The 56767-nt window shown below is 62.2% G+C and carries 49 protein-coding genes (1 of these 49 cut by a window edge); 30 read left to right on the forward strand and 19 right to left on the reverse strand.

Annotated features, from left to right (window positions below):
- Positions 1–509 precede the first annotated feature (509 nt).
- A complete protein-coding gene (locus AB5Y51_RS10270) occupies positions 510–1568 on the forward strand; it encodes a sensor domain-containing diguanylate cyclase (RefSeq protein WP_182936112.1) in 1059 nt (352 codons plus the stop codon).
- A gap of 86 nt (positions 1569–1654) precedes the next feature.
- Positions 1655–1942 (forward strand): hypothetical protein, encoded by a 288-nt coding sequence (locus AB5Y51_RS10275; protein WP_039041204.1) that lies wholly within the window; start codon positions 1655–1657, stop codon positions 1940–1942.
- A gap of 101 nt (positions 1943–2043) precedes the next feature.
- On the opposite strand, the gene AB5Y51_RS10280 is transcribed toward AB5Y51_RS10275, so the two are convergent.
- The 7 genes from AB5Y51_RS10280 to AB5Y51_RS10310 form a co-directional block, all read right to left on the reverse strand.
- Positions 2044–2322: a hypothetical protein gene (locus AB5Y51_RS10280; protein WP_029314742.1), complete on the reverse strand. Its 279-nt coding sequence runs from the start codon at positions 2320–2322 to the stop codon at positions 2044–2046.
- A 276-nt stretch (positions 2323–2598) separates the two neighbouring features.
- Positions 2599–3321, reverse strand: coding sequence for an ABC transporter substrate-binding protein (locus AB5Y51_RS10285; RefSeq protein ID WP_167825974.1), 723 nt, complete (start codon positions 3319–3321; stop codon positions 2599–2601).
- A 191-nt stretch (positions 3322–3512) separates the two neighbouring features.
- Entirely contained in the window at positions 3513–4007 is a 495-nt protein-coding gene (locus AB5Y51_RS10290) for a GDYXXLXY domain-containing protein (RefSeq protein WP_042864057.1), read from the reverse strand.
- Entirely contained in the window at positions 4004–5011 is a 1008-nt protein-coding gene (locus AB5Y51_RS10295) for a DUF4401 domain-containing protein (RefSeq protein ID WP_201927817.1), read from the reverse strand. Before AB5Y51_RS10295 ends, AB5Y51_RS10290 begins: the two co-directional genes overlap by 4 nt.
- Positions 5004–5942 carry a DUF2157 domain-containing protein gene (locus AB5Y51_RS10300; RefSeq protein WP_042014993.1) on the reverse strand — a complete coding sequence of 313 codons (939 nt, stop codon included), beginning with the start codon at positions 5940–5942 and terminating at the stop codon, positions 5004–5006. The genes AB5Y51_RS10295 and AB5Y51_RS10300 overlap by 8 nt, the downstream gene beginning before the upstream one ends.
- Before the next feature lie 217 nt (positions 5943–6159).
- Entirely contained in the window at positions 6160–6717 is a 558-nt protein-coding gene (locus AB5Y51_RS10305; protein ID WP_010675206.1) for a TMEM165/GDT1 family protein, read from the reverse strand.
- Between the two features lie 253 nt (positions 6718–6970).
- Complete coding sequence (locus tag AB5Y51_RS10310) at positions 6971–7300, reverse strand: translation initiation factor (protein ID WP_039041208.1); 330 nt, start codon at positions 7298–7300, stop codon at positions 6971–6973.
- Positions 7301–7419: 119 nt separating this feature from the next.
- Here AB5Y51_RS10310 and AB5Y51_RS10315 point away from each other — a divergent pair, with 119 nt between their 5' ends.
- The 3 genes from AB5Y51_RS10315 to AB5Y51_RS10325 are packed head-to-tail and all read left to right on the forward strand — an operon-like array spanning position 7420 to position 10203.
- Positions 7420–7647 carry a FeoA family protein gene (locus AB5Y51_RS10315; RefSeq protein ID WP_010675204.1) on the forward strand — a complete coding sequence of 76 codons (228 nt, stop codon included), beginning with the start codon at positions 7420–7422 and terminating at the stop codon, positions 7645–7647.
- Positions 7644–9914, forward strand: a complete 2271-nt coding sequence (gene feoB / locus AB5Y51_RS10320) for a Fe(2+) transporter permease subunit FeoB (protein WP_111896890.1) — start codon at positions 7644–7646, stop codon at positions 9912–9914. Before AB5Y51_RS10315 ends, feoB begins: the two co-directional genes overlap by 4 nt.
- Before the next feature lie 46 nt (positions 9915–9960).
- On the forward strand, positions 9961–10203 hold the full coding sequence (locus AB5Y51_RS10325; RefSeq protein ID WP_039041210.1) for a FeoC-like transcriptional regulator: 243 nt from the start codon (positions 9961–9963) through the stop codon (positions 10201–10203).
- A 61-nt stretch (positions 10204–10264) separates the two neighbouring features.
- Here the strand turns inward: AB5Y51_RS10325 and tapW are convergent, their stop codons facing one another.
- Together tapW and AB5Y51_RS10335 are read right to left on the reverse strand one after the other, a co-directional pair.
- The gene (gene tapW, locus AB5Y51_RS10330; RefSeq protein WP_029314740.1) at positions 10265–11401 is read right to left on the reverse strand and encodes a type IVa pilus ATPase TapW; all 1137 of its coding nucleotides are present in this window, start codon (positions 11399–11401) and stop codon (positions 10265–10267) included.
- 56 nt (positions 11402–11457) lie between these two features.
- Positions 11458–11814, reverse strand: coding sequence for a DMT family protein (locus AB5Y51_RS10335; RefSeq protein WP_010675200.1), 357 nt, complete (start codon positions 11812–11814; stop codon positions 11458–11460).
- A 112-nt stretch (positions 11815–11926) separates the two neighbouring features.
- Between AB5Y51_RS10335 and AB5Y51_RS10340 the strand changes: the two genes are divergently transcribed.
- From AB5Y51_RS10340 to AB5Y51_RS10350, 3 genes are all read left to right on the forward strand, one after another.
- Complete coding sequence (locus tag AB5Y51_RS10340; RefSeq protein WP_039041212.1) at positions 11927–12658, forward strand: ABC transporter substrate-binding protein; 732 nt, start codon at positions 11927–11929, stop codon at positions 12656–12658.
- A 75-nt stretch (positions 12659–12733) separates the two neighbouring features.
- Positions 12734–13741, forward strand: coding sequence for a vitamin B12 ABC transporter permease BtuC (gene btuC, locus AB5Y51_RS10345; protein ID WP_161653004.1), 1008 nt, complete (start codon positions 12734–12736; stop codon positions 13739–13741).
- Positions 13728–14501 (forward strand): ATP-binding cassette domain-containing protein, encoded by a 774-nt coding sequence (locus AB5Y51_RS10350; protein WP_368178408.1) that lies wholly within the window; start codon positions 13728–13730, stop codon positions 14499–14501. Before btuC ends, AB5Y51_RS10350 begins: the two co-directional genes overlap by 14 nt.
- Before the next feature lie 234 nt (positions 14502–14735).
- On the opposite strand, the gene AB5Y51_RS10355 is transcribed toward AB5Y51_RS10350, so the two are convergent.
- Complete coding sequence (locus tag AB5Y51_RS10355; protein ID WP_041213104.1) at positions 14736–15803, reverse strand: 3-deoxy-7-phosphoheptulonate synthase; 1068 nt, start codon at positions 15801–15803, stop codon at positions 14736–14738.
- A gap of 141 nt (positions 15804–15944) precedes the next feature.
- On the opposite strand from AB5Y51_RS10355, the gene AB5Y51_RS10360 reads away from it, so the two are divergent.
- The gene (locus AB5Y51_RS10360; protein WP_223918253.1) at positions 15945–16325 is read left to right on the forward strand and encodes a diacylglycerol kinase; all 381 of its coding nucleotides are present in this window, start codon (positions 15945–15947) and stop codon (positions 16323–16325) included.
- A 78-nt stretch (positions 16326–16403) separates the two neighbouring features.
- Here AB5Y51_RS10360 and serA read toward each other — a convergent pair whose 3' ends face one another.
- The 4 genes from serA to AB5Y51_RS10380 all read right to left on the reverse strand — a co-directional run bounded on the left by serA (position 16404) and on the right by AB5Y51_RS10380 (position 20745).
- Positions 16404–17636: a phosphoglycerate dehydrogenase gene (gene serA / locus AB5Y51_RS10365; protein ID WP_039040384.1), complete on the reverse strand. Its 1233-nt coding sequence runs from the start codon at positions 17634–17636 to the stop codon at positions 16404–16406.
- Positions 17637–17901: 265 nt separating this feature from the next.
- A complete protein-coding gene (gene rpiA, locus AB5Y51_RS10370) occupies positions 17902–18555 on the reverse strand; it encodes a ribose-5-phosphate isomerase RpiA (protein ID WP_039040383.1) in 654 nt (217 codons plus the stop codon).
- 142 nt (positions 18556–18697) lie between these two features.
- Positions 18698–19294 (reverse strand): 5-formyltetrahydrofolate cyclo-ligase, encoded by a 597-nt coding sequence (locus AB5Y51_RS10375; RefSeq protein WP_045524277.1) that lies wholly within the window; start codon positions 19292–19294, stop codon positions 18698–18700.
- A gap of 104 nt (positions 19295–19398) precedes the next feature.
- Positions 19399–20745: a Na+/H+ antiporter NhaC family protein gene (locus AB5Y51_RS10380; RefSeq protein ID WP_226044056.1), complete on the reverse strand. Its 1347-nt coding sequence runs from the start codon at positions 20743–20745 to the stop codon at positions 19399–19401.
- A gap of 316 nt (positions 20746–21061) precedes the next feature.
- On the opposite strand from AB5Y51_RS10380, the gene dapB reads away from it, so the two are divergent.
- From dapB to AB5Y51_RS10410, 6 genes are all read left to right on the forward strand, one after another.
- Positions 21062–21874, forward strand: a complete 813-nt coding sequence (gene dapB, locus AB5Y51_RS10385) for a 4-hydroxy-tetrahydrodipicolinate reductase (protein WP_368178395.1) — start codon at positions 21062–21064, stop codon at positions 21872–21874.
- A 659-nt stretch (positions 21875–22533) separates the two neighbouring features.
- Positions 22534–23670: a glutamine-hydrolyzing carbamoyl-phosphate synthase small subunit gene (gene carA / locus AB5Y51_RS10390; protein WP_010675189.1), complete on the forward strand. Its 1137-nt coding sequence runs from the start codon at positions 22534–22536 to the stop codon at positions 23668–23670.
- Between the two features lie 16 nt (positions 23671–23686).
- Entirely contained in the window at positions 23687–26911 is a 3225-nt protein-coding gene (gene carB, locus AB5Y51_RS10395) for a carbamoyl-phosphate synthase large subunit (protein WP_041213100.1), read from the forward strand.
- 503 nt (positions 26912–27414) lie between these two features.
- Positions 27415–29073, forward strand: coding sequence for a 2-isopropylmalate synthase (gene leuA, locus AB5Y51_RS10400; RefSeq protein WP_368178396.1), 1659 nt, complete (start codon positions 27415–27417; stop codon positions 29071–29073).
- A gap of 244 nt (positions 29074–29317) precedes the next feature.
- Positions 29318–30223 (forward strand): GGDEF domain-containing protein, encoded by a 906-nt coding sequence (locus AB5Y51_RS10405; RefSeq protein WP_368178397.1) that lies wholly within the window; start codon positions 29318–29320, stop codon positions 30221–30223.
- 145 nt (positions 30224–30368) lie between these two features.
- Entirely contained in the window at positions 30369–31532 is a 1164-nt protein-coding gene (locus AB5Y51_RS10410; RefSeq protein WP_368178398.1) for a DUF1615 domain-containing protein, read from the forward strand.
- A 40-nt stretch (positions 31533–31572) separates the two neighbouring features.
- On the opposite strand, the gene AB5Y51_RS10415 is transcribed toward AB5Y51_RS10410, so the two are convergent.
- Complete coding sequence (locus tag AB5Y51_RS10415; protein ID WP_042014678.1) at positions 31573–32571, reverse strand: DUF1176 domain-containing protein; 999 nt, start codon at positions 32569–32571, stop codon at positions 31573–31575.
- 111 nt (positions 32572–32682) lie between these two features.
- Positions 32683–33651 carry a hypothetical protein gene (locus AB5Y51_RS10420; protein WP_368178399.1) on the reverse strand — a complete coding sequence of 323 codons (969 nt, stop codon included), beginning with the start codon at positions 33649–33651 and terminating at the stop codon, positions 32683–32685.
- Positions 33652–33983: 332 nt separating this feature from the next.
- Here AB5Y51_RS10420 and AB5Y51_RS10425 point away from each other — a divergent pair, with 332 nt between their 5' ends.
- The 5 genes from AB5Y51_RS10425 to AB5Y51_RS10445 all read left to right on the forward strand — a co-directional run bounded on the left by AB5Y51_RS10425 (position 33984) and on the right by AB5Y51_RS10445 (position 38697).
- The gene (locus AB5Y51_RS10425) at positions 33984–34634 is read left to right on the forward strand and encodes a DedA family protein (RefSeq protein ID WP_010675180.1); all 651 of its coding nucleotides are present in this window, start codon (positions 33984–33986) and stop codon (positions 34632–34634) included.
- A 245-nt stretch (positions 34635–34879) separates the two neighbouring features.
- Positions 34880–36175, forward strand: a complete 1296-nt coding sequence (locus AB5Y51_RS10430) for a DEAD/DEAH box helicase (protein WP_010675179.1) — start codon at positions 34880–34882, stop codon at positions 36173–36175.
- Between the two features lie 115 nt (positions 36176–36290).
- Positions 36291–36926, forward strand: a complete 636-nt coding sequence (locus tag AB5Y51_RS10435; protein WP_134997362.1) for a DUF2913 family protein — start codon at positions 36291–36293, stop codon at positions 36924–36926.
- Between the two features lie 254 nt (positions 36927–37180).
- The gene (locus AB5Y51_RS10440; RefSeq protein WP_368178400.1) at positions 37181–38221 is read left to right on the forward strand and encodes a M35 family metallo-endopeptidase; all 1041 of its coding nucleotides are present in this window, start codon (positions 37181–37183) and stop codon (positions 38219–38221) included.
- A gap of 44 nt (positions 38222–38265) precedes the next feature.
- Positions 38266–38697 (forward strand): protease, encoded by a 432-nt coding sequence (locus AB5Y51_RS10445; RefSeq protein ID WP_161957683.1) that lies wholly within the window; start codon positions 38266–38268, stop codon positions 38695–38697.
- Here the strand turns inward: AB5Y51_RS10445 and AB5Y51_RS10450 are convergent.
- Positions 38694–38888, reverse strand: a complete 195-nt coding sequence (locus AB5Y51_RS10450) for a hypothetical protein (protein ID WP_183150034.1) — start codon at positions 38886–38888, stop codon at positions 38694–38696. The genes AB5Y51_RS10445 and AB5Y51_RS10450 overlap by 4 nt on opposite strands.
- Positions 38889–38949: 61 nt before the next feature.
- On the opposite strand from AB5Y51_RS10450, the gene AB5Y51_RS10455 reads away from it, so the two are divergent.
- From AB5Y51_RS10455 to AB5Y51_RS10470, 4 genes are all read left to right on the forward strand, one after another.
- Positions 38950–39528 carry an O-methyltransferase gene (locus AB5Y51_RS10455; RefSeq protein ID WP_368178401.1) on the forward strand — a complete coding sequence of 193 codons (579 nt, stop codon included), beginning with the start codon at positions 38950–38952 and terminating at the stop codon, positions 39526–39528.
- Between the two features lie 687 nt (positions 39529–40215).
- Positions 40216–40989 carry an amino acid ABC transporter substrate-binding protein gene (locus AB5Y51_RS10460; protein ID WP_368178402.1) on the forward strand — a complete coding sequence of 258 codons (774 nt, stop codon included), beginning with the start codon at positions 40216–40218 and terminating at the stop codon, positions 40987–40989.
- A 57-nt stretch (positions 40990–41046) separates the two neighbouring features.
- Complete coding sequence (locus AB5Y51_RS10465) at positions 41047–41703, forward strand: amino acid ABC transporter permease (protein WP_171865008.1); 657 nt, start codon at positions 41047–41049, stop codon at positions 41701–41703.
- Positions 41700–42461, forward strand: a complete 762-nt coding sequence (locus AB5Y51_RS10470) for an amino acid ABC transporter ATP-binding protein (protein ID WP_368178403.1) — start codon at positions 41700–41702, stop codon at positions 42459–42461. Before AB5Y51_RS10465 ends, AB5Y51_RS10470 begins: the two co-directional genes overlap by 4 nt.
- A gap of 87 nt (positions 42462–42548) precedes the next feature.
- Here AB5Y51_RS10470 and AB5Y51_RS10475 read toward each other — a convergent pair whose 3' ends face one another.
- Together AB5Y51_RS10475 and gltB are read right to left on the reverse strand one after the other, a co-directional pair.
- Positions 42549–43964, reverse strand: a complete 1416-nt coding sequence (locus AB5Y51_RS10475) for an FAD-dependent oxidoreductase (RefSeq protein WP_368178404.1) — start codon at positions 43962–43964, stop codon at positions 42549–42551.
- 12 nt (positions 43965–43976) lie between these two features.
- Entirely contained in the window at positions 43977–48434 is a 4458-nt protein-coding gene (gene gltB / locus AB5Y51_RS10480) for a glutamate synthase large subunit (RefSeq protein WP_368178405.1), read from the reverse strand.
- 613 nt (positions 48435–49047) lie between these two features.
- Between gltB and AB5Y51_RS10485 the strand changes: the two genes are divergently transcribed.
- The 6 genes from AB5Y51_RS10485 to AB5Y51_RS10510 form a co-directional block, all read left to right on the forward strand.
- Positions 49048–49992: a TIGR01212 family radical SAM protein gene (locus tag AB5Y51_RS10485; protein ID WP_109422169.1), complete on the forward strand. Its 945-nt coding sequence runs from the start codon at positions 49048–49050 to the stop codon at positions 49990–49992.
- Positions 49993–50362: 370 nt separating this feature from the next.
- Positions 50363–52507: a type I secretion system permease/ATPase gene (locus tag AB5Y51_RS10490; RefSeq protein ID WP_039040368.1), complete on the forward strand. Its 2145-nt coding sequence runs from the start codon at positions 50363–50365 to the stop codon at positions 52505–52507.
- On the forward strand, positions 52500–53915 hold the full coding sequence (locus tag AB5Y51_RS10495; protein ID WP_010675165.1) for an HlyD family type I secretion periplasmic adaptor subunit: 1416 nt from the start codon (positions 52500–52502) through the stop codon (positions 53913–53915). Before AB5Y51_RS10490 ends, AB5Y51_RS10495 begins: the two co-directional genes overlap by 8 nt.
- 35 nt (positions 53916–53950) lie before the next feature.
- A complete protein-coding gene (locus AB5Y51_RS10500; protein ID WP_180911013.1) occupies positions 53951–55282 on the forward strand; it encodes a TolC family outer membrane protein in 1332 nt (443 codons plus the stop codon).
- 99 nt (positions 55283–55381) lie between these two features.
- Positions 55382–56140 carry a transglutaminase-like cysteine peptidase gene (locus AB5Y51_RS10505; protein WP_368178406.1) on the forward strand — a complete coding sequence of 253 codons (759 nt, stop codon included), beginning with the start codon at positions 55382–55384 and terminating at the stop codon, positions 56138–56140.
- Positions 56141–56143: 3 nt separating this feature from the next.
- On the forward strand, positions 56144–56767 hold the start of the coding sequence (locus tag AB5Y51_RS10510) for an EAL domain-containing protein (RefSeq protein WP_103242943.1). 1302 nt of this gene lie beyond the right edge of the window; 624 of the gene's 1926 nt are visible here — the first part of the coding sequence; it begins with the start codon at positions 56144–56146; its stop codon lies beyond the right edge, outside the window.

Below are 56767 nucleotides of genomic sequence, written 5' to 3' on the forward strand. Positions count from 1 at the left end.
CTCACCCTAACCCTCTCCCCCAAGGGGAGAGGGGACAAGCCGAAACCCCGTCGAGGACGGAGTCCTCGCGTCCTGCGCGGCGCAGCCGTGCCATTCAGGCGTGAAGCGATATTGCACCAAGCAATGACGTTACCGACCCCCTCACCCTGACCCTCTCCCGCAAGAGGAGAGGGAATGGTTACCGCGGACGATTACGCTTCGCTAATCGACCCTACCGACGTAGCCATGCCCAATGACGGCGAGTGACCCCACACCCTGACCTTCTCCCCCAAGGGGAGAGGGGATGGTGACCGTGGGCGAATACGCGGCGGGAATCGACCCGGCACCCAGGGGCGAGGGCAGGGTTGTGTCCCTGTGTTCCGCATGGCGACGCCGCTTGGGGGCCGGTTATGCCAAAATGTGAACAAATCGATCTTTCCCCCGGTCAATCGCGGTCTCCCGCTTGTCGGGCCCGCCCCGAGTTGGCTAAGGTGGTCGCCCATTACATGCACGCAGTTGTGGAGGTAGGCATGGACAAGTTATTGCTGGCGCTCTCGGAGCAGGTGATCAAGGCGCGGGATCTGGAGAGTCTGACCCGCCCTTTGCTGGAGATGCTGGAGTCGGTGACCGGGCTGGAGTCGACCTATCTCACCGAGATTGACCTCGGGCAAAGCAGCCAGCATGTTCTGTTTGCCCGCAATGCGGCCGGGCTGCAGATCCCCGAGGGGATGACGGTGGAGTGGAGCGATACCCTGTGTCGCCGTGCCATCGACGATGAGATTAGCTACACCGATGACGTCGCCGCTCTGTGGGGGGACTCCCAGGCGGCCAGCGAGCTCGGCATTCGCTCCTATCTGAGCAGCCCGGTGCGCACCTCTACCGGCTCCCTCTATGGCACCCTGTGCGGCGCCAGTACCGAACAAAAGCCCGCGGTGGCGGGGGCGCAGCAGCTCATCGCCTTCTTCGCGCACCTGATTGCCGAACAGGTGGAGCGGGAGCAACTGCTGCGGCAATTGCAGCAGGCCAATGACGAGCTCTCGCGCCTGGCCCTCTCCGACCCCCTCACCGGGCTCCCCAATCGCCGCGCCCTGATGCTGGAGCTCACCCGCCTCTTCTCGTTGTCGGAGCGGGCGGGGCATCCGGTGCTCATCGCCTTTGTGGATCTCGATGGCTTCAAGGCCATCAACGACGAGCATGGCCACGAGGCGGGGGACAGGCTGCTCACCGCCATGGCGCGGCAACTGAGCGAGACCCTGCGCGGCGGCGATCTGCTGGCCCGCTTTGGGGGGGATGAGTTCGTGGCCGTGGGCATGGGGCCTTTCCCGGACGCCGACACGCTGGACGGGGCGGTGGCGGCGTTTCGCCAGCGCCTGTTCGAGCACAGCGTGCTGTCACTGCCGGTGGGGGACAAGGTGATCCATTATCCCGGTGCCAGCGTGGGGGCGGTGGCCGTGATGCCGGCCGAGGTCAGCGTCGAGGAGGCGCTGAACCGGGCCGATGCGAGCATGTATGCGGTCAAGCGCCAGCGCCGGGCCGCAGGGGAGGGCGGGAACCCACCTCCTTCCAGTCAGGTGTCTGCCCCGCGATAGCAGCGGGGCGGGTTGAGAGGGCACAGGGTGGCGCGTCCACCCGGGTGCCAGTCTGTTTTCCCTTTTATCAGTTCGGAGCCCATACCATGGTTCATCTTCTTGCCCGCCGTGTGCGCGCCCTTGCCGGGCGGGCGGCCACCCTGGTGGCCGGACTCTGCGAGTTTCAGCAGCGCATCTGGGTGGTCAGCATCGTCAAGGAGTCCTACACAGATACCTTCGTGGTCAACGAAGGGGGCTTCGAGGAGCCCTTGCAATGGATGCGCCGCAAGGGCTACAGCGCCGAGATGCTGGCCAGGGTGGAGGCCATGGCCCGATCCCAGGTGCTCCAGCTCGAGTGCGCCGGGCAGCATCACCGTCTGATGCGGGTGAAATAGGGGCGAAGCCGCCCCGGATGGCCTGGGTGGCACCGCCGCCCGGGCATTGACCACATATCCTGCCGCCCTCTTCGTGTCAGACGGGGGAAATGGGTCGCCAGTTATGATTTTTCCGTGGTTCTCTCCGGTTTCAGGCCGCCGGAGTAGACGCAAATCGCGGAGTTGTAGCTGTTGAAGGTGACCGCGTAGTTGAAATCGCAGAAATAGGCCGGGTGCTTGGTGGCGACAATGTCCCCCGCCTTGCACTTGTCCTGCATCCCCTCCACCAGGGTGTCGTTGTTTGACCCGAGACAGGCCTTGCCGGTGGTCTTGTCACCGCCGCAGGCCATCAGAAGGGCGCAGACCGAGAGACTCATCAACCATTTCGCTGTGTTGTGCATGTGTGTTCCCAAGAGATCGCAGAGATGGCGGGGAAGGGCGTGAGCGCGGCGCTGCCCGATGAAGGCGGTCGGCGGGCACGCTGCCGCCCCTGACAGTCGCTGCCACCGTGCGCCCTCTTGCCGTGAAAAAGGGGCCAACAGGCTCCTGCACCCTATATTACGGACCCAGGACGGTCTGCGTCACCCTTTGTCGTTGCAAGTGGCGAACATTAAACGGGTTTCGTGCGCTGGCTCAAAGGCGGGCCGGGGCCTTGGCGGCCCCGGCGGGGGAAGGGGTCAGGGGGAGGGGAAGTATTTGTGCTGGAGCTGCTGGAAGTCGCTGCTGGCCAGCACCTGGGTCAGGCCGAGCTGGAACTCCCTGACCAGGGCATCGTCAACCGGGTGGCTGAAGGCGAAGCAGTACTGCTCGGAGCTCAACATCCAGCGCACCTCGAACTGGGCGGGATCCAGCTGCTGGGTCTTGATGAGATCCAGCAGGGTGGATTTGTTGCTGGAGATCAGCTCGACCCGGCCCGAGGTGAGCATGCGCAGGGCCTGGGAGAGGCGGTTGGCGGTCATGATCTTCTGCTCGTCGAAGCCTGCGTTGAGCAGCAGTTGCTCCCCCACATCGGATCGCACGGCGCCTATGGTGTAGCGCTGGGCATCTTCCAGGCGGGTCAGGGTCAGGGGCCGACTGGCGAGCCCCATCAGCACTATCTCGGCATAGCCGATGGGGCAGGCCCACTTGAACAGGGGATTGCGCGCCTCGGTGCGGGCGGTGGAGAAGAGCACCACATTGGGTTTCTGGGTCAGCAGGTAGTAACCCCTGGCCCAGGGGAGGATGCTGACGGGCTGGACAGGGGTGCCGGTCTTTTGCCACACCAGGTGCAGCAGGTCGATGGCAAAGCCGGTCGGGGCGCCATCCTCCCCGGTGAAGTTGTAGGGTTTGTACTCTTCGGTGAGGTAGTGCAGGCTGGCGAGCGCCGGGCTGGCCTGGGTCACGGGAGTGCCCCAGACCATGGCCGCGAGGGCGGCGCAGGCGACCAGTCTGCGAAGGGGGACTGCAATGTCTATGTTCATCCTGACCGTCCTGCTGCCGAGTGCCCAGTTTCAAGTGTTGCCAAGTCACGGCGTTTCGCCACCCGGCGAAGACGTTATCCGCCGGGGGCCGTCATCATCTTGCCACTCACAACCGTGTCGGCGCCCCCTTTTCACCAGGCCGGACGGGTGTGACCCAGGGGGGTGAACGCCTCATCCCTCAGCCCCACCAGTAGGGTGCTGCCATCCTCTTGCAGACGAAACTCGCCGTAGCGGGCCGACTCATATTGATCTCCCGTGCCCTCTTCGAAGAAGAAGGCGTCAGGCCCGATAAACCACTGGCCGTCGCGCTGGCGTACCTTGAGCAGACGCTCCCCCGGGCCCGGGGCCTCGGGCTTGCCCCCTTCCACCCAGTGCACCACCTGATGTTCATCCAGGCGAACGACCAGGGTGTGGGGGCCGACGGCGGCCTGGCGGCCCGCCAGCTGGCGGGCGAGGGCGTAGTTCAGGCGCATGTAGTCCCCCTGCATCAGGGAGCGGGGGTCGACCGGTGCCAGCTCGATCAGCACCACCTCCCCCTGGCTCATGGCGTGCTCGAAGCGCCAGACGGCGGCGTTGATGCCGGCGAGCAGGGCAAGACCGGTCAGCAAAAAGGCGAGGCGTCTCATGAGGGGCTCCCGTGGTGAAGGTGCTTGAGCCACTGACGGGTACCGAGCAGCAGGGCCCCCGAGGCGAGCAGCAGCCAGGACTTGGTCATCAGGGTCAGCCCCAGATCGTAGTAATAGAGGGAGCCAAAGCCGAGCAGCAGGAGGCCTGCCAGGGTCATCAGGGCCAGGCTGCCGGCGTAGAAGCCGAGCACCAGCACCAGGGCGCCAGCCCCCATGCCGGGAATGATGGCGCTGATCACCACCAGCGGCAGCCCGTAGCGCAGCGGCAGCCTGAGGCGAACCATGACCGCGAGCAGCAGGGCGGCGCAGAGCAGGGGATTGAGCCAGAGGGGCAGGCGGGAGCTGCCGAGCTCATTGAGCACGCTGGTGCCTCCCTCCCACAGGGGGTGGTGCAGCCGTCCCAGCACCAGCAGGGAGAGTGCCAGCCCCAGGGTGAGGGATTCATAGAGCAGATGGCGGGCGGGATCGCGCTCCGCCTGCAGCCAGCACAGGGCGACGGCGCCCATCACCAGCGGCAGGGCCAGCAGGTGCAGGCCGAGGCAGGCGAGGGCGAGGGTGAGCAGGATGGCGGCGGCGAAGCTGTGGAACAGCCTGATCAGCCAGTGCTCGAACAGGGCGGCCACCCCGAGGGAGAAGGCGGTCAGACCGAACCAGAGCCACGCGACGTTCAGATCGAGCCTGTCCAGCAGGCCGTAGAGCAGCCAGGCATCTGCCGCCAGCGCCAGCGCCAGCACGAACTGATCCCAGAGATCGCTGCGGGTCGCCATGCGGTTGAGACCGAGGGCGGCGGCCATCAGCACCATCCCCATGGTGAGGGCGTTGTTGGGGTCGCGGGTCAGCTGCTCGAAGGCCATGAAGAGGAAGAAGAGCAGGAAGAGGGCGGCTATCCAGCCCACCATGCCGAGCAGAAAACGGCCCGACCAATGGGGCTGTTCATCCCGGGGGGCATCCCCTTCCACAAGTTGGGCAGCACGCAGGCGCTCCCAGGGGGTGAGATCAGACATGCTGCCTCCGTTGTTGTTGCAGCCAGCGGCTGGCCATCACCGACAGGCCGATGGCGATGAGGGCCAGCAGCAAAAAGCCGTTCATGTCCGGCTCCATCCACTTGCCAAGGGCCGCGAGGATCACGGCGATGAGGCTCAGGCACCCCATGGCGAGCCCGGCGATGAACCTGTGGTGCCAGCGCAGGTAGGCGGCGCCGAGCCAGGCGAGCCAGGCAGGCCAGACCCAGGGAGAGGCGGCATCGAACAGGGCCAGCAGGGTAAGCAGGGTGATGCCGAGCCCCGCGGCCAGCCCCGCGAGCCAGGAGGGCATCAGGGCGTAGCGGGCGGGCACCAGGATGAGCAGACCCCAGAGGGCGGCGTTGAGCAGGGTCAGGCACCAGCCGAGGGCCTCCTCGTTGAAGGAGAAGAAGAGATCGAGAAGGCCGAGCCGCCAGTAGAGCACCAAGGCGAGCTGACCGAGCAGCCAGGCCAGGGTCCAGAGCAGCGGGCTTCTGCCAAGGGCCGCCAGCGGCAGTAGCATCAGGGCCCAGGTGGCGAAGAGCTGCCAGGGGTCGGCGCCGGTCTGGTAGGTCTGGCCCACCAGGGCGAGCAGGGCGCCGAGGTTGAGGGCCAGGGCCAGCAGCAGGGCCTGGCGCGGGGTGTCACTCATGGGTTTTCGCCAGAGCACCAGGAGCATGGCGAGCAACGGCAGCTCCAGCAGGGCGAGACGTGAGAGGCGCCCCAGGGCCTGCCAGTTGAAGGCGACGAAGAAGACGAGGCCGGCGCCAAGGCAGAGGCAGCCGAGCCAGAGCAGCAGCCTGTCGAACAGCCACTGCCAGCGGGCAGGGCCGGGGGGCAGATCGCACAGTGCCAGGGCGGCAGGCAGCGAGGCCCGTGGCAGGCGGCCGCGCCTGACCCAGTCGAGCAGGGTCTGTCTTGAGGTGAGGTGCATGGGGGCTCCTGAAGCCGTGATGCCTGAAAGATAAGGCATTATGGCACGGCGCCGCGTCTCGGGGCAGGGGCGCCGTCGGCGCTGCGACACAGGTCGCGGCACGGGGCCATGTCTTTGCACTAAAAAGGCCCCCGCCGTGAGGAGGGGGCCTGAAGGACGTCCGGGGCGGCGGTGGCGATCAGTGCTCACGCTGATCCCCCGCCGGCTTCTATGGAGGTCAGGCGAAGATCAGGGTGGAGATGCCAAGCCCCGCAAAGAGGATGGCGCAGGCAATGCGGATCCCCTTGAGGGGGAGCTTGTCGGCCCCGAGCTTGCCGAGCAGCACCACGGGCACGTTGGCCAGCATCATGCCGAGGGTGGTGCCGGTGATCACCTGGATCAGGGAGTCGTACTTGGCTGCCAGCAGCACGGTGGCTATCTGGGTCTTGTCACCGATCTCGGCGATGAAGAAGAGCACGAAGGTGGCCATGAAGGGGCCGTACTTGTCCAGGGAACTCTCTTCATCGTCCATCTTGTCCGGCACCAGGATCCAGGCGGCCATGGCGATGAAGGCGCCAGCGACCAGCCAGGTCATCACCTTGGGATCCATCCAGCGACTGATGAATTCCCCTATCCAGGCGGCACCCGCGTGGTTGAGCAGGGTGGCAGCCAGCATGCCGGCGATGATGGGCCAGGGTTTGCGAAAACGACAGATGAGCAACAGGGCCAGCAGCTGTGTCTTGTCGCCGATCTCGGCGATGGCAACGCTGATGGTGGAGGTTAACAAGGCTTCCATAAAAATGACCGGGGGACGGAATTGTTATAAACCAGAGACAAGCCTGCGCCATCCGTCCCCGGTTTTGGCACTGGCCCGTCAAAGGTCTTGTCAAATCCGGCATTGCCCGGATCACCCTGACCATGGTGAGTTGGCACCAAGTATGTTGATCAGGATCGCGCACGAAACGGGTCCGTGGCGAGACTACTCCCCCTCGATGGGAGCGGGCATTCTAGGGAAAAACCCCCGGTGAGGCAAGGCGCGGGATGGGGAATTATCCCCCCACCAGTTTGACCTGAAAGCCGGCCTTCTCCAGTTCGGCCTTGATGAGGTCCCGTTTGTCCCCCTGGATCTCGATGATCCCCTCCTTGAGACCGCCGCCGGTACCGCACTTCTTCTTGAGCAGGGTGGCGAGGGCCTTCTGCTGGTCGGCGGGAACGCCGTGGATGCTGATGACCCCGGCCCCCTTGCGTCCCTTGGTCTCGCGGCGGATGCGCACGACCCCGTCGGCGGGGAAGGGGGAGGCATGCTGGGCGGGGGCGGATTCCTTGATCATGCCGCCGTCCGTGCTATAGACCAGGCGGCTGTTGTTGTCGTGACTCATGGCAATACTTTGTCGGTTAGCTAAGCGGAGTTTGATTTTACGCAAATAAATGTTGAGGGCACAGCTTATAATCCCCCCATTAAAAGCGAATTATTCTTGTTTAACTTCAGGAGCCCGTCATGGTACTCACAGAGCTGTCGCCGGGACAGAGCGCTCGCATCACGCACATGAACCACCTTGGTCGCGCCTTGCGGCGCAAGTTGATGGTGATGGGGCTGCTGCCCCAGACCGAGATCCTCTATCTGCGGGCCGCCCCCTTGGGGGACCCGCTCCAGATCCAGTGCCAGGGCATCTGCCTCTCCATGCAGCGGAGTCTGGCCCAGCAAATCGAGGTGGAGCCGGTATGAGCTACAACCTGGTCACAGTGGGCAATCCCAACAGCGGCAAGACCTCCCTGTTCAACGCCCTGACCGGCTCCCGCCAGCAGGTGGGGAACTGGAGCGGGGTCACCGTCGACAAGAAGATGGGGGCCTTTGCTGCCCGCGGGCAGGAATACACCCTGGTGGACCTGCCCGGCATCTATGCCCTGGCCAACCAGGAGGCGAGCCTGGACGAGCAGATCGCCAGCCGCTTCGTCCAGCGCCAGCAGCCGGATCTGCTGCTCAACGTCATCGATGCCGCCAACCTGGAGCGCTCCCTCTACCTCACCCTGCAACTGCGGGAGCTGGGGCTGCCCATGGTGGTGGTGCTCAACAAGATGGATCTGCTGCAAAAGCGGCGCATCACCATCGACGAGGCCTTGCTCGCCAAGGCGCTGGGGTGCCCCGTGGTGTCGCTCTCGGCCCACAATCGCCAGCAGGTGGCGGCCTTCAAAGAGGGGATCCACCAGTTTATCGGCCAGTCCCAGCCCGCCCTGGTACTCGACTACGGTCAGCCCCTCGAGGGGGACATCGCCGAGCTGGAGACCCTGCTCGCCCCCCATCATCTGCATCGCCGTGGCCGCGCCCTGCGCCTGCTGGAGGAAGACATCGCCATGCAGGAGACCCTGGCGGCGGGGCAGCAGGCGGCGGCCGACAACGTGGTGAGCCGCGCCCACCACGCCCAGGACATCGACCTGCAACTCGCTGATTTGCGCTACGGCCATATCCACCACTGGTGCCAGCAGGCGTGCCGCCATCAGGACAAGCTCACCGTCGCCCAGAGCGAACGGCTGGACAGGGTGCTGCTCAACCGCTGGGTGGGCATCCCCTTCTTCCTGCTGGTGATGTACCTGATGTTCATGTTCGCCATCAAGGTGGGCAGCGCCTTCATCGACTTCTTCGACATCCTCGGGGGGGCCCTCTTCGTGGACGGGGTGCACCACCTGCTGGGGCTGATGAGTGCCCCCGACTGGCTGGGGGCCGTGCTCGCGGACGGCGTGGGTGCCGGTTTGCAGACGGTGGCGACCTTCATCCCCGTGGTGGGCTGCCTCTTTCTCTTCCTCGCGGTGCTGGAGAGCTCCGGCTATCTGGCCCGCGCCGCCTTCGTGGTGGACGCCCTGATGCGTCGCCTCGGCCTGCCCGGCAAGGCCTTCGTCCCCATGCTGATGGGCTTTGGCTGCACCGTGCCCGCGGTGATGGCGACTCGCACCCTGGGGTCGGAGCGCGAGCGGCTGATGACCTCGGCCATGGCGCCCTTCATGTCCTGCGGTGCCCGTCTGCCGGTCTACGCCCTGTTCGCGGTGGCCTTCTTCCCCGAGTCGGGGCAGAACCTGGTGTTCGGTCTCTATCTGTTCGGCATCCTGGTGGCGGTGCTCACCGGCCTCTTCCTGCGCAGCACTCTGCTGCCGGGCAAGAGCGACTCCATGGTGATGGAGATGCCCGATTACGAGTGGCCCCGTCCGGTGGACGTGGGGCTGCGCACCTGGCAGAAACTCAAGGGCTTCATCTTCGGCGCGGGCAAGACCATCGTCCTGATGGTGGCGGTGCTGAGCGTGCTCAACTCCCTCGGCACCGACGGCAGCTTCGGCAACCAGGATCAGGAGAACTCAGTGCTGAGCAAGCTGAGCCAGTCCGTGACCCCGGTGCTGCATCCCATAGGCGTGCGGGACGACAACTGGCAGGCCACGGTGGGCATCCTCACCGGCATCTTTGCCAAGGAGGCGGTGGTCGCTACCCTCAACAGCCTCTACGCCGGCGGCGCCGGTGATGAGGAGGAGAGTGAATACTCCCTGCTGGGCAGCCTGAAAGCGGCGCTGGCCACCATTCCCGCCAACCTGGCGGACATCGACCCCGCCGATCCCATGGGGCTCAAGGTGGGGGATCTGGAGGACAAGCAGGCGGCCGCCGAGGCCCAGGAGGTGGACACCTCCACCTACGGCAACATGCAAACCCACTTCGACGGCGTGGCCGGGGCCTTTGCCTACCTGCTGTTCGTGCTGCTCTACATGCCCTGCGCTGCCGCTATGGGGGCCCTGGTACGAGAGACCGGTCGCCAGTGGGCCCTGTTCACCGCCGCCTGGTGCAACTACGTCGCCTTCCTGTGCGCCACCCTCTTCTATCAACTGGCGACCTTCGCCGCCCACCCGGCGCAGAGCCTGGTCTGGAGCCTGAGCTATCTGCTCTCCCTGGTGCTGCTCTGGTGGCTGGGGCGTCGTCACGGCGACATCGTCGCCCGCAAGGTGGTGACCCTGTGAAGGGGCTCATGGTCAGGGGCGAGTGCGCTGAGAGGGAGGGTATTCTGTGATCCTGCGTGAACTGGGGGACTATCTGGCCCTGCACAAGAAGGTGAGCCGGCGGGCGCTGGCCCGCCACTTCCACACCTCCGAGGATGCGGTAGAGGCCATGCTCGGGGTCTGGATGCGCAAGGGGCGCGTCGCCAAGCGGGAGAGCCGCCTGTGTGGCGGCTCCTGCTGCGGCAAGCACGAAGAGGTGACGTTCGAGTGGTGCGAGCCCGGCCAAATAGGGCTGGTCCAGAAGGGCTGACGCCTGTCCATATGCAAAAGGGAACCCGAGGGTTCCCTTTTTCGTGGCAGCCGGGCTCGTCTTAGAAGAGGTCGCCCTCGTCCTTGGTGGGCTCCAGGCTCCAGCCGCTCGCCGCCGCGCTGTTGCCAATCTGACCCTTCTCCCGCCAGAGTTTGATCTTGAGGCGCAGGTTGTTCTGGGAGTCCGCGTTCTTCACCGCCTCCTCCTCGTCGATCACCCCCTCGACCACCAGATCGAACAGAGTACTGTCGAAGGTCACCATGCCAAGGGCCCTGGATTTTTCCATGATCTCCTTGAGGCCGCCAAACTCGCCGCGCTTGATGAGATCGCGCACCGTGTGGGTTCCGAGCATCACCTCCACCGCCGCCCGGCGCCCGCCGTCCGTGGTCTTCACCAGCCGCTGGGAGACAAAGGCCTTGAGGTTGTTGCCAAGGTCGTTGAGCAGCTGGGGTCTGCGCTCTTCCGGGAAGAAGTTGATGATGCGATCCAGCGCCTGGTTGGCGTTGTTGGCGTGCAGGGTGGAGATGGCCAGATGCCCGGTCTCCGAGAAGGCGAGGGCATGCTCCATGGTCTCCCGATCGCGGATTTCACCGATGAGGATGACGTCCGGCGCCTGGCGCAGGGTGTTCTTCAGGGCCGCGTGGAAGCTGCGGGTATCCACCCCCACCTCCCGCTGGTTGATGATGCTCTTCTGGTGGCGATGGACGAACTCCACCGGATCCTCGATGGTGATGATGTGGCCGCCGCTGTTGCGGTTGCGATGATCGATGAGGGCCGCGAGCGACGTGGACTTGCCGGACCCCGTGCCGCCGACGAAGAGCACCAGACCCCGCTTCTCCATGATGGTGTCGAGGAGCACCGGAGGGAGTTTGAGATCCTCGAAGCGGGGGATCTCGGTCTTGATGTTGCGCGCCACCAGGGAGACTTCATTGCGCTGCTTGAAGATGTTGACCCGAAAACGGCCTATCTGGGGCAGGGAGATGGCGAGGTTCATCTCCAGCTCTTTCTCGAACTGCTGTTTCTGCTCGAGATCCATGATGTCGTAGGCGATGCGGGCCACCTCGCCCGGCCCCAGAGGCTCCTGGGTGAGGGGGCGCAAGGCGCCGTTGAACTTGGCGCAGGGGGGGGCGCCGGTGGAGAGATAGAGATCGGAACCGTCCTGTTTGGCCAGGATCTGCAGCATGTCTCTCAATTCCATGAGGGGCCTCGTCGCTCAAAGGGCTGGGGGATGATGAATGGCTTGAGTGTACAGCCTCAGGCGCCGGTCAGTTTTTCGCGGAACACAAAAAAGACCGCGCCCAGGATGCACAGACCCGCCCAGAGGTAGTCCCACTTCAGATCTTCTTTCAGATAGAAGATGGAGAAGGGAACGAACACGGTGAGGGTGATCACCTCCTGCAGGATCTTGAGCTGGCCGACGGAGAGCACGGTGTGGCCGATGCGGTTGGCGGGCACCTGCAACAGGTATTCGAACAGGGCTATCCCCCAGCTCACCAGGGCGGCGATGATCCAGGGTTTGTGATTCATGCTCTTGAGATGGGCGTACCAGGCAAACGTCATGAAGACGTTGCTGCAGATGAGCAGGCCGATACTGGTCATGATGGGGTTCATTAGGTTCTCCTTTTAAATCAATGCATTTTATCTCGACTCCATGGGTTTTCATAAGTGGTGCTTGAGGGTATTTTTAGCTCACAAGGATGTAACAAAAGAAGGCGAAAGCTGGATGGGCAAGACAAGCTGGGGTGCGCTTTGTCTGTTGTTTGCCTGCTGGGCGCAAGGTGCGCCGACCCTGACGGTGGCCACCGATGTCTGGCCGCCGTTTCGCATGCTGGCAGAGAACGACGACTTCCAGGGGCTGGATATCGACATTCTGCGCCAGTTGCAGGCACGCAGCGGCATTGTGCTCACCCTCAAACGGGTGCCCTGGGGACGGGCACTCAAACAGATGCAGACCGGTCAGGCGGATCTGATGATAGGGCTGGCTCACACCGAGGAGCGGGCCGCTTTCATCGACTACCTGCAGCCGTCCTATTACCAGTGCCGGCCTGCCTTCTATGGCAAGCCCGCCGCCGTGGCCGGCCTCAGGCGCTACGAGGATCTGCGGGGCCGCGAGATAGGCTATGTGCTCAACTCCGCCTACTTCCCCCCCTTTGATGGCGACACCCAGCTCGACAAGCACGGGGTCCCCACCGAAGACCAGTTGCAGCGCATGGTGGAGCGGGGCCACCTGCCCCTGATGATAGGGACCGACTGCCAGGTGGATTACGCCCTGAGCCAGCGCAACGACGCCGGCCTCGTCAAGGCGCCCTTCCAGCCCCCCAACCCGGTGGTGCTCTACCTCGGGATGAGCAAGCACTCACCCCACCATGAGCTGGGCCCCAAGCTGGCGCAGGCGTTGCAAGCCATGGTGGAGAGCGGCGAGATAGCGGCGCTGGCCAAGCCCTACCAGCCTTGACCTTGGGTGGTAACGCGCTGTTATCATGCAGCTTTCCTGCCTGCCCCCCGGCGGGCCTCGCTTCTTGGGGATCCCGTGTATCTCGCTCTCATCCGTCGCCAGCAGCGCTGGCAGCGCCGCTGGCTGCTCCTGCTGTCGCTGCTGACCCTGGCCCTGTTCCTGCTCTCCCTCGCCCTCGGGGAGTTCGTGCTGCTGCCCTGGCAGCCGCTGGGGGATCTGGAGCTGCGTATCCTGCTGGAGCTGCGCCTGCCGCGCGCCCTGCTGGCTCTGCTGGCGGGGGCCTCCCTTGCCTGCGGCGGTGCCGTGCTCCAGGTGATGCTGCACAACCCGGTGGCGGAACCCGGCCTGCTCGGCGTCTCGAGCGGCGCTGGCCTCGCCGCCATGGTGGCGATGGCGGTGGCCAAGGGGCTCGGGCTCTATCTGCCGGGCTGGGGGCTGTCGCTGGCGGCCTTTGGCGGCGCCCTGGTGGTGACCATGCTGCTCATCCGTCTCGCACGCCGGGCACGGCTCGGCCATGGGCGGCTGCTGCTCTTCGGGGTCGCCATCGGCATCCTCACCAATGCGGCCATGACCTGGCTGATGTATTTCGCCGACGACGGCGCCTTGCGGGAATTCATGTTCTGGATGATGGGCAGCCTCGCCTACGGCAGCCAGCAGCTCGCCTGGTGGTGGCTGGTGCTGCCCCTCACCCTCGGCTGGCTCTGCTGGCAGGGGCGGGCACTGCAACAACTGCTGTTGGGAGAGACCCAGGCCCGCCTCATGGGGCTGAACGTGGACAGCATGCGGGTACGCCTGGTGCTGGCGGTCTGCCTGCTCACCGGGGTGGCGGTCTCCCTGTGCGGCGTCATCGGCTTCGTCGGCCTGGTGGTGCCTCACCTGCTGCGCCTGTGCGGTGGCAGCGATCAGCGCTTCCTGCTGCCCGCCTCGGCGCTGGGGGGCGGCGCCCTGCTGCTCGGGGCCGATCTGGTGGCCCGCTCGGCGCTGCACGCCGGTGAACTGCCCATCGGGGTCATCACCGCCTCGGTGGGTGCCCCGCTCTTTATCTATCTGCTGCTGAGGCAAGATGCCGATGTGCCCCGCTGATCCCGCCCTTTGGCGGCTGGAGGCCCGCGCCCTGGCCATCCCCCATCGCCTCGCCCCCCTGGATCTCGCCTGGTCCGGTGGTCAGCTGGTGGCCCTGCTCGGCCCCAACGGCAGCGGCAAGTCCTCCCTGCTCGGGGCCCTGGCGGGCCTGCTGCCCGCCGATGGCGCCGTCTTGCTGGGAGGAGAGGTCATCACGACCCTGAGCTGGCCCGAGCTTGCAACGCGGCGCGCCATGCTGCCCCAGCGCCAGCCCCAGCTGTTCCACATCCCGGTGTTCCAGGTGCTGAGCCTGGGGCTGGAGGAGGGGGGCCCCGATGCCCAGGCGCAGGCGGTGGCGGATGTGTGCGACGCCCTGGAACTGGCGCCTCTGCTGGCACGGGACTTCAGTCGATTGTCCGGGGGGGAGCAGCAGCGGGTGCTGATCGCCCGCACCCTGCTGCAACTGTGGCCAAGCCTCAACCCGACCGGGCGGGTGCTGCTGCTGGACGAACCCCTGGCGGGGCTGGATCTGCATCACCAGATGGCGCTGCTGCGGCTGCTCAAGCAACTGGCCGCGCAGGGATTGCTGGTGGTGGTGGCCATCCACGACATCAATCTGGCCATCGACTGGGCGGATCGCGTGCTCTGCCTGCAACAGGGCCGCGTGGTGGGGGAAGGGGACGTCGGGATCATCGACGAGGCGCTGCTGGAGCGGGTGTTCCAGATCCGTACCGATCGTATCGAGGCGGCCGGCCGCACCTGGTTTATGCCGAGTCTTTGAGAACGGGGCGAGAGATAGCGTTTGTAGGGTCGATTAGCGAAGCGTAATCGGCCGCCTGCAAGAATAAGGGGCCAGTATCAGGAATACTGGCCCCTTTGCTTTTATTCGCTGTTCAGTCCAGCTTGTCCAGACGTACCTTGGCCGCTTCGGCCAGCATGGCGAGCAGGGTCTCGGTGTCTTTCCATGACAGGCAGGCATCCGTGATGCTCTGGCCGAAGGATGATGGCGCAGCCGTTAACCCTGGCGGGTTTTCTCCAGCCGCACCTGGGCGGCTTCTGCCAGCATGGCCAGCAGGGTTTCGGTGTCACTCCACGACAGACAGGCATCGGTGATGCTCTGGCCGAAGGTGGCGGCACAGCCGTTCTCCACGTCCTGACGCCCTTCCACCAGGAAGCTCTCGGCCATGATGCCGGCGATGCCGGTGCGGCCGCGGCGCAGCTGATCGCAGATATCCTGGGCCACCAGCAGTTGGCGGCGGTGATCCTTCATGCTGTTGCCGTGGCTGAAGTCCACCACCAGGCGCTCCGGCAGGCCCACCTGGGCCAGAGCCTCGCACGCCTCGTCGATGCTGGCGGTGTCGTAGTTGGGCCTGTGGCCGCCGCGCAGGATCACGTGGCCGTAGGGGTTGCCGGCGGTGCGGTAGATGGTCATCTTGCCGTCCTTGTCCGGGGAGTAGAAGATGTGGCTGTGACGTGCGGCGCGCACCGCATCGATGGCGATGCGGGTGTTGCCGTCGGTGCCGTTCTTGAACCCCACCGGGCAGGAGAGGGCGGAGGCCATCTCCCGGTGAACCTGGGACTCGGTGGTGCGCGCCCCGATGGCGCCCCAGGTGATGAGATCGCTGATGTACTGGCCGGTCACCATGTCGAGGAACTCGGTGGCGGTGGGCATGCCTGTCTCGTTGATGTCCACCAGCAGCTTGCGGGCCAGTTTGAGCCCTTCATTGACGTCGAAACTGCCGTCCAGGCGCGGATCATTGATAAGCCCCTTCCAGCCGACGATGGTGCGCGGCTTTTCGAAGTAGGTGCGCATCACGATGCACAGGCTCTCTTTGTACTCTTCACGCAGGGTGTTCAGACGCAGAGCGTATTCGTGGGCGGCGGCGGGATCGTGGATGGAGCAGGGGCCGACGATGACCAGCAGGCGCTGATCTTCACCGGACAGAATGGCTTCCACTTGGCGGCGGGCATCCAGCAGGTTCTGGGCGATGGTGTCGGTTAACGGGAAGGCGTGCGCCAGCTCGCTGGGGGTGATCAGGGCCTCCAGGCGACGGGTGCGCAATTCATCGGTGTGAATGGACATACGACTCAATTCTCGAGTGGATAAGGTGGGCGGGATGCCAAAATGCAAGGGAATAAAATAAAGCAAAAGTCATCCGATGGAAACCTTGGGCGGCTCTGATAGGATGTGAACCCAAAAGCCATTTCAAATGAGGTAGTTATCGTGGCAAAGCCAGGCGCGACCGGGATCACCCGCATCATCAACGCAACCGGTTACAGCATGAAAGGTCTCAAATCGGCCTGGATCAACGAGGCCGCCTTCCGCCAGGAGCTGCTGCTCATCCTGCTGCTGATGCCGCTGGCATTCTGGATAGGTGACTCCCTCAACGAGATCCTGCTGCTCGTCTGCATCAGCTGGCTGGTGGTGATCATCGAGGTGCTCAACTCCGCCGTGGAGGCGGTGGTGGATCGCATCGGCTCCGAGCATCACGAACTCTCGGGCCGCGCCAAGGATCTGGGCTCCGCCGCCGTCTTCATCGCCCTGACCTTGAACGCCCTGGTGTGGGGCGCCCTGGTGGGCCGCAACCTGCTGGGCTGGTGGTAGGTTGCGAGAGCAACCTTTCTCCTGACATAAAAAAGCCCGTCATCACGACGGGCTTTTTGCTGCGCAGATAAGGGCTTATCAGTGCAGGATCCGGGCACGGATGGTCCCATTGATCTCTTTGAGACGGGCCAGGGCCTTCTCGCTGTGCTCGGTTTCGACGTCGATGACCACGTAACCGATCTCGCTGCTGGTCTGCAGGTACTGACCGGCGATGTTGATCCCCTCGTCGGCGAAGATCTGGTTGATCTGGTTCATCACGCCGGGCTGGTTGCGGTGAATGTGCAGCAGGCGGCTGGAGCCCTTGTGGCCGGGCAGGGAGACTTCCGGGAAGTTGACCGCGGAGAGGGTGGAGCCGTTGTCGGAGTATTTGACCAGCTTGTTGGCCACTTCCAGACCGATGTTCTCCTGGGCTTCCTGGGTGGAGCCGCCGATGTGGGGGGTCAGGATCACGTTGTCCAGGCCGCGCAGGGGGGTGAGGAACTCCTCGTCGTTGGACTTGGGCTCCACCGGGAAGACGTCGATGGCGGCGCCGGAGAGGTGGCCGCTCTTGATGACGTCGGCTAGGGCGTCGATGTCCACCACGGTGCCGCGGGAGGCGTTGATGAAGATGGCGCCCGGTTTCATCATGCGCAGTTGCTCTGCACCGATGAGATCCTTGGTGGAGGCGGTTTCCGGTACGTGCAGGCTGATGACGTCAGACATGTTGAGCAGCTCCACCAGGTTCGGCACCTGGATGGCGTTGCCAAGGGAGAGCTTGTTCTCGATGTCGTAGTAGTAGACCTTCATGCCGATCATCTCGGCGATGATGCCAAGCTGGGTACCGATGTGGCCGTAGCCGATGATGCCGAGCTTCTTGCCGCGGGCTTCGACGCTGCGGTTGGCCAGCTTCTCCCAGACGCCGCGATGGCACTTGGCGTTCTTCTCGGGAATACCGCGCAGCAGCAGCAGGATCTCCCCCAGTACCAGTTCGGCCACGGAGCGGGTGTTGGAGAAGGGGGCGTTGAAGACGGGGATGCCGCGCACGTGGGCGGCGTCGAGGGAGACCTGGTTGGTGCCGATGCAGAAGCAGCCGATGGCCACCAGCTTGGTGGCGGCATCCAGCACCTTCTCGGTGATCTGGGTGCGTGAACGCAGGCCCACGAAATGCACGTCACGAATGCGCTCGATCAACTCCTCTTCCGACAGGGACGTCTTCAGATATTCCACATTGGTGTAGCCGGCTGCCCGAAAGGTCTCCACCGTGTTGGGATGGACTCCCTCCAGCAGCAGTACCTTGATCTTATCCTTGTCCAGCGAAAACTTGGCTGTCATGACGTTCCCTCTATTGTTTTGAAAAATGCGTTCAGGCTTGCAGTGTGAAGAAAACCGTAAAGTAGCAAAAACGTTTGGGAGAGGGAATATTTGTGACGAAAGTCAAATTCTTTGAAGTTATCAACGATTGTTGCAGATGTGCTGCTACAAGCCATTGAGGGATAACCAGAAACGGCGCCATGAGGCGCCGTTGTCCATTTGGGGCAGTCAGATTGACTGACCGGGGCGGGGGCTTGCCCGGAGGGAGAGGTCCGGGGAGCGGGCCTTAGTTGGTGATCACACCCTCGGGGGTGCCGATCAGCACAACGTCGGCGCCACGGTGGGCGAACAGGCCGTTGGTGACCACGCCCACGATGCTGTTGAGGCGGGTTTCCAGAGCCTTGGCATCGGTGATGGCCATGCCCTTGACGTCCAGGATGATGTTGCCGTTGTCGGTCACCACCCCTTCACGCCACACCGGGTTGCCGCCAAGGGCGCGGATCTCGCGGGCCACGTATTCGCGGGCCATGGGGATCACTTCCACCGGCAGGGGGAAGGTGCCCAGCACGTCGACGGTCTTGGTATTGTCGATGATGCAGATGAACTGGTCGGCCACGGCGGCGACGATCTTCTCGCGGGTCAGGGCGGCGCCGCCCCCCTTGATCATGTCGCGGCTGGCGTTGATCTCGTCGGCACCATCCACGTAGACGGAGAGGGCATCGATGTCGTTGAGGTCAAACACCGGGATGCCGAGACCCTTGAGGCGCTCGGTGGAGGCGATGGAGCTCGACACCGCGCCCTTGATCTGGTCTTTCATGGTCGCCAGTGCGTCGATGAAGTGATTGACGGTAGAGCCGGTGCCCACCCCGACGATGGTGCCGGGTACCACGTATTTGAGCGCAGCCCAACCGGCCGCCTTCTTCATTTCATCTTGAGTCATGATGGATCCTTATGGAAAAAGCGGGCGCATTATATCCAAGCATCCCCCCCAGAGCGACCATGGTGCTCACGTTCCGGCGCAAAAATCCTCAAGATGTAAATCGTTTGCCTGTTTATTGAACCGAAGGGGGCGCCCCGTCTGATCAGGCAAAGTGCCAGCTGCGGCTGGGGGTGATGATCTGGGGGAGCGGCACGTCCCACTGCTCCCGGGGGACGGCATCCACCTGCTGGCAATCGTGGGCGAGCCCCAGGGGTCTTGGGCCGAGCTGGTGCTCGTGCCAGCAGGCGAGGGTGCGATCGTAGTAGCCGCCCCCCATGCCGAGGCGGTTGCCAGCCTCATCGAAGGCCACCAGCGGGGTGCAGATGATGTCCAGCATGCTGTGGGGCAGCACCTGCTGCACGTCGAGCTCGGGCTCGGCGATGCCGTAGCGGTTGCGGGTCATGGGGGTGGTGGCGGTGTAGCGCAAGAAGAGCAGGTGACCCGGGGTGAAGGGGTGCAGCACCGGCAGGTAGACCTCCTTTTGCTGGGCCCACAGCCAGTGGATGGCGGGCAGGGGATCGAGCTCCCCGTCGTTGGCCAGATAGAGGGCGATGCGCCTGGCCGCGAGGATGCCGGGATGTTCCTGGAAGCGCTCGACCAGCTGTTGGGCCGCCGCCTGCTGCTCGGCCTGGCTCAGGCTTTTTCTGCGCTGGCGAATGAGCTGACGCAGGTTCTGGCGTTCGGGTTGGGTATCCGGCATGGGGACTCCTGGGCAAAGGTGGGCTGGCGCTACCTTAGCAAGGGGCCGACGGGATGAAAAGCTGATGGCGGGGCCGCCAGCCGGGCGGCCCCTGAGGTCGGGCGTCAGGAACGGTGGGGGGCGGGAGCCACTGCGCCCATCTGGTGCTTGAGGAAGACGGCCACGATGGCGGCCAGGGCCAGCGCCATGGGGTAGAAGCTCATGCTCACGACCAGGATCGGCGAGAGGGCGAAGATGGAACCCAGCAGCAGCGCCTGGGCGCCCCAGGGGATGAGCCCCTGTACCACGCAGGAGAAGATGTCCAGCATGGAGGCGGCGCGTCGCGGGGTGACCCCGTGATGGTCCGCCAGATCCCTGGCCACCTTGCTCGCGACTATGATGGCCACGGTGTTGTTGGCGGTGCACAGGTTGGTGAGGCTCACCACGCCGGCGATGCCGAGCTCGGCCGCCTTCTCGTTCTGTTCGCCATCGTGGTGGCGGGTGAAGCGGGCAATCAGGGCGGCGATGCGCTCACTTATCCATGCGAGCCCCCCCTGGCGTTCCATCAGGGCACCCAGACCGCCGATGAGCATGGAGAGCAGGAAGATCTCCTGCATGCTGGTAAAGCCCTGATAGATGTCCTTGCTGAACTGGCCGAGGGAGTAGCTGCCAAGCAGCCCCACGCCACCGGCCGCCAGGATGCCGAGCCCCAGTACCATGAAGACGTTCATGCCAGAGAGGGCCAGCACCAGGATCAGCAGATAGGGGGCGACCTTGAGCATGTCAGCCTCGGCGGTGGGGGCCGGCGCTTCACCGGTGGAGCCCAGCACCAGATAGAGCAGGATCACCAGCACGGCGGCGGGGGCGGCAATCTTGATGTTCTCGCGAAACTTGTCCTTCATCTCGCAGCCCTGGCTGCGGGTGGCAGCGATGGTGGTGTCTGAGATGATGGAGAGGTTGTCCCCGAACATGGCGCCGGAGAGGATGGTCCCCGCCATCAGCATCGGATCGATGCCGGCGGCCTGGGCGACGCCCAGCGCCACCGGTGCCACGGCGCCGATGGTGCCCATAGAGGTACCCATGGCGGTGGCAATGAAGGCAGAGATGAGGAAGAGCCCGGGCAGCAGGCACCAGCCCGGAATGAGGGAGAGGCCGAGGGCGACCGTGGCATCCACCCCGCCGGTGGCCTTGGCCACGGTGGCGAAGGCGCCCGCCAGCAAATAAATGAGGCACATAGCCATGATGTTGCTCTCGCCCACCCCCTTGAAGAAGGTCTCGAGGTTCTTGTTGAACCCCTCGCGTCCCATCAGCAGGGCCAGCATGACGGCAGGCAGGGCGGCAACGGGGGCGGGGAGCTGGTAGAAGGCAAACTCGACCCCCTGCAGGGTCAGCCAGGTACCGGTACCGATGAAGAGGGCAAGAAAGACCAGAAGGGGCAGCAGGGCTCTGGCACGGGGTTGGGTCTGGATCATGTGTTCCTCGAAACTTGAACAATGACCTCCTGTCGTTGCCTGTGGCGCCTCCAGGGCGGGCACAGGGCGGGCATCCTGCCACCATGGGGGGCCAACAGTAGTGAGTCGGCCCGCCCGGGTCAAGATAGCCGTCCAGATGGATAGGGCTTTTTACTTCGTGATTCTGACTTGTCTGGTAATTCCGTTATTTATTCTGTTTTTAATGAATTTATCGTTTAAATGTCGGGGTGGTTTGGCGGGCCAGATCGGGCTTTTCAAAGGGGGCGCGGGCTGGTAAAACGGTCTCTTTCCATAATAAAGAGATGAGAGGGTGGAGATGGACAATCCGATCCGTGTGGCCGTGATGGGCTGTAATGGTCGTATGGGCAAGGTGCTGCTGGAGGCTATCGCCAACGCCGAGGGCGTGGTGGTGGGAGCGGCGCTGGAACGACCGGGCTCTGCCGTGATCGGTCTGGATGCGGGTGAACTCAACGGCCTGGGGCGCCTTGGCGTCATCATCAGCGACAGTCTGGAGAAGGTGAAGGACGAATTCGATCTCATCATCGACTTCACCCGCCCCGAGGTGACCCTGGCGAACCTCGCCTTTGCACTGGCGCATGGCAAGCAGATGGTGATCGGCACCACCGGCTTTGACGAGGCGGGCAAGGCGGCCCTGCACGAGGCGGGCAAGCAGATCGGCATCGTCTTCGCCTCCAACTACTCGGTCGGGGTCAACCTGGTGTTCAAGCTGTTGGAGCAGGCGGCCAGGGTGATGGGGGAGTACACCGACATCGAGATCATCGAGGGGCACCACAGACACAAGGTGGATGCTCCGTCCGGCACTGCGCTCTCCATGGGAGAAGTGGTGGCGAAAATCCTGGGCCGGGATCTCAAAGAGTGCGCCGTCTATGGCCGTGAGGGGATCACCGGTGAACGGGATCGCAACACCATCGGCTTTGCCACCATCCGCGCCGGAGATCTGGTGGGGGAGCACACCGTCATGTTTGCCGACATCGGCGAGCGGGTCGAGATCAGCCACAAGGCTTCCAGCCGTCTGACCTTCGCCAACGGTGCAGTGCGGGCGGGCAAGTGGCTCGGCCAGCAAGGGGCCGGTCTCTATGACATGCAGGATGTGCTCGGTCTGAAATAAACCGTCTTCAGGGGGAGTGCAGACTCCCGTACTGGTTGCCAAACCCCGGTCCGCCGGGGTTTTTTGTCACTTTTTTGTAGAAATGAGCCTTAATCATCACTTTTTGAGTGAACCTCGCTAAATCCTGCCATTCTTACAAGCCTGCCACCCTCTTGCGACAAAAATGTCATCAAGGGGTAACGGGTTTGGGTCTCAATATTCCCCTGCGGGGGGCATTTCGCCTTGATGTGAAATAGACTAAAAATGCAATCCAAGAAAAACGTTTTCTATTCTTGGTGTTCACTTTTCTGGCTTCAAATGGTGTTTTTACTGTTGTGTTGTTTATTTTTTAATTTTCTATCTTGCTGTTTATTAAGTGGTAAATTTGGTTTTTTGTACGTTGCATGGCATCGGGTGCCGCTTTGTTGTCTGTGTTTGGCTTTTCTTTTTGAAGAGGGGGTTGCAAAGCGAGTGAGTGCATAGATAATGGGTAATGTTGCTTGTTTATTGAATTTAGATGCATTTCAAACGAGAAAAGACGTTGAAATGAGATCGTTTTTAAGTAGAATGCGCCCAATTTGCCAGAAATCTGCCGGGTTCGAGTCCTGTCAAAGACCGGAACCGAGCCCGCAACACCCAGGTAAATTGCTGAATTTAAAGCTAAATAACTGGAGGTTGTCTTGAATCACACTGCATTGCTAGTGCTGGAAGATGGAACTGTGTTCAAAGGCGTGTCGATAGGCGCCGAGGGATGTTCCGTTGGTGAAGTGGTTTTCAACACGTCGATGACGGGTTATCAGGAAATCCTCACAGATCCCTCCTATTCCCGTCAGATCGTTACCCTCACTTACCCCCATATAGGCAACACCGGCACCAACAGCGAAGATGAAGAGTCCAGTCAGGTCCATGCTCAGGGCCTCATCATCCGGGACCTTCCGATACTGGCCTCCAACTTCCGCAATCAGCAATCCCTCTCCGATTACCTCAAGTCTCACAACATCGTTGGCATCGCCGACATCGACACCCGCAAGCTGACCCGCATCCTGCGTGAAAAAGGCGCCCAGGCCGGTTGCATCCTGGCCGGCAAGCAGCTCGATGAAGCCCATGCCCTCGAACAGGCCCGCGCCTTCCCCGGTTTGAAGGGGATGGACCTGGCCAAGGAAGTGACCGTGAGCGAATCCTACAGCTGGACTGAAGGCAGCTGGCAGCTCGGCAAGGGTCACGTCACCCCGGCGGCCGATGAGCTGAAATACCACGTGGTGGCCTACGACTTCGGCGTGAAGCGCAACATCCTGCGCATGCTGGTGGACCGTGGCTGCCGCCTGACCGTGGTGCCGGCCAAGACCCCGGCCGCCGAGGTACTGGCGATGAACCCGGATGGCATCTTCCTCTCCAACGGCCCCGGCGACCCCGAGCCGTGCGACTACGCCATCGAAGCTATCAAGGCTTTCCTTGATACCAGCACCCCGGTGTTCGGTATCTGCCTGGGCCACCAGTTGCTGGGCCTGGCCTCCGGCGCCAAGACCATCAAGATGAAGTTCGGCCACCACGGTGCCAACCACCCGGTGAAGAGTCTGGACGACAACACCGTGATGATCACCGCCCAGAACCACGGCTTTGCGGTGGACGAGCAGACCCTGCCCGAGTGCCTGCGTGCCACCCACGTCTCCCTGTTCGATGGGTCGCTCCAGGGCATCCATCGCACCGACCGTCCGGCCTTCAGCTTCCAGGGTCACCCCGAAGCGAGCCCGGGCCCGCACGATTGTGCCGGTCTGTTCGACCACTTTATTGAATTGATTAAGCAGTATCGCGCCTAAGAGGATAAAGAGAGCCATGCCAAAACGTAACGACCTACAGAGCATCCTGATCCTCGGCGCCGGCCCCATCGTCATCGGTCAGGCCTGCGAATTCGACTACTCCGGCGCCCAGGCGTGCAAGGCCCTGAAAGAAGAGGGCTACCGCGTCATCCTGGTGAACTCCAACCCGGCCACCATCATGACCGACCCGGAGATGGCCGACGCCACCTACATCGAGCCCATCACCTGGGAAGTGGTGCGCGAGATCATCAAGAAAGAGCGCCCGGACGCCATCCTGCCCACCATGGGTGGTCAAACTGCGCTGAACTGCGCCCTGGCGCTGGAGCAGCATGGCGTGCTCAAGGAGTTCGGTGTCGAGATGATCGGCGCCACCGCCGACGCCATCGACAAGGCCGAGGATCGCTCCCGCTTTGACAAGGCCATGCGCAGCATCGGTCTCGAGTGCCCCCGTGCCGGCATCGCCCACAACATGGAAGAGGCCTGGGGCGTGCAGCAGATGGTGGGCTTCCCCTGCATCATCCGTCCTTCCTTTACCATGGGTGGCTCGGGCGGCGGCATCGCCTACAACACCGAAGAGTTCGTGGAGATCTGCGAGCGCGGACTGGATCTCTCCCCGACCAAGGAGCTGCTCATCGACGAGTCGCTCATCGGCTGGAAAGAGTACGAGATGGAAGTGGTGCGGGATCGCAACGACAACTGCATCATCGTCTGCGCCATCGAGAACTTCGACCCCATGGGCATCCACACCGGTGACTCCATCACGGTCGCGCCAGCCCAGACGCTGACCGACAAGGAGTACCAGATCATGCGCAACGCCTCCATGGCGGTGCTGCGCGAGATCGGTGTCGAGACCGGCGGCTCCAACGTCCAGTTCGGCATCAACCCCAAAGACGGCCGCATGGTCATCATCGAGATGAACCCGCGGGTGTCGCGCTCCTCTGCGCTGGCCTCCAAGGCGACCGGCTTCCCCATCGCCAAGATCGCCGCCAAGCTCGCCATCGGTTACACCCTGGACGAGCTGATGAACGACATCACCGGCGGTCGCACCCCGGCCTCCTTCGAGCCGGCCATCGACTACGTGGTGACCAAGGTGCCGCGCTTCAACTTCGAGAAGTTCGCCGGCGCCAACGACCGTCTGACCACCCAGATGAAGTCCGTGGGTGAAGTGATGGCCATCGGCCGCAACTTCCAGGAGTCCCTGCACAAGGCCCTGCGTGGTCTCGAGACCGGCAAGACCGGCTTCGACCCCATGGTTGACCTGAACGCCCCCGACTCCCTGACCCGCATCCGTCACGAGCTGCAGGATGCCGGTGCCGAGCGCATCTTCTACATCGCCGACGCCTTCCGCGCCGGCCTCTCCATGGACGGCGTGTTCAAGCTGACCAAGATTGACCCCTGGTTCCTGGTGCAGATTGAAGAGCTGGTGAAACTGGAAGAGCAGGTGAAAGAGCGCGGCATGGCCGGTCTCGACGCCGACTTCCTGCGCGCCCTCAAGCGCAAAGGCTTTGCCGACGCCCGTCTGGCCAAGATCCTCGGCGTGGCCGAAGGTGAAGTGCGTAAATTGCGTGCCCGCCACAACATCTTCCCGGTCTACAAGCGGGTCGACACCTGCGCGGCCGAGTTCGCCACCAACACCGCCTACATGTACTCCAGCTACGACGAGGAGTGCGAGGCCAACCCCACCAACCGCGACAAGATCATGGTCATCGGTGGCGGCCCGAACCGTATCGGTCAGGGCATCGAGTTCGATTACTGCTGTGTGCACGCGGCCCTGGCCCTGCGCGAAGACGGTTACGAGACCATCATGGTCAACTGCAACCCGGAAACCGTCTCCACCGACTACGACACTTCCGACCGTCTCTACTTCGAGCCGGTGACCCTGGAAGACGTGCTGGAAATCGTGCGGGTCGAGCAGCCCAAGGGCGTCATCGTCCAGTACGGCGGCCAGACTCCGCTGAAACTGGCGCGGGCATTGGAAGCGAACGGCGTGCCGGTGATTGGTACCAGCCCGGATGCCATCGACCGCGCGGAAGACCGCGAGCGCTTCCAGTCCGCCGTCGAGCGTCTGGGGCTCAAGCAGCCGGAAAACGGCACCGTCACCGCCCTGGAGCAGGCCGTGCAACTGGCCACGCGCATCACCTACCCGCTGGTGGTTCGCCCCTCCTACGTGCTGGGTGGCCGCGCCATGGAAATCGTCTATGACGAGCAGGACCTGCGCCGCTACTTCGCCGAGGCAGTGAGCGTCTCCAACGAGTCGCCGGTACTGCTGGACCGCTTCCTGGACGACGCCACCGAGGTGGACGTGGACGCCATCTGCGACGGTACCGATGTGGTTATCGGCGGCATCATGGAGCACATCGAACAGGCCGGTATCCACTCCGGTGACTCCGCCTGCTCCCTGCCGCCCTACACCCTGTCCAAGGCCATCCAGGACGAGATGCGCGAGCAGGTGCGCAAGCTGGCGCTGGAACTCGGCGTGGTCGGTCTGATGAACGTGCAGTTCGCGGTGAAAGACAACGAGATCTACCTCATCGAGGTGAACCCCCGTGCCGCCCGTACCGTGCCCTTCGTCTCCAAGGCCACCGGTGCCCCGCTGGCGAAGATCGCCGCCCGCGTCATGGCCGGTCAGAGCCTGAAAGAACAGGGCTTCACCACCGAGATCATCCCGCCCTACTACTCGGTGAAGGAAGTGGTACTGCCGTTCGCCAAGTTCCCGGGTGTGGATCCGCTGCTGGGGCCGGAAATGCGCTCCACCGGTGAAGTCATGGGGGTAGGCAGCAGCTTCGCCGAGGCCTATGCCAAGGCGCAGCTGGGTGCCGGTCACCAGGTTCCGAGCGAAGGTCGCGCCCTCTTGTCCGTTCGCCACGGCGACAAGGAACGGGTGGTCAACCTGGCCGCCAAGCTGCTGGAGCTGGGCTATGACCTCGACGCCACCCACGGCACCGCCGTGACCTTGGGCGAGGCGAGCATCAACCCGCGTCTGGTCAACAAGGTGCACGAGGGTCGTCCGCACATTCTGGATCGCATCAAGAATGGCGAGTACACCTACATCGTCAACACCGCCGAGGGTCGTCAGGCCATCGAGGATTCCAAGCAGCTGCGCCGTGGCGCCCTGCAGCACAAGGTGGCTTACACCACCACGCTGCATGCGGCCTTCGCCACCTGCATGGCCATCAGTGTCGATGCCACCGCAAATGTGAACTCAGTGCAGGAGCTGCATGAGAAGGTGAACAACCGCTAAGAGCACCGGCAGCACACTGCCCGCTCGATGCACGCAAACCCCGCCAGCAACGGCGGGGTTTTTTATTGCCTGCGCCCTGCCACTTCCGGGGAAACGCCTTCAAGGAAGATGGGTGAGATGGCGAATAATTCATCATGGGTGGTGATACTCACCCCATGAATGAACTTTCACTGCATCAATATTGCTGAATTGGCATGATGGGGTGCAATCTTCGCAATCTCTCGCCCCCACGACCTCCCTATACTGGGTGCTCATACAAACAAGGTCGTCTGCGCCGACACACCGAAAGGTGGCGTGCGAGAGGATCAGCGCCCGCAGCCCCATCCGGCTGCCGTGGCCGGCCCCGGTGACCGACGGGGGCCGCAGGAAAACCGGTCGCGGGGTTACCGCCGCGCGACTCGTCAGGGACGGTGTTACCGCACCAACCCGCTTCCCCTCCTTGCCCCACCCGCCTGTCGGCCCGGTCGTCCGGCGCCTCGCCCATCCGTCAAGGGAATCTGAATATGAGCTTCGATCATCGCAAATACCGCCGTGCCCCCGTGATCAACCTGGCGGATCGCCAGTGGCCCAACCGGGTACTGGAGCGGGCACCGCTCTGGTGCGCCGTGGACCTGCGCGATGGCAACCAGGCGCTGGTCGAGCCCATGACGGTGGCCCAGAAGCTGCAAATGTGGGCGCTGATGACCCACATCGGTTTCAAGCACATCGAGGTGGGCTTCCCGGCGGCCTCCCAGCCCGACTTCGATTTTGTGCGCGAACTCATCGAGCGCAACCTCATCCCCGATGACGTCACCATCCAGGTGCTGGTGCAGGCGCGCGAAGATCTGATCGCCCGCACCTTCGAGGCGCTCAAGGGGGCGAAGCGGGCCATCGTTCACGTCTACAACTCGGTCAACCCGACCCAGCGCAACTATGTGTTCAACTCAGGCAAGGACGGGGTCAAGGCCATCGCCGTGCAGGGGGCGCGCTGGGTGCGGGAGTATGCGGCCCGCAATCCGGGCACCGAGTGGAGTTTCCAGTATTCTCCGGAGAGCTTCAGCAGCACCGAGGTGGAGTTCGCCGTCGAGGTGTGTGACGCCGTCATCGACGAGTGGCGTGCCGCTGCCCGTCCCATGATCCTGAACCTCCCCGCCACGGTGGAGGTGAGCACCCCCAACGTGTTTGCGGATCAGGTGGAGTGGTTCTGCCGAAACCTCAAGGCGCGACCCGAGGTGAGCATCTCCATCCACACCCACAACGACAGAGGCTGCGGGGTGGCCGCCGCCGAGCTGGCGGTGCTGGCGGGGGCGGATCGCATCGAGGGCACCCTGCTCGGCAACGGGGAGCGCACCGGCAACATGGACATCGTCACCATGGCCATGAACCTCTACAGCCAGGGGATTGACCCCGAGCTGGACCTGTCTGACATGGATGCCATCGTCGCCACCGTGGGGGCCTGCACCCAGATTGCCCTGCACCCGCGCCACCCCTATGCCGGCGAGCTGGTCTACACGGCGTTTTCCGGCAGCCACCAGGACGCCATCCGCAAGTCTCTCGCGGCAGAAAAACCGGATCACTACTGGGACGTGGCTTACCTGCCCATCGACCCTGCCGATCTCGGTCGCAGCTACGAGGCGGTGATCCGCATCAACAGCCAGTCCGGCAAAGGAGGGGTGACCTATCTGCTGGAGCGTGACCTCGGTCTGCAACTGCCGCGCTGGCTGCAAATCGACTTCAGCCGCCGGGTGCAGGCCGAGGCTGAGGCGAGCAGCTGCGAAATCAGCCCGGAGCAGATCCGCACCCTGTTCGAGCAGCACTATCTTGAGCCGGCCCACGGCTATCGCATCGGGCGCTTCCAGCTTGGTCATGACAGTCAGGAGAGCCTGCGCCTGGAGTTGCAGACCCCCCACGGCACCCTGCAATTGTGCGGTGAAGGGGAGGGTGCCATCACGGCCCTGGTCAACGGCTGGCAGCGTCAGACCGGCATGCACATCGATGTGCTGGATTACTCCGAGCATGCGCTCACCGCCGGCACCGAATCCCGCGCCGCCGCTTATGTGCTGCTGAGCGTCGAGGGCACCCGGATGTGTGGCGTCGCCGTCGGTCGCGACGTGGTCAACGCCTCCCTGCAGGCGGTGATCAACGGCGCCGCCCAGCATCAGGCCCTGCGCCAGAGCGCCTGAGGCTGCACGGCCCGCTTGCCGTGAGGGCGAGCAGGGAAGGGCCGCCCGCCCCGATGTCACGGCAGATCGCGCCGTCCCTGTTGCAACAATCCCCTGACCCATATGGTGAGGGGATTGTTTTTTATGGAAAAATCGGCCCACAATATCAGTGATTTGCCACCAGGAATGCCGTCGGGGTTCGCTGGCGATGGCAGCCAACGGCTGCCATTCGGGATAGAAGACATGCGCGCTTGGAGCCCAAAACATGATGAAGACTCCCCTCAGGTTATCCGTTCACCCCGCCCGGTTCTTCTCGCTTCCTCCCTGCCGTCGTCTCGCGCTGGTGAGCCTGCCCTGTCTGCTGCTGCTGACGGGGATCCTGGCCGGGGTCAGCTTTGATCCCCTGGCAGAGCACAACCTCTATACCGTCGGGGCTCTGGCCGAAGCGCTCAACGTGCTGACCCTGCTGTTCATGTTCTGGGTGGTGCAGTGTGCCCAGATCACCTTGAGAACCTATCTCTCCCTCACCGGCGGGCTGACCCTCTGGCTCGTCTCCGGCGTCATCGATCTGATGGATGAGGCCTATTTCCAGCCCTGGTGGCTCTCCACGGTGGAAGATAGCCTGCGCACGATCGGCATGCTGGCCTCGGCCTGGGGTGTGCTGCTGATGGTGCAGCAGATGTATGGCACCCAGATGCGGCTCTCCTCCCTCGCCATGTCAGACGAGCTGACCGGGCTCTCCAATCGCCGGGCGTTTCGCGCCGTGCTGGAGGCGCACGGAGAGGAGGGGACGCCGCTCCTGCTGCTGGATCTCGATCACTTCAAGCTCATCAACGATCGCTATGGCCACGCGATTGGCGACAATGTACTGCGTGAATTCAGCACCCTGCTGCGCCAGCTCTGCCCATTGGATGGGGTGGTGGCACGCCTTGGGGGAGAGGAGTTTGCCATCTGGCTGCCCGGCATGACGGGCGACAAAGCCCGTGCGCTGGCGGAGCAGATAAGGTGCGCGACCGAAGAGCTGGTCTCAGGTGACGGGGTAAGATTCACCGTGAGCCTTGCCCTGGGTATCAGCCAGAGCGGGGAGGGAGTGGATGCCCTGCTCCAGCGCATCGATCTCGCCCTCTATCAGGCCAAGCATCTGGGACGAAACCGGGTGGAGCTGGCGTGATGGCGCCAGGGAATGCCGCAGCCAGCGGGCCAGCAGGTTCATCCGCCTTCATCTTGTCAGACTTGTTCCCTACAATGTCCGCCTCCATGCATTCGAGCCCTCTCATTCGCGATGAGGGGCAGGTCCCGCTCTTCAGGAAGCCTTCATGATCCCCTCTCACTCCTTGTTTGATGCCCATTGGCGCTGGCTGTCACTGCTTTCCCTTGCCCTGCTGTCGGGTTGTGCCAGCGAGCCTCCCGCCCCGACCAGCCCGGCGACGCCGGCGGGGCGCCCCATTCCCAAGGCGATGCAGCCGCAAAAACCGGCCGATATGAAGAGCCGCATCGTGCGCTTCCTGCCGCGCAACGTGGTGGACAAGCCGGGCTGGGCCAATGACGTGGTGACGGCGCTCACCACCCAGGGGCTGACGGTGAGCGATCACAACGTCTGCAGCGTGCTGGCGGTGGCGGAGCAGGAGGCGACCTATCAGGCGGACCCCGTGGTGCCCAACCTCAACAAGATTGCCTGGAAGGAGATCAATGCCCGGGCCGGCAAGCTGCTCATCCCCGAGTTCATGGTGCGCACGGCCCTCTCCATCCAATCCCCCACTGGCAAGAGCTATGCCGAGCGCATCGACAAGCTTCGCACCGAGCGGGAGATGAGCGAGATCTTCGAAGACATGATAGGCAGCGTCCCCATGGGCAAGCAGCTCTTTGGCAACCTCAACCCGGTGCGCACCGGCGGCCCCATGCAGGTGAGCGTCGCCTTTGCCGAAGCCAACGCCCGTGGGTACCCCTATCCCGTGAAGGAGTCCATTCGCCACGAGGTGTTCACTCGTCGCGGCGGCATCTGGTTTGGCACCAAACACATCTTCGGCTATCCCGCCGACTACCCGGATACCCTCTATCGCTTCGCCGACTTCAATGCGGGCTGGTACGCGAGCCGCAATGCGGCCTTCCAGGCGGCGGTAAGCCGGGTGAGTGGCAAGCCCCTGGCCCTGGACGGGGATCTCATCCGCTACGACTCGGATTTGCCCGGCAAGACCGAGCTCGCGGTCCACAGCATCGCCAGCCGCGTCAACATGAGCAAGCAGGCCATTCACCAGAGCCTCAAGCTCGGGGACAGCAGCGACTTTGCCAAAAGCGATCTCTACCACAGGGTCTTCGCCCTGGCCGACAAACAGGCCGGGACACGGCAACCCCGCGCCATCCTGCCCGGTATCCAGCTAAAGAGCCCCAAGATCACCCGCAACCTCACCACCGCCTGGTTTGCCAAGCGGGTGGATGACAGGGAGCAGGCCTGCGTCAGAAAGATGGCGACCATTCGCTGATAGCCAGAGACAACCAGGGCGGCCAATGGGCCGCCCTTGTTTATTGTGATTTGACCACCTGGCTGGTCATGGTCGGTAGCTCCCAGGTTCCCCCCAGAGTGATCATGCGACAGCTACCAGTGGTGCTTTTCTCACTCTGCACGAAGGTTTGGCCGTCCCATACCCAGCTTTCGAAAGAAAAACAATCTCCTATTCCTCTTCCTTTGTGCGAGGCACTCAGTTCGCCCTCTCCATAACCGTTTGCGTAAGTGCTGATGAGGGTTGCACTGCTGGTATCAAGGTCCGTATCAATCAGAATAAATGCCGAACCGTCGTTGTAAGCGGCGAGCCAGCAGGGTAGCCGGATCAAGGCTCGTTCCTGGTTCAGGGGATAGATCTGGCCATCTTCCTGATTCTCATATGCGCTGGGACAGACATCTTCATTGACGTGTTGTTTCAGCCAAGCCCTTATGCTCTGTAGCTCAGGCTTGGTGAGTGGGCGAGATAGGTTGTCTGCGGCAACGGCACCTGCATGGATCACGGGGGCCACCAAGGCCGGGGGAATAGTTGTGGTGGGTAACGAGCCCTGTTTGGTCAGGGCTGTACTGGTATTGAGACGGCCTTGGAACTCATCCATTTTGAGAAAAATGGCATAGGCACCGGCACCGGATAACGGTTCTTGGTGCTTGCTCCATTCAAATACCACCTTGCCAGTCCCTTTGATTGCTCGGACGAGCGCTGCAGTTTGGGGCTGGGTGAACGGAGTCCGCTCTTTTACGATGCCGAGCACCTCGCCATTGATGCGCAGTGTGATCAAACCATCAGCGGGGGCCGCCGGAGCCCGCTGATCAACCTCTGCGATGGCAAGCTCGGCATGCAGTGTGCCCTTGGCGCCAGCCTCTCGGGTGAGCAGAACCGAAAGTCCACCCAATTCCGCGCTGTAACCTGCCGCTCGGCATGTGCGCGTGTTGTCACAGGCCAGTTCCCAGTCCTTGTGTTGAAAAGAGAGCCCTTCAGTAAACGAGCCGAGTGCAGAGGCCAATAGTGTTGTGATGAACATTAGAGGTTTCCAGAAGCATTGGGACGGTCAGGATAGCATTCTGGAAGGTTCAAATTGAATCTTGTTTTGGGTTGACTGAGCTGTGCCGAGTGGCGTACCCCTTTGATCCGATTAGAAACTCATCGCCAATCCGATGGAGTAGCCGCTGGTACTGTTGCTGAACATATAGCGGGCCACCAGCCGGGTGCGGGTGATGAAAATGTCGTACTTGCTGCTGTCGAGTTCGAGGCCAAGTCCCAGAGAGTTGAGGCTGTTGAAACCGAGCAGCCCCCGTTGCTGCCCCAGGTATTCGGTTCTGGCCCCTTCCAGCACGTAGCGAAGGGGCCTGTCCAGCAGGGTCCAGTCCCACAGGGGGGCGCGGCGGCGCAGGTAAAGCCCGAGGTTTTCCGCATCGGCCTGACCGCTGACGCTCTCGGCGGTGCCGGTGAAGCTTTGCAGATGCTGGTAGGAGTAGCGCAGTTCGGCATCGATGTCCTGGGCGGCGGAGAAGAGTTCATAGTCCAGCATCAATGAGCCACCGAGGCCGTAGACATTGAGGGTGCCGCCGTCGAGGAAGTCCAGATTCTTGCCGCTCCTGTGCTCGAGCAGGGCGGCCCCGATGCGAAGGTCGCTGGCCACCGTGCCCAGGGTGACATTGGCGATGGGCCGCAGCACCAGATTGCCACCAAAGCGATCCCGGTGGACCCCGACATCCCAGCCGATGCCGCCGGTGGCGCTCAGGCTGTTCCATTTGGTGGGAATGGTGCGGGTCTCGTTGCCATCGGTGAACACGAACTGGGGATCGTAGCGGCTGTAGCCCAGGGTGCCCTCCAGATAGAGGGGAACATCCTCGCTCAGGGTAGCGCCACCCCCGAGCTGGGTGATGGTGAGGGCAGAGGTGTCGTTGGTGCCGCTGCCGATATTCAGGTTGCTGGCGGTGATATCCGGCACCACGGCGTAGCTCATCAGGGAGACGACGGCGTTGGCGCGCTGTTGAACCAGGCTCTCGTCGCTGGCGCGGGCCTTTGTCACAAGACCGGCAGAGACGCCGGCAATAACCGCCAGCAAGGAAAGTGTGTGAGAAGAGAGCTGTCTTGCCATACCTGGCTCCATGAGTAGCCCGTCCATCGGGGCATGTTCACACTGTAACGGGTTTCATCTGGCTTGGCAGCCTGGCAAGGGCCGACCCGTCCTGTTTTGGGGGGTGCGCATTGGCCTGATGGGCCAAGCTGTCCTCGCTTTGGCGGGGGCAGGGGGCCGCGAGAAGGGTGAACCGCTGGGCAGAAATCACAGACATTAATTTATTGTTCAGTTCCCCGGGTGTATAAGAGGCCTCCCATACGAACATTGGGGTGGTAGCAGGGATGGATTACCAGACGGGGCCTTCGGGTCATCATGACGAATGCGCATTACGTTGATGGGAGTCACACCAGATGCAGGACATGCTGCTTGCCATATGGCATCAGGATTTTGATCAGCTTATACAAATGCAGGCAATCGGTCTGCTCGTCACCTGTCTGGTGGTGATCCTCTTCCTTGAATCGAGCTTCGTCTTTCTGCCCCTGCCCGGTGACAGCCTGGTGCTGCTGGCGGGCGGTCTGGTGGGCATGGGGGTGCTGGGGCCCGAGGTGACCTTGCTCTATCTGCCGCTCGCGGCCGGGATAGGGAGCGTGCTCGCCTACTGGCAGGGGCAGGCACTGCATGGCACCCGTTTCATGGGCCATGTGGAGCGAATGATCCCGGAAGGGAGCCTGCCCAGGGCCTCCCGACTGCTGGATCGTTACGGCTTCTGGGCCATGTTCGTGTCCCGTTTCATCCCCTTCGTGAGAGTGTTGACCCCCATGTTGATGGGAGTCTCCCGCCTGCACCTGCTGCGGGTGGCCGTGGCGAGTTTTGCCAGCGCCTTCCTCTGGTCCCTGGTATTGAGCATGGTCGGCAAGATGGTGATGGCGACCCCGGTCTTTGCCCATCATCAGGAGCTGCTGACCAAGTGCCTGCTCGTCACCTCTTTCGGGCTGTTCGTCATCGCGGTGGCGGCCATCGGCATGCGGCTGCTCAAGCGTCCGAGCAAGCGGGTGCGCTGATCTCACTGCCCGGGCTGCGCCTGCTGCCGCGTCTGGCGGGCGCAGCCCCCGGAAAAATACAAGCCATTTGAGGCGGCATTCCTGTCGCCTATCTGTTACACTTCGCGCCCGCCATTTTCCGGCTCATCTTCTGATCTGATGTCAGACCCAGCCGTCCTTGGCTCCACGCCTCGCCGATGCCAGGCCACACGCCGGCCCAGGCCACCCACGCCAACTACAGCTCCGCTGGAACACAGGAACCCAACATGAGATTTGAATCGTTCGATTTTGCCCCCGAGATTTTGCGCGCCATCTCAGATTGCGGTTATCAGGAGATGACCCCTGTGCAGAGCCAGGCCATCCCGGCCATTCGCCGTGGCCGCGATGTGCTGGCCAGTGCCCAGACCGGTACCGGCAAGACAGCCGCCTTTGCGTTGCCCATCCTGCAACGTCTGGTAGACAACCCGGCGCCGGTGCAGCCTTCCAATGCCCGCGTGCTGATCCTGACCCCGACCCGCGAGCTGGCAGCCCAGGTGGCGAGCAATATCAACGATTTCGCCAAGTATCTTGATATTACTACCCTCACCATCGTGGGTGGCGGCAAACAGGATGTGCAGGCCAAGAAGCTCAAAGCGGGCGCACACATCATAGTGGCCACCCCTGGCCGTCTGCTCGAGCACCTCACCGCCTGCAACCTGAGCCTCTCCGGGGTCGAGACTCTGGTGCTGGACGAGGCGGATCGCATCCTCGACATGGGCTTTAGCGCCGATGTGCAGCAGATCCTGCAGGCGGTCAACAAGACCCGCCAGAACCTGCTCTTCTCCGCCACCTTCTCCGAGGCGGTAAAAAAGCTGGCCAACCTCATGCTGGACAAACCCCAGGTGGTGGCCGTCGACAAGCAGAACTCCACTGCCGACACCGTGAGCCACACCGTTTATCCGGTGGAACAGAAGCGCAAACGCGAGCTGCTCTCCGAGCTTATCGGCAAGCAGAACTGGCAGCAGGTGCTGGTGTTTGCCAGCACCCGCGAGAGCTGCGATGAACTGGTGGAGGAGCTCAACCTCGACGGCATCAAGTCTGCCGTGGTGCACGGTGACAAGGCCCAGGGGAGCCGTCGCCGCGCCTTGCGTGAATTCACCGAAGGCAAGCTGCGGGTGCTGGTGGCCACCGAGGTGGCCGCCCGCGGCCTGGACATTCCGAGCCTGGAATACGTGGTCAACTATGATCTGCCGTTCCTCGCGGAAGATTACGTGCACCGTATCGGCCGAACCGGTCGCGCTGGCAAGAGCGGCATGGCCATCTCCTTCGTCAGTCGCGAGGAGGAGCGCACCCTGCTGGAGATCGAGGCCCTCATCGGCCAGAAGATCCGCCGCATCATGGTGCCGGGTTACGAGGTGAGCAGCCGTGACGACCTCATCAAGCAGTTGCAGGAGCGCCGCCGCTTCGGCAAGCGCCCGCAGCGTGAAGACAATGCCGCCGCCCAGGCCATGGCCGAGGCGAAACTGCAAGGCCAGCGCCTCAAGCGTCTGGCGGCGGCCAAGAAGCCCCGTCAGCCGAAATAAGGCAACGTCGCACCCTCCCGGTCGGGGAGGGGCGTTTACTCTCCAAAGGCGCCACTGGCGCCTTTGTGCTGTCGATGACGCGGCCCCTTGGCCGCCCCGTTTCAGAGGATCCGAGATGACCCTTCCTGCTTACAATCAGGCCCTGCTCGAGATGGCCCGCCAGAGCCTGGCGGAGCTGGAGCGCACCGCCGCCCAGAAGACGGGCAAACGCACCCCCGCCCAGGAGAGCCACTTTCTCTGTACCTGGATGGCGGATTCTCTCAAGGAGAAACGCTTCTCCCGGCTGGTGATGGAGGATCTCAAGACCTGGGTGCAACTGGGGCGGACGCTGGGGGCGGGGGCCGATCTCAAGGGGCTGCTTGAGCGGGTGCAGCGCCAGTATGAGCGCGCCATGCATGAGCCGGTACAGCTGGGGACGCGCCTGGCCGATCTGCTTTTGGCGCTGGAGGGGGCGGGCTGGCTGGTGTTCACCGACAGCGAACTGAACACCCGGCAGCGGCTGCTGAGCCAGGGGCAATCCAGCCTGATCATCTCTGCCAGCGAGTATCAGGGCCATATCGAGGGAGGTGAGCTGGTCAAGCCCCTCACCCTCTATGTGCGCGGGGACGAGCAGGTACTGGCCGAGGCGGCATTTGCCCGGGGCCTGCTGCTGAGCCAGGGCAACAAGAAAACCACCCTGGTCAAGCACCACAAGGCCTATCGGCTGATGCCGGGCAACGCGCAGCCGGCCCTGGCGCTGCTGGCCTCCTGACCCCGCCTTCTCATCCCGTCACCCGGCCCTGCGCCGGGTTTTTTTATGGCAAATACGCCACACGGGGTTGCCTGCACGCCCAGGGCCGGGCGGGCAATCTTTGTCGCAGCCAAGGGGCTCCCCCTCTGATGGGGGGCGTCCCCCATATGGAGGGATGGTGGGGTGGTGCTTCTGCTCTAGGGTGGATGGGCCCCAAAGAGGGCCTTAAAGGAAGCAGACCGCCTGACAAGGCGACACTCAATGAATGAGGAAACATGATGAAAGCGACTCCAATTGCCCTGTTGCTGGCCGGCGTGCTGGCGTCCCCGCTCTGCGCCGCCGGACTCGATGCCCGGCTCACCCTGATGGAGGGCAGCACAGACGATGTGCGCGTCAACCTGACCCTGACCAACACCGGGGAGAAGCCGGTTCGTCTGCTCAAATGGCAACTGCCGGGCAGCGAGGATGCTCCCCTGTTCCAGGTGGAGCGTGACGGCCAGCCGGTGGATTACGAAGGGGCCCTGATCAAGCGGGCCGCCCCGAGTGACAAGGACTACCAACTGCTCAAGGCGGGCCAGAGCTTGACAGTGCAGGCGGAGGTCTCCGGTCTCTACGACATGAGTGCCCAGGGCCAGTACAGCATCCGTTACCTGCTGCCGACCGTGGCACAGGAGGGGAAAGCGGCCAAGGCCAAACAGGCCCAGGCGAGCGAGTCCAATGCCGTGACCCTCTGGGTGGACGGGGTGAGCGACGAGCGGGTGCTGGCCAAGGCGGCGGTGGCCGAGCCCCAGGCGGTGAGCGCCTCGGTCAGCTTCAGCGGCCGTTGCACCAACACCCAGAAGAGCGACATCCTGGCGGCGCTCGATGCCGCGAGTGGCATCGCCAACAACTCCAGCAGCTACCTCGCGGTGGACAAGCCGAATGGGCAGCGCTACCGCAGCTGGTTTGGCGCCTATGACGCCACCCGCTGGAACCAGGCCGAGACCAACTTCAGCAAGATCAAGGATGCCATCGACAACAAGCCGCTCACCTTCGACTGCGGTTGCAAGCAGAGCTACTTTGCCTATGTCTATCCGGACCAGCCCTACAAGGTCTATCTGTGCAAGAGCTTCTGGACTGCGCCGGTCACCGGGACCGATTCCCGCGCCGGCACCATTGTCCACGAGCTGAGCCACTTCAACGTGGTGGCGGGCACCGACGATCTGGGATACGGTCAGGCCAATGCGCGCAATCTGGCGAGCACGGATCCCCAGAAGGCCCTGAACAATGCCGACAACCACGAATATTTCGCCGAGAATACTCCGAGCGAAAATTGAGTTGCAAACAGGGGCCGGATGGCCCCTTTTTTGACGGAGGCACCATGATGACACTCTTGCTCACCACCCTGGCACTGGCGCCCTTGCAGTGCGAGCTGTCGGTCAGCGCAGAGAGCGGGGTGAACGAACCCCTGCCCCTGGTGATGACCCTGACCAACCGGGGGGAGACGCCTCTCGAGGTATTGACCTGGTTCACCCCCTTCGAGGGGTGGTTTGCCGATGCCATCGACCTGACCCGCGATGGGGAGCCGCTGGACTATCGAGGGCCGCTTGCCAAGCGAGGTACCCCCGGGGACGGCGACTTCCTGCACCTGGGGGCGGGGGAGCAGAGCCAGGCCGATGCGGATCTGGCGCAGGCCTACGATCTGTCCCAACCGGGCCGCTACCGGCTCAGCTATCGTGCCCAGCCCCTGACGCTGACCAAGGGCGTGGCGCCCAGCTGCCCCGCCGTCGACTTTACCCGGGTGGCCCCCTAGGCGATCTGCGGCTTGCCCTTGGTATCCAGCAGCCCGACGGCGCGAGGGGCCACCGCCAGACCGCGTGACGATTGGCTTTCCCGCCAGCAGCAGTGCACCAGCGTGATCACATGGTCATCCAGGGTATCGTCTTTATCCGGATGATACAGGGGATGGGCCACCGAGTGGGTCGATAGCAAAATGATGAACATGAGGGGCGGTCCAGCCATGCCATGCACCGGGCCGACTCGTTTACACAGTCAAGGAGGAGACATGGCACTGGAACAACTGAAACGAGAGCTGGAGCGCTTTGGCGAGCAGAATGACGGAGCGCAACACTCTCGTGGCAGCAAGATGCTCAACATTACCCGCGACACCGGCGAACTGCTGGCGATGCTGGTGCAGACGAGGGGGGCGCAGGCTGTGCTGGAGATCGGCACCTCCAACGGTTACTCCACCCTCTGGCTGGCCGAGGCAGTAAAACGGCTGGGGGGCCGGGTCACCACCATCGAGCTGGACGAGGGCAAACGGACCATGGCGGCCGCCAACTTTGAGCGGGCCGGGCTCGCTCCCTGGATTGAGCAGTTGGCGGGCGAAGCAGGCACGCTGCTGCCCACCCTGCCGACGGCGGGCTATCAGCTCATTTTTCTGGACTCCGATCGCCTGCACTATCAGGCCTGGTGGCCCGAGATCCAGCGCCTGCTTGCCCCCCGCGGTCTGCTGGTGGTGGACAATGCCATCTCCCATGAAGACGAGATGAGGGAGTGGATGGCACAGGTGCGGCGTGACCCCGATTTCCTGACTTCCCTGGTGCCGGTGGGCAAGGGGGAGTGGCTGGTGGTGCGGTTGTAGGGGAACGGCATGGAAAACAGGACCATGGAACCAAAAACCGTGGTGCAGACCACTGGCAGGCCATACAGAGCAGCGGTTTCGTCAGGGCCCCCAGGTGGCTGAGCGATGACTTCCTCTGTGACTGGCCAGCGTCGGGGGAGCGGCGCGAGGGGCGGGTCAACTTCGTCGAGATCCATCGGCGCTACCCGGCGGCCGGGCCCTGGAATGTCGACATCGTCCGCCTGCCGGAGCAGGGCGGGAGGTGGTGACCGAAGGGGTGATCACCGACGGTGACGTCAAGGCGCGCGCCATCGCGCCTTTACCTTCCACGTGGTGCGTGGCAATCCCATTTGCCATCAGACCGAATGTTGGCCCGATTGATACGTTGTGTCGTGATTGGGCCACTGCCATCCCGCGGGAGCTGCAACCCGCCTGATATGGTTTCCGCTGACGGAGCGCCGCCAGCGGGGCAATTCCTCGGCCAGCCCGGCCATTATTTATTCGTTATCCATTATTTCGCTAAATATCCCCGTATTTCATGGTTGGGTCATGCCATGAGCCACGTTAAGTTTCATCCATACCGCCAGCAAGCACTATGAAGGTTATCTCTGCCGATAATTAATTTAAATTAAACATGATAACCGGCTGGTTTTATTTTGTGGTGGTTGGCAAGCGCTCTGGATGTTCATAAATATAACGAGGTGAATAATGAAAAAACGGCACTTCCTGTTTTTAATGGCGGCACTTCCGCTGGCACTGATGACATCGGTACAGGCACAGTCAAGCCTGGCCGAGATCCAGCGGGCCGGAGTGATCAAGATCGGCACCGAAGGGACCTATCCTCCCTTCACCTACCACGACAAGAGCGGCAAGCTGGTGGGTTTTGACGTGGAGATAGGCGAGCTGATTGCAAGCGGTCTGGGCGTGAAGCCGCAGTTCGTCGAGGGCATGTGGGACGGGCTCATCGCCGGGGTGGACGCCAAGCGCTACGACCTGGTGCTCAACGAAGTGGCCATCACCCCTGAGCGGCTGAAAAAATATGATTTTTCAGATCCCTACATCACCTCCAAGGCGGTGATCGTGGTGCACAGCGACAACCAAAGCATCAAGAGTTTTGCCGATCTGAAGGGCAAGAAATCCTCCCAGTCCCTGACCAGCAACTTCGCCCAGCTGGCGAAATCATCGGGCGCCGAGGTGGTGGCCACCGAGGGATTCAACCAGTCACTCGAACTGGTGCTGACCGGGCGGGTGGATGCCACCATCAACGACAGCCTCTCCTTCCTCGACTTCAAGAAACAGAAGCCGGACGCCAAATTGAAGGTGGCGGCCAGCGAGGCCAAGGGGGATCAATCAGCCGCCCTGCTCGCCAAGGGGCAACCCGAGTTGCTGGCTGCCATCAATCAGGCGCTGCGCAATGCCAAGCAGGATGGCGAATATCAGAAAATATCGCAGAAATATTTCGGCACCGACGTCTCGCAATAATATCGTGGCAACATAATAACAACTGAGGATATTAACGTGCCGGCCTGGTTGCAGTTAATGATCGACTCTTTTTGGCCCCTGCTCAGTGCGGGGCTTATTTTTACTGTGCCACTCACTCTGATTACCTTCGTGCTGGGAATCGTGCTCGGCTTGTCGGTGGCGCTGGCCAGATTATATGGTCCGGCCCCGCTGGTGATGCTGGTCCGCTTCTATGTCTGGCTTATTCGGGGCACGCCGCTGCTGGTGCAGCTGTTTCTGATCTTTTACGGTCTGCCGAGCGCCGGCATCGTGCTGGACGCCTTCACCGCCGCCGTCATCGGTTTCACCCTCAACATCGGTGCCTACAGCTCGGAGATCATTCGTGCCACCCTGGCGGCCATCCCCAAGGGGCAGTGGGAGGCGGCCTACTCCATCGGCATGAACTGGACCCAGGTGATGTGGCGGGTGATCCTGCCGCAGGCGGCGCGCATCGCGGTGCCACCGCTCTCCAACACCTTCATCTCCCTGGTCAAAGACACGTCGCTGGCGGCGGCGGTGACCGTGCCCGAGCTGTTTCAGGCGGCCCAGCGCCTCGCCTCCGTCACCTATGAGCCGCTCATTCTCTATATCGAGACGGCCCTCATCTACCTGATGTTCAGCTCGGTGCTATCCACCCTGCAAGACAGGCTGGAGCAGCGACTGGCTCACAAAGAGACCCGGGAGGTCGCCCTATGATCCGCTTGAGTGGCATCGAGAAACAGTTTGCGGGGCAGCGCGTGTTGAAAGGGGTGGGGCTGGCGATGGCCGCGGGCAGCGTCACCGCCCTGATCGGTCCCTCCGGCAGCGGCAAGAGTACCCTGCTGCGCTGCGTGAACCTGCTGGAGCGGCCCGATGCAGGCCAGCTGGTGCTGGGGGGCTGCGAGCTCGACTTTACCCGGCATCTGTCACGGCAAAGCGTGCTGGCCCTGCGCCAGCAGACCGGCATGGTGTTCCAGAATTTCCAGCTGTTCCCGCACATGACGGTGCTGGAGAACGTGATGGAAGGGTTGGTGACCGTGTTGAAGTGGCCCAGGGAGAGGGCAGTGGCGCGCGCCCTGCAACTGCTCGACAAGGTGGGGCTCAGGCACAAGGCCGAGGCGGTGCCTGCCACCCTCTCCGGCGGTCAGCAGCAGCGGGTCGCCATTGCCCGGGCGCTGGCGCCATCTCCCAAGGTGCTGCTCTGTGACGAGCCTACCTCGGCACTGGATCCCGAGCTTGCCCAGGAGGTGGTGAACGTGCTGCGCCAGCTGGCCAGTGAGGGGACCACCATGCTGATCGCCACCCATGACTTGCGTCTTGCAGCCCAGATTGCGCAGCAGGTGATCTTCCTGGAGGCCGGGGAGGTGGTGGAGGCGGGCAGTGCGCGTCAGATGTTCACCACCCCCAAGCGGGCACGTACCTTCGAATACATCTCCACCCTCACCGAACGGCTGCCGGAGAGCTGGAGTATCTAGCCGGTTCTGGCGGATTGAGAGCGAGATAAAAAAAACAGCCCCGCAGGAGCGGGGCTGTTTGCATGGCTGCTTGGTTATAACGGCAGATCACACGGCCAGGTAGTCCATGATCCCTTCGGCCGCCTTGCGACCCTCGTAAATGGCGGTCACCACCAGATCCGAGCCGCGCACCGCGTCACCACCGGCGAACACCTTGGGGTTGCTGGTCTGGAAGGCGTACTCGGCCTTCTCGGGCGCCTTGATGCGATCCCGGCCGTCGAGCTCGACGCCGTGCTCTGCCATCCAGGGCTGGGGGTTGGGCTGGAAGCCGAACGCCATCACCACCGCATCGGCGGGCAGCACCTGCTCGGAGCCTTCAATGACTACCGGATTGCGGCGGCCATTGGCATCGGGGGCGCCGAGCTCGGTGCTCACCACCTTGATGCCGCAGGTGCGGCCGTGGGCGTCCAGCTCCACGCCGATGGGCTGGAGGTTGAACATGAATTCCACCCCTTCCTCCTGGGCGTTTTTCACCTCCCGCTTGGAGCCCGGCATGTTCTCGGCATCCCGGCGGTAGGCGCAGATCACCCGATCGGCCCCCTGGCGGATGGCGGTGCGCACGCAGTCCATGGCGGTGTCGCCGCCCCCCAGCACCACTACCTGCTTGCCGGCGAAGTCGATGTAATCGGCTTGCGTCTTCTCGAAACCCAGCAAGCGATTGGCGTTGGAGATGAGGTAGGGCAGGGCGTCGTAGACCCCCGGCGCCTCTTCGTTGGCAAAGCCGCCCTTCATGTACTTGTAGGTGCCGACCCCGAGGAAGACCGCATCGAACTCGCCGAGCAGGTCGGCGAAGGTGACGTCACGGCCCACTTCGGTCTCGAGGCGAAACTCCACCCCCATCCCCTCGAAGATCTCGCGGCGGCGCTGCATCACCTCTTTCTCCAGCTTGAAGGAGGGGATACCGAAGGTGAGCAGGCCGCCGATCTCCGGGTACTTGTCGAACACCACAGGGGTGACGCCATTGCGTGCCAGCACGTCGGCACAGGCAAGGCCCGCGGGGCCCGCGCCAATGACGGCGACCCGCTTGCCGGTCTTGACCACCTTGGAGAGATCCGGGCGCCAGCCCATCTCGAACGCCTTGTCGGTGATGTATTTTTCGATGTTGCCGATGGTCACGGCGCCGAATCTGTCGTTGAGGGTGCAGGCACCCTCACACAGTCTGTCTTGTGGGCAAACGCGGCCACACACCTCCGGCAGGCTGTTGGTCTGGTGGGAGAGCTCCACCGCCTCCAGGATGCGTCCCTCGTTGGCCAGCTTCAGCCAGTTGGGGATGTAGTTGTGTACCGGGCACTTCCACTCGCAATAGGGGTTGCCGCAGTCGAGGCAGCGATCCGCCTGCATGCCGACCTGGGCCTGGTTGAAGGGCTCGTAGATCTCCACGAACTGGATCTTGCGGATCTTGAGCGGCTTCTTGGGCGGGTCGACCCGCTGGACATCGATAAACTGGAATACGTTCTGGCTCATAGGGTTCCCTCCTTATTGCGCCTGGATTCTGAGTTCTGCACTGGAACGGCTGGTGTGGCCAAGCAGCGATTTGACGTCGCTGGACTTGGGTTTGATCAGCCTGAACTTGGGCACATAGGAGTCGAAGTTGGCCAGGATCTCCTCGGCACGCGAGCTGCCTGTCTCGTTGAGGTGCGCCGTGATGATACCGCGCAGGTGCTCCTGGTGGATGGCCAGATCCGCCACCTCCAGCAGTTCGACCAGCTCGGGGTTGGTGCGCTTGGCAAAGTTGCCGCACTCGTCGAGCACGTAGGCGAAACCGCCTGTCATGCCCGCCGCGAAGTTGACACCGGTCTTGCCGAGCACGGTGACGATGCCGCCTGTCATGTATTCACAGCCGTTGTCGCCAATCCCCTCGACCACCGCCAAGGCCCCTGAGTTGCGCACCGCGAACCGCTCGCCTGCGGTTCCTGCGGCATAGAGCTTGCCGCCGGTGGCGCCATAGAGGCAGGTGTTGCCGATGATGGCCGCCTCGTGGGATTTGAACGCCACGCCGACGTGGGGTTTGATCACCAGCTTGCCGCCGGTCATCCCCTTGCCCACATAGTCGTTGGCATCCCCGGTGAGGATCATCTCAAGGCCACCGGCGTTCCAGACGCCGAAGCTCTGGCCGGCGGTGCCGTTGAAGTGCACCTTGACCGGATCGGCCGCCATGCCCTGGTTGCCGTGGCGCTTGACGATTTCGCCGGACAGACGCGCACCCACGGAGCGGTCGGTGTTGCGGATGTCGTAGCGGAACTCGCCGCCACTCATGTTTTCCACCGCGTCCAGCAGGTCTTCCACCATCTTGAGGTTCAAGGGCCCCTTATCGAAGGTGGGGTTGTGCTGCTGGCTGAACAGACTGGAGCCTGCCGGTGCAACCGGGGCCGCCAGGATACCGGACAAGTCCAGCTTGGCCTGACGGGCGGTGAGGCCGGGTAGGGCTTCCAGCAGGTCGGTACGACCGATGAGGTCGGTGAGCTGGGTGACGCCAAGCTCGGCCATCAGCTCGCGCGTCTCCTCGGCGATGAACTTGAAGTAGTTCATCACCATCTCCGGCAGGCCGGTGAAGTGTTCGCGGCGCAGCTTCTCATCCTGGGTGGCGACGCCGGTGGCGCAGTTGTTCAGGTGGCAGATACGCAGGTATTTGCAACCGAGTGCCACCATGGGGCCGGTACCGAAACCAAAGCTCTCGGCGCCGAGGATGGCCGCCTTGATGATGTCCAGACCGGTCTTGAGACCGCCATCCACCTGCAGGCGCACCTTGTGGCGCAGGCCGTTGGCCACCAGCGCCTGCTGGGTTTCGGCCAGGCCCAGCTCCCAGGGGGAGCCGGCGTATTTGACCGAGGTGAGCGGGCTGGCGCCGGTGCCGCCGTCGTAGCCGGAGACGGTAATGAAGTCCGCATAGGCCTTGGCCACGCCACAGGCGATGGTGCCGACGCCAGGTTCGGACACCAGTTTCACCGACACCAGGCAGTTCGGGTTGATCTGCTTGATGTCGAAGATGAGCTGGGCCAGATCCTCGATGGAGTAGATGTCGTGGTGCGGCGGCGGGGAGATCAGGGTCACGCCGGGCACCGAGTAGCGCAGCTGGGCGATTTGCGCGGTGACCTTGTCACCGGGCAGCTGGCCCCCTTCACCGGGCTTGGCACCCTGGGCGACTTTTATCTGCACCACGTCCGCGTTCATCAGGTAGTGAGGGGTGACGCCAAAGCGACCGGACGCCACCTGCTTGATGCGAGAGTTCTTCTCGGTACCAAAACGCTTGGGATCTTCACCGCCTTCGCCGGAGTTGCTCTGACCGCCGAGGCGGTTCATGGCGATGGCCAGGGCCTCGTGGGCTTCAGGGCCGAGGGCGCCGATGGACATGGCCGCGGAGTCGAAGCGGGGGAACAGCCTGGCGGCTGGCTCCACCTGATCCAGCGCAACCGGGGTGGTGCCCTGTTTGAGCGACAGCAGATCCCGCAGGGTGGCGACCGGGCGCTCGTTCACCAGACGGGCATACTCCTTGTAATCGGCGTAGTTGCCGGAGCGCACCGCCACTTGCAGGGTCTGAACCACGTCCGGGTTGTAGGTGTGGTACTCGCCACCGTGGACGAATTTCAAGAGGCCGCCCTGGGTCAGCGGCTTGCGGCCGAGCCAGGCCAGACGGGACAGATTGATCTGATCCTGCTGGATGTCGGCAAAGTCGGCACCCTGGATGCGGCTCGATACGCCGCGGAAGCAGAGTTCGACAACAGCCTTGGAGAGGCCCACCGCCTCAAACAGCTGGGAGCAGCGGTAGCTTGCCACCGTGCTGATGCCCATCTTGGACATCACCTTGTAGAGTCCCTTGTTGATGCCGTTGCGGTAGTTGAGCATGGCCTGGCGCAGGCTCATCTTGAGCACGCCTTCCTCTACCTGCTTGGCGAGGGTCTCGTAGGCGAGATAGGGGTAGATGGCGGTGGCGCCAAAGCCCAGCAGCACGGCGAAGTGGTGCGGGTCGCGCACGCTCGCGGTCTCCACCAGGATATTGGCGTCGCAGCGCAGGTTGTTGTCCACCAGGGTACGCTGCACCGCACCCACCGCCATGGCGGCCGGGATGGGGAGGGTATCCGGGCTGATGTCCCGGTCTGACAGGACCAGCAGCACGGCGCCGCTGCGAGCCGCTTCAGCTGCCTCGTGGCAGAGACGCTCAAGGGCAGCCTGCAGCCCCTCTTCGGGCTGGTAGTTGAGGCTCAGCACCGCATGGCGGTAGTGCTCCCCTTCCAGGGCCAGCAACTGATGGAAGTCGGAGTAGAGCAGGATCGGCGACTGGAACAGCACCCGGTGGGCGTGACCGAAGGTCTCGTTGAACACGTTCTGTTCGCGGCCGATACAGGTGGCCAGGGACATGACGTGATTTTCCCGCAGGGGATCGATGGGCGGGTTGGTCACCTGGGCGAACATCTGGCGGAAGTAGTCGTACAGGGTACGCTGGCTGGAGGAGAGCACCGCCATCGGGGTGTCATCCCCCATGGAGCCCACCGCCTCCTGGCCATTCTCGCCGAGCACGCGGATCACCTGATCCAGCTCTTCAAAGGAGTAGCCGAACAGCTTCTGGTAAGTCTTGAGCCGGTCATCCGGGAATTCCCGCGACCCCGTGCTGGCATCGTCCATCTGCTCGAAGGGCACCAGGCGCTTGCAGTGCTTGTCCATCCACTGCTTGTAGGTGTGACGGCTCTTGAGATCGTCATCAATTTCGAAGCTGGTCCAGATCTTGCCGTTGCTGGTATCGACCACGAACAGCTCCCCCGGGCCGACACGGCCCTTCTCCAGCACTTCGTCCGGGGTGTAGTCCCAGGTGCCCACTTCGGAGGCCAGCGTGATGAACTTGTCCTTGGTGATGACGTAACGTGCCGGACGCAGGCCGTTTCTGTCGAGTGCGCAGGTGGCGTAGCGACCGTCGGTCATGACGATGCCGGCCGGGCCGTCCCAAGGCTCCATGTGCATGGAGTTGAAGTCGTAGAAGGCGCGCAGGTCGTCATCCATGTTCGGGTGCTTCTGCCACGCAGGCGGGATCAACAGGCGCATGGCGCGGAACAGGTCCATGCCGCCGGCCAGGAAGAGATCCAGCATGTTGTCGAGGCTGGAGGAGTCCGACCCCGTGGTGTTGACGAAGGGGGCGGCCTCTTGCAGATCCGGGATCAGCGGGGTGGCGAACTTGTAGCTGCGCGCCTTGGCCCACTGGCGGTTGCCGGCAATGGTGTTGATCTCGCCGTTGTGGGCGAGGTAGCGGAACGGCTGCGCCAGCGGCCAGCGCGGGCTGGTGTTGGTGGAGAAACGCTGGTGGAACACGCAAATGGCGGCCTGCATGCGGATGTCGGCCAGATCCAGATAGAAGCGCGGCAAATCCACCGGCATGCACAGTCCCTTGTAGACGGTGACCAGGTTGGAAAGGCTGACCACATAGAAGTAGTCGTCGCTGATGCGTTTCTCGATGCGGCGGCGCACGATATAGAGGCGGCGCTCGAGATCCTTGTCGACCCAGCCCGGGGGCGCGTTGACAAAGACCTGTTCAATACTGGGCAGGGACGCCTTGGCGATGGAACCGAGTACGTTGGTATCGATGGGCACCTTGCGCCAGCCGACCAGACTCAGGGTCTCTCTTTCCAGCTCCTCGTCGATGATGTCGCGAGTTGCCTGGGCCAATACGGGGTCCGGGTTGAGAAACAGCATACCGACCGCGTAGTTGCGGCCCAGGTGCCATCCCTTCTCTTCGGCGACCGCTCTAAAGAAGCTGTCGGGTTTTTGCAGCAACAGGCCGCAGCCGTCGCCGGTCTTGCCATCGGCGGAGATACCGCCGCGGTGCTGCATGCGAGCCAAGGCTGACATCGCGAGACGGACAAGCTTGTGGCTGGCTTCCCCTTCCATGTGGGCCAACAGGCCGAAGCCACAGTTATCCCTCTCCAGCTTTGGATCATATAGTGACATTGCATTTCTCCCTTGCTCGGCCTTCCATCGCACTGTCATCAACAGACTGCATAAATTGCGATTGGCTCTTGTGGTTCCGTCCGCCTGAGGTGGCGAATCTCCAAACTAATGGGATTTTCGGGCAAGGTCAATTGGACATCCCGCTTGTTTGCAATGTTACACCGCCATAACAAAATGTGGGTTTTTGAGACTCAATCAGCATTTTTGTGTATTTATAACTGCTTTTTATTTATTTGTTGGTTTTATATTCTGGTTATGGACGGTTTAGTGGTTGACTGCATGGTGGCGGGAAACTGTAGTAATTTTACAAAGTCATCTCTGGTGTGCTTGGCGGGGATCACATTTCAGGATCCTGCGTCTTGCATTTGTCCATATGCAGACTAAACAGGATTTTTTCAGTAGTTACAGCCGGTTATGGGCGAGAGGTTATGGCACTTTTCTCCAGGTGGCAGGAGTGACAGGTTGTCAAAAGTGACCGTGAATGCTGACTGTTGGGTATTTATCGCATCTAACGTGAATATTTATATGATTTTTGGGTAGAGAGCGGGATTGATCCAGCGCAGCCTGCCCGCCGGGCTGCGTCGCTAGAATGACACCTCATTTCGGAGGTGTCATGCAGTTACACGAACTCATCAATACATTTGGCCAGGATCTCAAGCAGCGCCACGGCCAGAAGATCCACAAGCTCTCCATCCATGGGGCCTTTACCTGCCCCAACCGGGACGGCACCCTGGGCCGGGGTGGCTGCACTTTCTGCAATGTCTCCTCCTTTGCCGACGAGTCGGCCCAGCAACTCTCCGTGGTGCAGCAACTGCTGGCACGCCGGGACGAGGTGACCCGGGCCAGGCGCTATCTGGCCTACTTTCAGGCCTATACCAGCACCTATGCCGAAGTGGAGTACCTTCAGCGCATGTATGAAGAAGCCTTGTCGGTGAGCGACATGGTGGGGCTCTGCGTCGGAACTCGCCCTGATTGTGTACCCGATGCGGTGCTGGATCTGCTGGCAGGTTATCAGGCCCGCGGCTACGAGGTGTGGCTGGAGCTCGGGCTGCAGAGCGCCAACGACAAGACGTTGCAACGCATCAATCGGGGCCACGGCTATGCCGCCTATGTTGACGCTGTAACCAGAGCCCATCTGCGAGGCATCAAGGTGTGTGCCCACCTCATCGTCGGCCTGCCCGGCGAGGCGCCGATGGACAGCCTGGAAACCCTGCACCGTGTCGTGGAGACCGGCGTCGAGGGGATCAAGCTTCACCCACTGCATGTGGTGGAGGGGAGCACTCTTGGCAAGGCGTGGCAGGCGGGACGGCTGGATGTGTTGACGATGGAGCAGTATGTGGCGGCGGCGGTCGCCATGATCCAGTACACGCCTCCCGAGGTGGTCTATCACAGGGTCTCGGCGTCGGCGCGCCGCCCGACCCTGCTGGCCCCCGCCTGGTGCGAGAATCGCTGGAGCGCCATGACCGCCATTGCCGCGGCGCTGGCACGCTCAGGCCCTCAGGGGCACTGCCTGGGACGCCCTTTTTCTCTCCCTTCCACGGGCGAGTGCCAACTCTAATTTCATCAAAAAAACAGTGGGTTATTAGATGAAATTCAGTCTTTGGAGTATAGTTTCGTTCAAGTCACCTTGATAAGATGGTCGGCTTGAAAAAAGATATAGTTATCAATAACTCTTTGCAGTTTGTATACCGGGCGGTGTCTCTTCGAACCGGGTGGCATATTTCTTGGCAACACCAGGTGCCTGGTATGTCCCCTCCGTTTCCGGCATGAAAATCTGTGAGGGAGGCGAGACATGCAGTGTCCCGGCTCTGTGCGCTAATCGGGTTGTGGGTCTGGGTGGCGAGGTCTGTTCTGTTTTTCCGGATCGCCGCCGGGCTTTGGATATTCGGCCCCGAGACAACCTTCTGAATCATGTTTGATGGGATGCTATGCAAGCAGAAACCAGCCATATAGATGAACTGTTGGAGTGCCTGGTCTTTTTGACCCGCTTTTACGGGGTGCCCAACAGTCAGGATGCTCTCACCACCGGCTTGCCACTGGTCTCCGGGCGTCTCAGCACGGCGCTCTTCAGTCGTGCCGCCGAGCGGGGCGGTCTCTCTGCCCGCGAAGTGATCCAGCCCCTTGAACAGATCTCCTCCCTGCTGCTGCCCTGCGTCTTGCAGACGCGCAATGGCGGCGCCTGCATCTTGCTTGAATGGAATGAAGAACGCACCCAGGCGAGGGTCATCTTTCCCCAGGCCGGAGACGCGGCCCAATGGGTCAGTCTTGCCCAGCTGGGTGACGAGTACAATGGTCGTCTGTTCTACGTCAAGCGGCAGTTCAAGTTTGATGAGCGCTCGCCCAAAGTGCTGGAGACCCGTGATGGTCACTGGTTCTGGAGCACCTTGTTCGAGTCCCGCGGTATCTATCGGGATGTGCTGGTGGCCTCGATCCTCATCAACCTGTTTGCCATCGCCAGCCCCCTGTTCACCATGAACGTCTATGACAAGATTGTGCCCAACCTGGCATTCGACTCCCTCTGGGTGCTGGCGGTTGGAGCCATGGTGGTGTTCACCTTCGACTTCGTGATGCGCCAGCTGCGCAGCTACTTCATCGATATTGCAGGCAAGAAATCCGACGTGCTGTTGTCGGCCAAAATCTTTGCCAAGGTGATGGGCATGAAAATGGAGTCCAGGCCTGCGTCGACCGGTGCCTTTGCCAAGCACTTGCAGGAGTTTGAATCGGTGCGCGAGTTTTTCACGTCGGCCACCGTCTCCACCCTGATCGATCTGCCGTTTGCCATCTTCTTCCTCTTCATCATCTGGATTTTCGCCGGTGTCATGGTGGTGGTGCCCATCATCGCCATCCTGATCCTGGTGGCCTACAGCTTCTACATTCAGGCACCGCTGAAGCAATCCATCGAGGAGGGCTCCCGGCTCGCCTCCCAGAAGAACGCCAATCTGATCGAAAGCATCTCGGGCCTTGAGACCGTGAAGATTTTCGGGGCCGAGAGCATGTTCCAGCACCGCTGGGAGCAGGCGGTGTCCCACATCTCGACCTGGGGCGTGCAGACCCGGCGCATCACCAACTCCATGTCTTCTCTGGCGAGCTACATCCAGCAGGTGGTGACAGTGGGACTGGTGATCGTCGGTGTTTACCAGATCTCGGAAGGGTTGGTGACCATGGGGGGCATGATAGCGGCCGTGATGCTGTCGAGCCGGGCCATCGCCCCCATGGTGCAGCTCTCGGTACTCTCCACCCGCTACAACCAGGCCAAGTCGGCGCTCGAAATCCTGGAGAAGATCATGATGACGCCGGGTGAGCAGGAGGAGGGCAGGCAGTACATCCACCATCCGGTCATCCAGGGGCGCATCGAGTTTGAAAATGTCTCCTTCAAGTATCCGGGCATGGAGAGCAGCACCCTGCACAACATCAACCTGCGCATCGAGCCGGGTGAGAAGGTGGCCATCATCGGGCGGATCGGTGCGGGTAAAACCACGCTGGAGAAATTGCTGATGGGTCTCTACCGTCCGACTGACGGTCTGGTGCGTCTGGACGGCTTTGAGCTGGACCAACTGCCGCCGACCATCATTCGCCGCAACATCGGCTGCGTGCCGCAAGATGTGACCCTCTTCTTTGGTTCCGTGCGGGACAATATCATGCTGGGTAATCCCCTGGTGGACGATGCCCGTGTCTTGCGCGCCGCCAAGCGGGCCGGGGTCACCAACTTTACCAACCGGGATCCCAACGGCCTCGACAGACAGATAGGCGAAGGGGGACGTCAGCTCTCCGGTGGCCAGCGTCAGTCCATCCTGCTGGCTCGCGCCCTGCTCAACGATCCCCCCATTTTGGTGATGGACGAGCCGACCTCCAACATGGACAACCAGTCAGAGATGCACGTGAAGCAGGAGCTGGCGCGGCTCGGCCCCGAAACCACCCTTATCCTCATCACCCACAAGACCTCCATGCTGGATGTCGCTTCCCGGGTCATCGTCGTGGAGCAGGGGAAGATAGTGGCGGACGGTCCCAAAGAGGTGGTGTTGCAGCAATTGAAGGAAGGCAAGGTGCGGGTGCAGGAGACGGCGAATGGCTAACCACTGGTTCAAGAAAACGCCCTCAGATACGGTCTTGCCTGCACCCGAGCATCTCGAGTACGTGGATGACGGCGCCGCCGCCGTGCTGCTGACGACACCCACCCGTGCCAGAGTCCTGCTGTGGGCCTGCTTCCTGTTTTTTGTCAGCGCCATCGTCTGGGCAGCCTGGGCAGAGCTGGATGAAGTGACAGTCGGCCAGGGCAAGGTGATACCGTCGCGCCAGTTGCAGGTGATCCAGAACCTGGAAGGGGGGATCGTCAAGGAGATCTTCGTCAAGGAGGGGGACATCGTCGAGAAGGGACAGCCACTGCTGCGCATCGACGATACCCGCTTCAAGTCGGATTTTCGCGAACGGGAGCAGGAGCTGGTCACCCTCAAGGGGGATATCGCCCGCCTGCGCGCCGAAATTCGCAGCGTGGTAGTCAAGAACGAGCCCAATCTGGGCTGGCGTGAACAGGTTGCCATCGACAAACAGGCCATCGAGTTCCCCGAAGGGTACGAGAATGTCTTTGCCGAATATGCCGCCCGTGAAAGATCGGTGCAGGAGGCGCGGTTAAACAACCTCAAGAACCAGCTCTACATCCTGGGACAGCAGATCGAGCAGAAAGAGCAGGAGACCATAGAGCTCAATGCCAAGATCCGGACCGTAGGTCGCAGCGTTGATTTGGCTCGTCAGGAGCTGAACATCAGCCGTCCTCTCGCAAAAGAGGGTATAGTTCCTCAAGTGGAGCTAATTAAACTGGAGCGGCAGGTCAACGAAATGCAAGGGGAGCTGGAGGCGAACCGCCTGCTGGTGCCCAAGCTCAACTCGGTACTGCGGGAGACCATCTCGAAGCGAAATGATATCGCCCTGAAATTCCGGGCGGACTCCCAGACCGAGCTGAACGAACGTCAAGGCAAGTTGAGCCAGTTGTCGGAGGGCCAGGTCGGCCTCAGGGACAGAGTCGATCGTACCAGTGTGATCGCGCCTCTCAAGGGGACCATCAAGAAGCTCAAGATTAATACGCTGGGTGGGGTCGTTCAGCCGGGCATGGACCTGATGGAGATAGTGCCGCTGGAAGATACCCTGCTGGTTGAAGCCAAGGTGTCGCCCAAGGACATCGCGTTCCTCAGACCCGGACTGGAGGCCGTGGTCAAGATAACTGCCTATGATTTCACTATTTATGGAGGTTTACATGGCAAGGTTGAACAGATAAGTGCCGACTCAATCCAGGATGAGGAGGGCAATTCCTTCTATCTGGTGCGAGTACGAACCGAGAAGAGTTATCTGGGCGATGAGCTTAACGCACTTCCCATCATCCCCGGTATGTTAGCCAGTGCAGATATTATTACTGGTAAAAAAAGTGTCCTAGACTACTTGCTGAAACCCATCTTGAGGGCTAAGCAGTCGGCACTGAGAGAACGATAAGCCAACAATCTAAAAACAACATGACTGGAGATACCATGAAGAAGACGATTGTTGCCATGCTGGTTAGTGGCACCATACTGTTCCCGGGCCTGAGCCAGGCACAGACGCTGGAACAGTCAGTGGCGCAGTCACTGGCTACCCATCCGAAAATCAAGGAAGCTTTTGATCTCTATCAGGCACGACTGTATCAGCATGATGGAGCCAAGGGCGGCTATTACCCCACCATTGATCTGCGTGGTGGCGTCGGTTACGAGAAGACTGACAGTCCCTCGACCCGTGCCGCAGGTCCGAATTCACAGACGATCGATGACTCCATGACGCGCAAGGAGGCCGGGATCAGCCTTCGCCAGATGCTGTTTGACGGCTTTGATGTCAGCAGCAACGTGGCACGGACCGATGCCGCCGCCCAGGCCCAGCGCCTGGCGATGATCTCCGAGGCGGAGAACACGGCCCTGCGCGTGGCCGAGGTCTATCTCAACATGCTGCGTCAGCAGGAGATCCTGGAGCTGTCCAAGCAGAACCTTGAAACCCACGAGCAGATCCGCAGTGACATCCAGAAACGGACCGACTCCGGTCTAGGGTCGACCGCTGACCAGACCCAGATCGACGGTCGTGTGGCTCGGGCTTACTCCAATCAGGCGGCGGCGGAGAACAACTATCGGGATGCCGAGAGCGAGTTCATCCGTGTCGTCAATGAAGTGCCCAAGGATCTCGTTCAGCCCGTACCGAATACCCAACTCCTGCCCGCAACACTGGAAGATGCTCTGAAGACGGCAACAGAGGTTCACCCGACCCTGCTGTCATCCCTGCAGGACATCGAAGAGGCGAAGTACCAGCATGAAGGCTCCAAGTCCGGGTTCTACCCGAACGTAGCCTTTGAAGTGGATCAGAACTGGAACGAGGACATCGATGCGGTCAAAGGCCGTAACGACGATCTCACCGCCATGGTCCGGATGCGTTACAACCTGTTCCGCGGTGGGTCCGATCTGGCAGAAAGCAAGGCAACCTCAGCCCTCTATTCCCAGGCCAAAGACATTCACATGAATGCCTTCCGTCAGGTGGAAGAGGGGACCCGCCTCGCCTGGAACGCCAAAGAGTCGCTGGCCAAGCAAAAAGTCTTCCTCAAAGAGCACGTGGACGCCAGCTATGACACCGTACAGGCCTACAAGAAGCAATTCGGCCTGGGCCAACGGACCTTGCTGGACGTGCTGAACACGGAGAACGAACTGTTCGAGGCTCGCCGCAGCTACATCACGGCCGAGTACGACTCCCTGTTGGCAGATTATCGTATCCTCAATGCCACCGGTGGTCTGCTCAATGCCCTGAATGTGCAGCAACCGGTTGAATGGCAGGCCAACAACAACTGATGGTCCTGCCACTGATGTCATATCAGGCAAGGGGAATGGCTGCAGCGTGCTGCAGTCATTCTTTTATGCGTCCGGTGGTCAGGGGATGATGGCGGCGTCATGACACAGAAAGAAGTGGCATCGACAGGCTGCAGCCGACGTGATGGGTATCGAGCCCTCGCAGGTGCACGTGCGCCCTGGCGGGTTCGCCTGCTGTGGCTGGTCCTGCTGGCGATCCCCCTGCTGCTCAGCGCCAGCCAGCCACTCTCACCGGAGGATATGAAACTGGTCAAGCGCGCGGAGGAGACCTATGGCCCCAGGGCCGGCAAACGGGTCACCAACTGGCGCACTTTGGCAATGCAGAACAAGGCGGCGGGGCTGACGGATCGGCAGAAGCTGGAGAAGGTGAACCAGTTCTTCAACCAGATGCGTTTCATCGATGACATCAAGTTGTGGCACAAGAAGGATTATTGGGCGACACCGCTGGAATTTCTGGGCGCAGCGGGAGGAGATTGTGAAGACTTCAGCATTTCCAAGTATTTTACCTTGCTGGAACTTGGCATCCCTGATGAAAAAATGCGAATGGTATATGTCAAGGCATTGGATTATAACCAGTTTCATATGGTCGTTGCCTACTATGAGACGCCTGCGGCAGTACCCCTGATTCTGGACAATCTTGTCGGCTCAATTCGCCCGGCGACCCAACGGACGGATTTGTTGCCAATTTACAGTTTTAACGGTAGTCACTTGTGGCTGATGAAAGCGCGTGGTCAAGGGGAACTGGCTGGGCAATCATCCCGCTTGGGATTATGGACAGACTTACGCAATCGCATGACATCGGGGCGATTGGCTCGGCCTGCGGTCAATTTGGATGATTAACCTATGACGCTCTACAGACAACTATTGGCAACCATGCTGCTGCTGTTCGGATTGCTGTTTGCCGCCACCTATTGGGTGCAATTCAATTCGACCCGCAACTACCTGGCGCAGCAGCAGGAGACCACCGTCATCAATACGTCCACCGCACTGGGTCTGGCGCTGACCCCCTATCTGGAGAACGGCGACAAGGTCAGTGCCGAATCCGTGATCAAGGCGGTGTTCGACGGGGGTTACTACAAGCTGGTCCGTCTCGATCTGCTGGCCTCCAAGGATGTCATCGAGCTGGAGAACAGCAGCCATATTGAAGGGGTCCCACAGTGGTTCATTGGGCTGGATCTGTTCCCTGAAGTGGCCAATGAATCGATTTTGACGTCGGGTTGGCTGCAACTGGGCAAGCTGAAGGTCGTCGGCCACCCTGGACAAGCCTACTACGAGCTTTGGAAAGGAATGAGCGAACTGGCCACCTGGTTCCTGGTCGGCTTTCTCGTCACTACTCTCTTGCTGATGCGGGCGCTCAATTATCTGCTCAAACCGCTCAAGCTGATTTGCGATCAGGCGGTTGAAATCGAGCTGCACCATTTCGGCCACGCCATTCCCGAGCCCAAGACCCGCGAGCTGCGGCAAGTG

This window comes from Aeromonas sp. R7-1, from assembly GCF_040908115.1.
GTDB classification, from domain to species: Bacteria; Pseudomonadota; Gammaproteobacteria; order Enterobacterales; family Aeromonadaceae; genus Aeromonas; species Aeromonas caviae.

Bases quoted from the DNA above. Each gene is read 5' to 3' on its own strand.
- AB5Y51_RS10465 (WP_171865008.1), top strand. From the start codon at position 41,047: ATGATCGACTCTTTTTGGCCCCTGCTCAGTGCGGGGCTTATTTTTACT.
- AB5Y51_RS10440 (WP_368178400.1), top strand. From the start codon at position 37,181: ATGATGAAAGCGACTCCAATTGCCCTGTTGCTGGCCGGCGTGCTGGCG.
- AB5Y51_RS10490 (WP_039040368.1), top strand. From the start codon at position 50,363: ATGCAAGCAGAAACCAGCCATATAGATGAACTGTTGGAGTGCCTGGTC.
- AB5Y51_RS10500 (WP_180911013.1), top strand. From the start codon at position 53,951: ATGAAGAAGACGATTGTTGCCATGCTGGTTAGTGGCACCATACTGTTC.
- AB5Y51_RS10355 (WP_041213104.1), bottom strand. From the start codon at position 15,803: ATGTCCATTCACACCGATGAATTGCGCACCCGTCGCCTGGAGGCCCTG.
- feoB (WP_111896890.1), top strand. From the start codon at position 7,644: ATGAGCTACAACCTGGTCACAGTGGGCAATCCCAACAGCGGCAAGACC.
- leuA (WP_368178396.1), top strand. From the start codon at position 27,415: ATGAGCTTCGATCATCGCAAATACCGCCGTGCCCCCGTGATCAACCTG.
- AB5Y51_RS10470 (WP_368178403.1), top strand. From the start codon at position 41,700: ATGATCCGCTTGAGTGGCATCGAGAAACAGTTTGCGGGGCAGCGCGTG.
- gltB (WP_368178405.1), bottom strand. From the start codon at position 48,434: ATGTCACTATATGATCCAAAGCTGGAGAGGGATAACTGTGGCTTCGGC.
- AB5Y51_RS10410 (WP_368178398.1), top strand. From the start codon at position 30,369: ATGATCCCCTCTCACTCCTTGTTTGATGCCCATTGGCGCTGGCTGTCA.
- AB5Y51_RS10295 (WP_201927817.1), bottom strand. From the start codon at position 5,011: ATGTCTGATCTCACCCCCTGGGAGCGCCTGCGTGCTGCCCAACTTGTG.
- AB5Y51_RS10270 (WP_182936112.1), top strand. From the start codon at position 510: ATGGACAAGTTATTGCTGGCGCTCTCGGAGCAGGTGATCAAGGCGCGG.
- AB5Y51_RS10285 (WP_167825974.1), bottom strand. From the start codon at position 3,321: ATGGTCTGGGGCACTCCCGTGACCCAGGCCAGCCCGGCGCTCGCCAGC.
- AB5Y51_RS10495 (WP_010675165.1), top strand. From the start codon at position 52,500: ATGGCTAACCACTGGTTCAAGAAAACGCCCTCAGATACGGTCTTGCCT.
- AB5Y51_RS10280 (WP_029314742.1), bottom strand. From the start codon at position 2,322: ATGCACAACACAGCGAAATGGTTGATGAGTCTCTCGGTCTGCGCCCTT.
- AB5Y51_RS10485 (WP_109422169.1), top strand. From the start codon at position 49,048: ATGCAGTTACACGAACTCATCAATACATTTGGCCAGGATCTCAAGCAG.
- rpiA (WP_039040383.1), bottom strand. From the start codon at position 18,555: ATGACTCAAGATGAAATGAAGAAGGCGGCCGGTTGGGCTGCGCTCAAA.
- AB5Y51_RS10460 (WP_368178402.1), top strand. From the start codon at position 40,216: ATGAAAAAACGGCACTTCCTGTTTTTAATGGCGGCACTTCCGCTGGCA.
- AB5Y51_RS10375 (WP_045524277.1), bottom strand. From the start codon at position 19,294: ATGCCGGATACCCAACCCGAACGCCAGAACCTGCGTCAGCTCATTCGC.
- AB5Y51_RS10350 (WP_368178408.1), top strand. From the start codon at position 13,728: ATGTGCCCCGCTGATCCCGCCCTTTGGCGGCTGGAGGCCCGCGCCCTG.
- AB5Y51_RS10505 (WP_368178406.1), top strand. From the start codon at position 55,382: ATGACACAGAAAGAAGTGGCATCGACAGGCTGCAGCCGACGTGATGGG.
- AB5Y51_RS10405 (WP_368178397.1), top strand. From the start codon at position 29,318: ATGATGAAGACTCCCCTCAGGTTATCCGTTCACCCCGCCCGGTTCTTC.
- AB5Y51_RS10275 (WP_039041204.1), top strand. From the start codon at position 1,655: ATGGTTCATCTTCTTGCCCGCCGTGTGCGCGCCCTTGCCGGGCGGGCG.
- AB5Y51_RS10380 (WP_226044056.1), bottom strand. From the start codon at position 20,745: ATGATCCAGACCCAACCCCGTGCCAGAGCCCTGCTGCCCCTTCTGGTC.
- AB5Y51_RS10430 (WP_010675179.1), top strand. From the start codon at position 34,880: ATGAGATTTGAATCGTTCGATTTTGCCCCCGAGATTTTGCGCGCCATC.
- AB5Y51_RS10420 (WP_368178399.1), bottom strand. From the start codon at position 33,651: ATGGCAAGACAGCTCTCTTCTCACACACTTTCCTTGCTGGCGGTTATT.
- dapB (WP_368178395.1), top strand. From the start codon at position 21,062: ATGGACAATCCGATCCGTGTGGCCGTGATGGGCTGTAATGGTCGTATG.
- AB5Y51_RS10300 (WP_042014993.1), bottom strand. From the start codon at position 5,942: ATGCACCTCACCTCAAGACAGACCCTGCTCGACTGGGTCAGGCGCGGC.
- AB5Y51_RS10450 (WP_183150034.1), bottom strand. From the start codon at position 38,888: ATGTTCATCATTTTGCTATCGACCCACTCGGTGGCCCATCCCCTGTAT.
- serA (WP_039040384.1), bottom strand. From the start codon at position 17,636: ATGACAGCCAAGTTTTCGCTGGACAAGGATAAGATCAAGGTACTGCTG.
- AB5Y51_RS10315 (WP_010675204.1), top strand. From the start codon at position 7,420: ATGGTACTCACAGAGCTGTCGCCGGGACAGAGCGCTCGCATCACGCAC.
- AB5Y51_RS10290 (WP_042864057.1), bottom strand. From the start codon at position 4,007: ATGAGACGCCTCGCCTTTTTGCTGACCGGTCTTGCCCTGCTCGCCGGC.
- AB5Y51_RS10335 (WP_010675200.1), bottom strand. From the start codon at position 11,814: ATGAACCCCATCATGACCAGTATCGGCCTGCTCATCTGCAGCAACGTC.
- AB5Y51_RS10445 (WP_161957683.1), top strand. From the start codon at position 38,266: ATGATGACACTCTTGCTCACCACCCTGGCACTGGCGCCCTTGCAGTGC.
- AB5Y51_RS10475 (WP_368178404.1), bottom strand. From the start codon at position 43,964: ATGAGCCAGAACGTATTCCAGTTTATCGATGTCCAGCGGGTCGACCCG.
- AB5Y51_RS10305 (WP_010675206.1), bottom strand. From the start codon at position 6,717: ATGGAAGCCTTGTTAACCTCCACCATCAGCGTTGCCATCGCCGAGATC.
- AB5Y51_RS10435 (WP_134997362.1), top strand. From the start codon at position 36,291: ATGACCCTTCCTGCTTACAATCAGGCCCTGCTCGAGATGGCCCGCCAG.
- AB5Y51_RS10310 (WP_039041208.1), bottom strand. From the start codon at position 7,300: ATGAGTCACGACAACAACAGCCGCCTGGTCTATAGCACGGACGGCGGC.
- AB5Y51_RS10340 (WP_039041212.1), top strand. From the start codon at position 11,927: ATGGGCAAGACAAGCTGGGGTGCGCTTTGTCTGTTGTTTGCCTGCTGG.
- carB (WP_041213100.1), top strand. From the start codon at position 23,687: ATGCCAAAACGTAACGACCTACAGAGCATCCTGATCCTCGGCGCCGGC.
- tapW (WP_029314740.1), bottom strand. From the start codon at position 11,401: ATGGAATTGAGAGACATGCTGCAGATCCTGGCCAAACAGGACGGTTCC.
- AB5Y51_RS10455 (WP_368178401.1), top strand. From the start codon at position 38,950: ATGGCACTGGAACAACTGAAACGAGAGCTGGAGCGCTTTGGCGAGCAG.
- AB5Y51_RS10415 (WP_042014678.1), bottom strand. From the start codon at position 32,571: ATGTTCATCACAACACTATTGGCCTCTGCACTCGGCTCGTTTACTGAA.
- AB5Y51_RS10425 (WP_010675180.1), top strand. From the start codon at position 33,984: ATGCAGGACATGCTGCTTGCCATATGGCATCAGGATTTTGATCAGCTT.